The organism is Paenibacillus sp. FSL K6-1122, from assembly GCF_037977015.1.
Lineage (GTDB): Bacteria > Bacillota > Bacilli > Paenibacillales > Paenibacillaceae > Paenibacillus > Paenibacillus amylolyticus.
On record NZ_CP150272.1, the window covers coordinates 4605080 to 4662750 of the forward strand.

General features: G+C 45.9%; 58 protein-coding genes and 1 riboswitch (2 of these 59 running past the window's edge). Of the genes, 8 read left to right on the forward strand and 50 right to left on the reverse strand.

Annotation, left to right across the window (positions count from 1 at the left end):
* The 10 genes from NSQ20_RS20690 to NSQ20_RS20735 form a co-directional block, all read right to left on the reverse strand.
* On the reverse strand, positions 1 to 468 hold the beginning of the coding sequence (locus NSQ20_RS20690) for a bifunctional 3,4-dihydroxy-2-butanone-4-phosphate synthase/GTP cyclohydrolase II (RefSeq protein WP_076318983.1). The gene continues 765 nt to the left of window position 1, outside the view; only the first 468 of its 1233 coding nucleotides appear in the window; it begins with the start codon at positions 466 to 468; its stop codon lies off the left edge, out of view.
* Between the two features lie 32 nt (positions 469 to 500).
* Positions 501 to 1169, reverse strand: coding sequence for a riboflavin synthase (gene ribE, locus NSQ20_RS20695; RefSeq protein WP_127551008.1), 669 nt, complete (start codon positions 1167 to 1169; stop codon positions 501 to 503).
* A gap of 61 nt (positions 1170 to 1230) precedes the next feature.
* Positions 1231 to 2334 carry a bifunctional diaminohydroxyphosphoribosylaminopyrimidine deaminase/5-amino-6-(5-phosphoribosylamino)uracil reductase RibD gene (gene ribD, locus NSQ20_RS20700; protein WP_036607842.1) on the reverse strand — a complete coding sequence of 368 codons (1104 nt, stop codon included), beginning with the start codon at positions 2332 to 2334 and terminating at the stop codon, positions 1231 to 1233.
* Positions 2335 to 2657: 323 nt separating this feature from the next.
* Positions 2658 to 2826, reverse strand: a riboswitch (FMN riboswitch).
* A 167-nt stretch (positions 2827 to 2993) separates the two neighbouring features.
* A complete protein-coding gene (locus NSQ20_RS20705) occupies positions 2994 to 4319 on the reverse strand; it encodes a hypothetical protein (RefSeq protein ID WP_340030799.1) in 1326 nt (441 codons plus the stop codon).
* 93 nt (positions 4320 to 4412) lie between these two features.
* Positions 4413 to 4844, reverse strand: a complete 432-nt coding sequence (locus NSQ20_RS20710; protein ID WP_017687646.1) for a peptidylprolyl isomerase — start codon at positions 4842 to 4844, stop codon at positions 4413 to 4415.
* 248 nt (positions 4845 to 5092) lie between these two features.
* Positions 5093 to 6424, reverse strand: a complete 1332-nt coding sequence (gene lysA / locus NSQ20_RS20715) for a diaminopimelate decarboxylase (protein WP_017687645.1) — start codon at positions 6422 to 6424, stop codon at positions 5093 to 5095.
* A gap of 103 nt (positions 6425 to 6527) precedes the next feature.
* A complete protein-coding gene (locus tag NSQ20_RS20720) occupies positions 6528 to 8195 on the reverse strand; it encodes a spore germination protein (protein ID WP_017687644.1) in 1668 nt (555 codons plus the stop codon).
* Between the two features lie 24 nt (positions 8196 to 8219).
* Positions 8220 to 8648: a stage V sporulation protein AB gene (locus NSQ20_RS20725; protein WP_026080996.1), complete on the reverse strand. Its 429-nt coding sequence runs from the start codon at positions 8646 to 8648 to the stop codon at positions 8220 to 8222.
* Entirely contained in the window at positions 8629 to 9285 is a 657-nt protein-coding gene (locus NSQ20_RS20730; protein ID WP_017687642.1) for a stage V sporulation protein AA, read from the reverse strand. Before NSQ20_RS20730 ends, NSQ20_RS20725 begins: the two co-directional genes overlap by 20 nt.
* An 845-nt stretch (positions 9286 to 10130) precedes the next feature.
* Positions 10131 to 11033 (reverse strand): AraC family transcriptional regulator, encoded by a 903-nt coding sequence (locus NSQ20_RS20735; protein ID WP_340030800.1) that lies wholly within the window; start codon positions 11031 to 11033, stop codon positions 10131 to 10133.
* 108 nt (positions 11034 to 11141) lie between these two features.
* On the opposite strand from NSQ20_RS20735, the gene NSQ20_RS20740 reads away from it, so the two are divergent.
* Positions 11142 to 12071, forward strand: a complete 930-nt coding sequence (locus NSQ20_RS20740; RefSeq protein WP_340030801.1) for an EamA family transporter — start codon at positions 11142 to 11144, stop codon at positions 12069 to 12071.
* A gap of 87 nt (positions 12072 to 12158) precedes the next feature.
* Here NSQ20_RS20740 and sigF read toward each other — a convergent pair whose 3' ends face one another.
* The 11 genes from sigF to NSQ20_RS20795 form a co-directional block, all read right to left on the reverse strand.
* Positions 12159 to 12914, reverse strand: coding sequence for an RNA polymerase sporulation sigma factor SigF (gene sigF, locus NSQ20_RS20745; RefSeq protein WP_036607856.1), 756 nt, complete (start codon positions 12912 to 12914; stop codon positions 12159 to 12161).
* A 14-nt stretch (positions 12915 to 12928) separates the two neighbouring features.
* Positions 12929 to 13384 (reverse strand): anti-sigma F factor, encoded by a 456-nt coding sequence (gene spoIIAB, locus NSQ20_RS20750; RefSeq protein WP_036672324.1) that lies wholly within the window; start codon positions 13382 to 13384, stop codon positions 12929 to 12931.
* Positions 13381 to 13734: an anti-sigma F factor antagonist gene (gene spoIIAA / locus NSQ20_RS20755; protein ID WP_017687636.1), complete on the reverse strand. Its 354-nt coding sequence runs from the start codon at positions 13732 to 13734 to the stop codon at positions 13381 to 13383. Before spoIIAA ends, spoIIAB begins: the two co-directional genes overlap by 4 nt.
* Before the next feature lie 144 nt (positions 13735 to 13878).
* Positions 13879 to 15054: a D-alanyl-D-alanine carboxypeptidase family protein gene (locus NSQ20_RS20760; protein ID WP_091028867.1), complete on the reverse strand. Its 1176-nt coding sequence runs from the start codon at positions 15052 to 15054 to the stop codon at positions 13879 to 13881.
* A gap of 250 nt (positions 15055 to 15304) precedes the next feature.
* A complete protein-coding gene (locus NSQ20_RS20765) occupies positions 15305 to 16129 on the reverse strand; it encodes a purine-nucleoside phosphorylase (protein ID WP_091018093.1) in 825 nt (274 codons plus the stop codon).
* A 129-nt stretch (positions 16130 to 16258) separates the two neighbouring features.
* Complete coding sequence (locus NSQ20_RS20770; protein ID WP_036607863.1) at positions 16259 to 17149, reverse strand: tyrosine recombinase; 891 nt, start codon at positions 17147 to 17149, stop codon at positions 16259 to 16261.
* A 75-nt stretch (positions 17150 to 17224) separates the two neighbouring features.
* Positions 17225 to 17467: a DUF4227 family protein gene (locus NSQ20_RS20775; protein WP_340030802.1), complete on the reverse strand. Its 243-nt coding sequence runs from the start codon at positions 17465 to 17467 to the stop codon at positions 17225 to 17227.
* Between the two features lie 158 nt (positions 17468 to 17625).
* Positions 17626 to 18093, reverse strand: a complete 468-nt coding sequence (locus tag NSQ20_RS20780) for a Fur family transcriptional regulator (RefSeq protein WP_036607866.1) — start codon at positions 18091 to 18093, stop codon at positions 17626 to 17628.
* A 107-nt stretch (positions 18094 to 18200) separates the two neighbouring features.
* Complete coding sequence (spoIIM, locus tag NSQ20_RS20785) at positions 18201 to 18830, reverse strand: stage II sporulation protein M (protein ID WP_017687629.1); 630 nt, start codon at positions 18828 to 18830, stop codon at positions 18201 to 18203.
* A gap of 161 nt (positions 18831 to 18991) precedes the next feature.
* Positions 18992 to 20212, reverse strand: coding sequence for an endonuclease Q family protein (locus tag NSQ20_RS20790; protein WP_340030804.1), 1221 nt, complete (start codon positions 20210 to 20212; stop codon positions 18992 to 18994).
* A gap of 2 nt (positions 20213 to 20214) precedes the next feature.
* Positions 20215 to 20808 (reverse strand): NUDIX hydrolase, encoded by a 594-nt coding sequence (locus NSQ20_RS20795; RefSeq protein WP_051447058.1) that lies wholly within the window; start codon positions 20806 to 20808, stop codon positions 20215 to 20217.
* A gap of 348 nt (positions 20809 to 21156) precedes the next feature.
* On the opposite strand from NSQ20_RS20795, the gene NSQ20_RS20800 reads away from it, so the two are divergent.
* The gene (locus NSQ20_RS20800) at positions 21157 to 21291 is read left to right on the forward strand and encodes a Z-ring formation inhibitor MciZ (protein WP_100527202.1); all 135 of its coding nucleotides are present in this window, start codon (positions 21157 to 21159) and stop codon (positions 21289 to 21291) included.
* Positions 21292 to 21432: 141 nt separating this feature from the next.
* On the opposite strand, the gene NSQ20_RS20805 is transcribed toward NSQ20_RS20800, so the two are convergent.
* On the reverse strand, positions 21433 to 22566 hold the full coding sequence (locus NSQ20_RS20805) for a M20/M25/M40 family metallo-hydrolase (protein WP_047843589.1): 1134 nt from the start codon (positions 22564 to 22566) through the stop codon (positions 21433 to 21435).
* Between the two features lie 306 nt (positions 22567 to 22872).
* On the opposite strand from NSQ20_RS20805, the gene prli42 reads away from it, so the two are divergent.
* A complete protein-coding gene (prli42, locus tag NSQ20_RS20810) occupies positions 22873 to 22974 on the forward strand; it encodes a stressosome-associated protein Prli42 (protein WP_017687624.1) in 102 nt (33 codons plus the stop codon).
* A 26-nt stretch (positions 22975 to 23000) separates the two neighbouring features.
* On the opposite strand, the gene lipB is transcribed toward prli42, so the two are convergent.
* From lipB to lpdA, 5 genes are all read right to left on the reverse strand, one after another.
* Positions 23001 to 23708, reverse strand: coding sequence for a lipoyl(octanoyl) transferase LipB (lipB, locus tag NSQ20_RS20815; RefSeq protein ID WP_100527200.1), 708 nt, complete (start codon positions 23706 to 23708; stop codon positions 23001 to 23003).
* A gap of 111 nt (positions 23709 to 23819) precedes the next feature.
* On the reverse strand, positions 23820 to 25265 hold the full coding sequence (locus tag NSQ20_RS20820; protein ID WP_340030805.1) for a dihydrolipoamide acetyltransferase family protein: 1446 nt from the start codon (positions 25263 to 25265) through the stop codon (positions 23820 to 23822).
* A gap of 47 nt (positions 25266 to 25312) precedes the next feature.
* Positions 25313 to 26299 carry an alpha-ketoacid dehydrogenase subunit beta gene (locus tag NSQ20_RS20825; protein ID WP_017687621.1) on the reverse strand — a complete coding sequence of 329 codons (987 nt, stop codon included), beginning with the start codon at positions 26297 to 26299 and terminating at the stop codon, positions 25313 to 25315.
* 2 nt (positions 26300 to 26301) lie between these two features.
* Positions 26302 to 27330: a thiamine pyrophosphate-dependent dehydrogenase E1 component subunit alpha gene (locus NSQ20_RS20830; protein ID WP_036607878.1), complete on the reverse strand. Its 1029-nt coding sequence runs from the start codon at positions 27328 to 27330 to the stop codon at positions 26302 to 26304.
* A 139-nt stretch (positions 27331 to 27469) separates the two neighbouring features.
* Positions 27470 to 28894, reverse strand: coding sequence for a dihydrolipoyl dehydrogenase (lpdA, locus tag NSQ20_RS20835; protein ID WP_338587718.1), 1425 nt, complete (start codon positions 28892 to 28894; stop codon positions 27470 to 27472).
* Between the two features lie 230 nt (positions 28895 to 29124).
* On the opposite strand from lpdA, the gene NSQ20_RS20840 reads away from it, so the two are divergent.
* Together NSQ20_RS20840 and NSQ20_RS20845 are read left to right on the forward strand one after the other, a co-directional pair.
* Positions 29125 to 29436 (forward strand): DUF2627 domain-containing protein, encoded by a 312-nt coding sequence (locus tag NSQ20_RS20840; protein WP_036607881.1) that lies wholly within the window; start codon positions 29125 to 29127, stop codon positions 29434 to 29436.
* 63 nt (positions 29437 to 29499) lie between these two features.
* Entirely contained in the window at positions 29500 to 29847 is a 348-nt protein-coding gene (locus NSQ20_RS20845) for a potassium channel family protein (protein ID WP_036607883.1), read from the forward strand.
* A gap of 8 nt (positions 29848 to 29855) precedes the next feature.
* Here the strand turns inward: NSQ20_RS20845 and NSQ20_RS20850 are convergent, their stop codons facing one another.
* On the reverse strand, positions 29856 to 30068 hold the full coding sequence (locus NSQ20_RS20850; RefSeq protein WP_076318970.1) for a hypothetical protein: 213 nt from the start codon (positions 30066 to 30068) through the stop codon (positions 29856 to 29858).
* A gap of 177 nt (positions 30069 to 30245) precedes the next feature.
* Between NSQ20_RS20850 and NSQ20_RS20855 the strand changes: the two genes are divergently transcribed.
* Positions 30246 to 30845, forward strand: a complete 600-nt coding sequence (locus NSQ20_RS20855) for a thymidine kinase (RefSeq protein ID WP_017687615.1) — start codon at positions 30246 to 30248, stop codon at positions 30843 to 30845.
* Between the two features lie 121 nt (positions 30846 to 30966).
* Here the strand turns inward: NSQ20_RS20855 and NSQ20_RS20860 are convergent, their stop codons facing one another.
* Together NSQ20_RS20860 and NSQ20_RS20865 are read right to left on the reverse strand one after the other, a co-directional pair.
* Positions 30967 to 31443, reverse strand: coding sequence for a hypothetical protein (locus NSQ20_RS20860; RefSeq protein ID WP_017687614.1), 477 nt, complete (start codon positions 31441 to 31443; stop codon positions 30967 to 30969).
* A 533-nt stretch (positions 31444 to 31976) separates the two neighbouring features.
* Positions 31977 to 32627, reverse strand: coding sequence for a hypothetical protein (locus tag NSQ20_RS20865; RefSeq protein WP_036672336.1), 651 nt, complete (start codon positions 32625 to 32627; stop codon positions 31977 to 31979).
* Between the two features lie 473 nt (positions 32628 to 33100).
* Here NSQ20_RS20865 and NSQ20_RS20870 point away from each other — a divergent pair, with 473 nt between their 5' ends.
* Positions 33101 to 34561 (forward strand): IS1182 family transposase, encoded by a 1461-nt coding sequence (locus NSQ20_RS20870; protein WP_340030806.1) that lies wholly within the window; start codon positions 33101 to 33103, stop codon positions 34559 to 34561.
* A 149-nt stretch (positions 34562 to 34710) separates the two neighbouring features.
* Here the strand turns inward: NSQ20_RS20870 and NSQ20_RS20875 are convergent, their stop codons facing one another.
* The 3 genes from NSQ20_RS20875 to NSQ20_RS20885 all read right to left on the reverse strand — a co-directional run bounded on the left by NSQ20_RS20875 (position 34711) and on the right by NSQ20_RS20885 (position 40031).
* Positions 34711 to 35748: an NAD(P)/FAD-dependent oxidoreductase gene (locus NSQ20_RS20875; RefSeq protein WP_338706487.1), complete on the reverse strand. Its 1038-nt coding sequence runs from the start codon at positions 35746 to 35748 to the stop codon at positions 34711 to 34713.
* Between the two features lie 159 nt (positions 35749 to 35907).
* Positions 35908 to 37881 (reverse strand): AraC family transcriptional regulator, encoded by a 1974-nt coding sequence (locus NSQ20_RS20880; protein ID WP_338706488.1) that lies wholly within the window; start codon positions 37879 to 37881, stop codon positions 35908 to 35910.
* A gap of 188 nt (positions 37882 to 38069) precedes the next feature.
* A complete protein-coding gene (locus NSQ20_RS20885; RefSeq protein ID WP_340030807.1) occupies positions 38070 to 40031 on the reverse strand; it encodes an AraC family transcriptional regulator in 1962 nt (653 codons plus the stop codon).
* A gap of 202 nt (positions 40032 to 40233) precedes the next feature.
* On the opposite strand from NSQ20_RS20885, the gene NSQ20_RS20890 reads away from it, so the two are divergent.
* Complete coding sequence (locus NSQ20_RS20890) at positions 40234 to 41046, forward strand: hypothetical protein (RefSeq protein ID WP_340030809.1); 813 nt, start codon at positions 40234 to 40236, stop codon at positions 41044 to 41046.
* Positions 41047 to 41310: 264 nt separating this feature from the next.
* On the opposite strand, the gene NSQ20_RS20895 is transcribed toward NSQ20_RS20890, so the two are convergent.
* The 17 genes from NSQ20_RS20895 to accC form a co-directional block, all read right to left on the reverse strand.
* Positions 41311 to 42267, reverse strand: a complete 957-nt coding sequence (locus NSQ20_RS20895) for a GGDEF domain-containing protein (protein WP_340030810.1) — start codon at positions 42265 to 42267, stop codon at positions 41311 to 41313.
* 425 nt (positions 42268 to 42692) lie between these two features.
* Complete coding sequence (spo0A, locus tag NSQ20_RS20900) at positions 42693 to 43502, reverse strand: sporulation transcription factor Spo0A (RefSeq protein WP_036614349.1); 810 nt, start codon at positions 43500 to 43502, stop codon at positions 42693 to 42695.
* Between the two features lie 195 nt (positions 43503 to 43697).
* The gene (spoIVB, locus tag NSQ20_RS20905; protein ID WP_036614352.1) at positions 43698 to 45026 is read right to left on the reverse strand and encodes a SpoIVB peptidase; all 1329 of its coding nucleotides are present in this window, start codon (positions 45024 to 45026) and stop codon (positions 43698 to 43700) included.
* Between the two features lie 120 nt (positions 45027 to 45146).
* Entirely contained in the window at positions 45147 to 46865 is a 1719-nt protein-coding gene (gene recN / locus NSQ20_RS20910) for a DNA repair protein RecN (RefSeq protein ID WP_338706492.1), read from the reverse strand.
* Positions 46866 to 47142: 277 nt separating this feature from the next.
* Entirely contained in the window at positions 47143 to 47592 is a 450-nt protein-coding gene (argR, locus tag NSQ20_RS20915) for a transcriptional regulator ArgR (RefSeq protein WP_017687604.1), read from the reverse strand.
* A gap of 84 nt (positions 47593 to 47676) precedes the next feature.
* On the reverse strand, positions 47677 to 48162 hold the full coding sequence (locus NSQ20_RS20920; RefSeq protein ID WP_036614357.1) for a hypothetical protein: 486 nt from the start codon (positions 48160 to 48162) through the stop codon (positions 47677 to 47679).
* An 84-nt stretch (positions 48163 to 48246) separates the two neighbouring features.
* Positions 48247 to 49092 carry a TlyA family RNA methyltransferase gene (locus tag NSQ20_RS20925; RefSeq protein ID WP_036614359.1) on the reverse strand — a complete coding sequence of 282 codons (846 nt, stop codon included), beginning with the start codon at positions 49090 to 49092 and terminating at the stop codon, positions 48247 to 48249.
* Between the two features lie 22 nt (positions 49093 to 49114).
* Positions 49115 to 51022 carry a 1-deoxy-D-xylulose-5-phosphate synthase gene (dxs, locus tag NSQ20_RS20930; RefSeq protein WP_036614362.1) on the reverse strand — a complete coding sequence of 636 codons (1908 nt, stop codon included), beginning with the start codon at positions 51020 to 51022 and terminating at the stop codon, positions 49115 to 49117.
* 283 nt (positions 51023 to 51305) lie between these two features.
* Positions 51306 to 52229 (reverse strand): polyprenyl synthetase family protein, encoded by a 924-nt coding sequence (locus NSQ20_RS20935; protein ID WP_083669823.1) that lies wholly within the window; start codon positions 52227 to 52229, stop codon positions 51306 to 51308.
* Positions 52204 to 52461, reverse strand: coding sequence for an exodeoxyribonuclease VII small subunit (xseB, locus tag NSQ20_RS20940; protein ID WP_017687599.1), 258 nt, complete (start codon positions 52459 to 52461; stop codon positions 52204 to 52206). The genes NSQ20_RS20935 and xseB overlap by 26 nt, the downstream gene beginning before the upstream one ends.
* Positions 52451 to 53815: an exodeoxyribonuclease VII large subunit gene (gene xseA, locus NSQ20_RS20945; protein WP_076327959.1), complete on the reverse strand. Its 1365-nt coding sequence runs from the start codon at positions 53813 to 53815 to the stop codon at positions 52451 to 52453. Before xseA ends, xseB begins: the two co-directional genes overlap by 11 nt.
* 10 nt (positions 53816 to 53825) lie before the next feature.
* Positions 53826 to 54683, reverse strand: a complete 858-nt coding sequence (folD, locus tag NSQ20_RS20950) for a bifunctional methylenetetrahydrofolate dehydrogenase/methenyltetrahydrofolate cyclohydrolase FolD (protein WP_340030811.1) — start codon at positions 54681 to 54683, stop codon at positions 53826 to 53828.
* Between the two features lie 117 nt (positions 54684 to 54800).
* Entirely contained in the window at positions 54801 to 55253 is a 453-nt protein-coding gene (nusB, locus tag NSQ20_RS20955) for a transcription antitermination factor NusB (protein WP_017687596.1), read from the reverse strand.
* 222 nt (positions 55254 to 55475) lie between these two features.
* The gene (locus NSQ20_RS20960; protein ID WP_017687595.1) at positions 55476 to 55709 is read right to left on the reverse strand and encodes a DUF2273 domain-containing protein; all 234 of its coding nucleotides are present in this window, start codon (positions 55707 to 55709) and stop codon (positions 55476 to 55478) included.
* Between the two features lie 14 nt (positions 55710 to 55723).
* Complete coding sequence (gene amaP, locus NSQ20_RS20965) at positions 55724 to 56263, reverse strand: alkaline shock response membrane anchor protein AmaP (protein ID WP_017687594.1); 540 nt, start codon at positions 56261 to 56263, stop codon at positions 55724 to 55726.
* A 146-nt stretch (positions 56264 to 56409) separates the two neighbouring features.
* Entirely contained in the window at positions 56410 to 56820 is a 411-nt protein-coding gene (locus NSQ20_RS20970) for an Asp23/Gls24 family envelope stress response protein (RefSeq protein ID WP_017687593.1), read from the reverse strand.
* Between the two features lie 217 nt (positions 56821 to 57037).
* On the reverse strand, positions 57038 to 57671 hold the end of the coding sequence (accC, locus tag NSQ20_RS20975) for an acetyl-CoA carboxylase biotin carboxylase subunit (protein ID WP_036614375.1). 710 nt of this gene lie beyond the right edge of the window; 634 of the gene's 1344 nt are visible here — the last part of the coding sequence; its start codon lies off the right edge, out of view — the gene reads right to left on this strand; the stop codon is at positions 57038 to 57040.

Consider the following 57671-nt stretch of genomic DNA (forward strand, 5'->3'; position numbering starts at 1 on the left):
CATGATAGCGAGATCTACAGCCGCTTCCGTATGTCCGGCACGACGAAGTACACCGCCGTCTTTTGCAATCAGCGGGAACATGTGACCAGGCTTACGGAAGTCCCCGGCTTTTGCCTCAGGATCGATTAGACCTTTCACGGTAATAGAGCGTTCATGTGCCGAGATACCTGTTGTCGTATCTTTGTGGTCCACAGAGACGGTGAAGGCTGTTCCATGGAAATCCGTATTTTGTTGAACCATCGGTTTCAGGTTAAGTTCGTCCGCACGTTGTTGTGTAATCGGAACACAGACCAGACCTCTACCTTCAGTAATCATGAAATTAATGACTTCAGGCGTCGCCTTTTCGGCCAAAGCGATAAAATCGCCTTCATTCTCCCGATCTTCATCATCCACAACAATGACGGGTTTACCACGCATGAGATCATATATGGCTTCTTCTATTGTGTCCAGAATGGATTGTTCTGACATTGGTCCACCTCCAGTTAATTTCTGTTCTCTATTTATGCAAATCCGTGATTGGAGAGAAAATCTTCACTGATACTGCGCGGCTTGCCAGTACCCGTCTCCCGATGTCCTCTCCCATACTGGAGCAGATGATCCACATATTTGCCCAAAATATCGCATTCGATATTAATGGTATCCCCTGTCTTTTTCACATTTAGTACAGTTTCACCAATGGTATGCGGGATAATGGAAACCGTGAATGCGGTATCTGACGTATGGACAACGGTCAAGCTAATGCCATCCAGTGTAACCGATCCTTTGGGGATCAGATATTTGAACAACTGGTGATCATCAGGCTTGATCTCAAACACAATTGCATTCTGATCACGTGTTATACTACCAATCACTCCAGTACCATCGACATGACCCTGAACGATATGTCCGCCAAAACGACCGCCTGATTGCATGGCCCGCTCCAGATTAACTTTACTGCCAGATTGCAGCTGACTGAGATTGGTATGGCGATAGGTTTCAGGCATTACATCGGCGGTAAAACCTCCACCTTCGAGCGTTGTCGCAGTTAAGCACACGCCGTTCACTGCTACACTATCACCAATCTTCAGATCGTCCATGATGGCGGAAGCTCCGATATTCAGGACCATCGCTTCGCCTTTCCGACCAATACGCCGGATCTGACCAACTTCTTCCACCAAACCGGTAAACATGCTGCCGCCTCCCTTTTTCAAGTTATAAAGAACCTAACTTTTTACTTTCAAATCTATTTATTTATTCAGGCCACACCGGAATACCGCCAATGCTGATATTATCTCCAACTTGTTCGATCTCCAACTGATTCAATTGAATCGCCTGATTCATACGTTCCACACCCTCGAAGCGGAAGCTTCCAGGTGTATCATAACCGCCTACAATCTTCGGAGCGATAAACATGAGCAGTCGATCAACCAACCGTGCCTCCAGCATAGCTCCATTCAAGGTACCTCCACCTTCAAGCAAAATTGAACCAATGTCACGCTCACCCAACTTGCTAAGTCCGTTTAACAGATCCACACGTGGTCCAGGACCACAGCGTATAATTTCGACGCCATAGGCTTCCAAACGTTCAGCAGCTTCAGGACTGGCTTCGTCTGTTGTCAGCACCCATGTTGGAGCAAGACCATCCTTAACCATTTTGGCACCTACGGGAAGCCGTAACTTGGAATCCACTACAATGCGCACTGGACTAATGCCTTCGACTTGCAAACGGGTTGTTAGTTCCGGATTATCGGCGATTACCGTGTCGACGCCAACCATGATTCCCTGGTGACGATGACGAAGGGCATGCACAATCTCACGAGCGGGCTCGTTAGAGATCCACTTGCTGTCTCCGCTACGAGTAGCAATTTTGCCATCCAGAGTAGTAGCCGTTTTCAGTGTCACGAAAGGTAGACCCGTTGTGATAAATTTAATGAACTTTTCATTCATGCGTCTTCCACGCTCACGCAGTACGCCAACTTCAACTTCAATGCCTTGTTGACGAAGCATGCTTATACCCCTGCCGGATACTTGCGGATTTGGATCTTCACAACATACCACAACACGTTTCACCTTTTCATGAATCAGGCGTTCACTACAAGGTGGCGTCTTGCCATAATGACTACAAGGCTCAAGTGTAACGTATACCGTACTTCCCTCTGCATCACTGCCTGCCATGTTAAGTGCATGCACCTCTGCATGACCGGTTCCACGTTTCAGATGGCTCCCCAGGCCTACAATACGGCCTTCTTTCACAACTACACATCCAACGACCGGATTAATCCCCGTCTGTCCCTGTGCTCGTTCCGCCATATCCAATGCCAGTGCCATATAAAATTCATCATTGATCATTTCCAAATCCGTTCACCCCGCGGTTTAAAGTCTTGTTTATTAAAAAATCCCCGTCGAACAATCAGTTCGATGGGGATGATGAGAGACAAATGTCACCAGCAGGAGTGAAATGGATACAGCACGCCAACACTTTGCCCAAAACTTCATTTCGGGCAAGTGAAAATAGACACATACCTTAATGAACATCAATTACAGGTAAAGAGCTTTTATAGTGCGGCATATGTATGGAACTGTCCGGCGTAACCGGATCTTCCCTGCACAGTGCAAGACATCACAAATCGTGACTGTGCAGCAATACTCCTGCTGAATGCAAACCTGTTAGGTCTGCACCTCTCCTTCTCCCATCCAGACTATACTGTCGGTTCTGGAATTACACCAGATCAGCCATCTGCCAATGGCAGACAGGTCACGGACTTTGCATCAAGTGCTGGACACATAGGTCCTTACACTTCCTGCATCACCGCCGGTAGGGAATTGCACCCTGCCCTGAAGGATTGCTTTCGTTATTACTTGGATGTTAGCACTTTAATGCCAAAAAATCAATTGTTTTTTGTTCCTTTTTGTCACATACTAACTTTTAATAAGCTAAGAAACAACAAAAACCGCTTCCTCTCAAGGAGGCACGGTTTTTGCTTGGAGGCCCATTTCACACCCATCGTATCATTCTACATATCAGGAAAACACCAGCTCGCCATATGCTTTAATTCTTTGGCATTATGAAATGGAGTGCGGTCAGGTTCTTGCAGGGGCGAAGTCGGAAGCGGGAACTCTCTTGCCACCCTTCTGACCCAACTTGTGGAATCAATCGCTATAGCCGAGCATTTCCAGCGTCCATTCGCTCTCGGTCGAAACGTCCCATGCAAATCTGCTTTACCCGGCATCTCTGGAAAGACTCCATCCAGATATTCGACAATGACGCGCTTGTCTCTGACTTCATGACAATATACAGTCACCCATACACCTTCCCGGACCCGAACAGCATACACATCGCCAGACTGTACCTCCCCGGTACCTGCATCAGGAGATGCCTTTGGTACTTTTCCGCGAACACTTCTCTTTTTCTCCAATGCCCCTAAGATCGTGTCCTTTACAGCTGGACTCTCACCAGGCTTATCCGCAAGTGATATGTTATTCAGATCAAAATCATGAAATATCTTGTTCAGGTTGTTCTCATTAATTCCGACAGATGAGTCCCACCACGCCAGAGGGGCCTGCACTTCCACCCGCACATTGGGGCGTGCGTCACGCTGCATGTAAGAGGTGAATTCCGTGATCATTCCAGGATGTTCCGGCGTATCCAATATGCCAATCAGAGCTAACGTCTCAAGTAAATCACGGTAGGCATATTCCTTCTGTGTAGGCAAAAGACGTTCCTTCTTGAGCGCTACTGCTGCCTTGCTGTAACGTGTTTTGGGAGGTAATTCGCGCAGCACCGTTAACACCGCACGGAATGTCCAGCGGTCGTACTCATTGGGTATTGGAAGCTCCTGTGCGGTAGCCAGCTCTCGAAGTGCCAACACGCATCCAAAAGGATCACCGTCCAACGGGGTTCCATTGGTCATCCGCCAATACCATTGCAGCGTTGTGTCGGTTGCTTGATCTACACTTAATCCGCAGATCTTACAAGTGTTCGAAGATGGATATGGCGTATGTTCATGGCTTGGCATACTGCTCGCAATAAGCTTGCCCGTAAGCAACGAACGCCAGATCATGGGTGCTGACCACAAAGAGGATACAAAGGCCTGCGCTGCATCATTGATCGTCCATTGATTCGCAACTTTTTTCAGCTCAGCAATCGTTTCATCATGTTGCGGACGTACAAAGCGATTCGGTTCATGCCCGGCTGCCTCAAGCGCTTCTCGATCCTTTACGGATAGACTATCCGGAACGACATGGCGCGATGCCTGCAATTCTTCATCCCACAACGTGCGCTCACTATAAATTTGTTTTAACAAGCTTAGCTGAGTAACCATATCCAAGGTTTTATTCATCCTTTCTAATCACCGATTTCAAGTATGTAAAAATAAAAAAAGTGCTTCTATAAAAGAAGCACTTCATGTTTGGATCCAGTTAAGGTGAAGGTATTAAGCTTCTACAACTTCAACAGTTTCCATTTTGTCTTTACCTTCTAAAGCATCCACGAACTCCATACCTTTAGTTACTTTACCAAATACCGTATGTTGTCCATCCAAATGTGGTTGCGGTTGGTAGCAGATGTAGAACTGGCTTCCACCTGTGTTACGGCCAGCATGTGCCATAGCAAGTGTTCCGCGCTCATGTTTGTTCGGGTTAATTTCACAGTTGATTGTGTAACCTGGGCCACCTGCACCGCTACCGTTAGGGCATCCGCCTTGAGCTACAAAGCCCGGGATAACGCGGTGGAATGTAAGACCATTGTAGAAACCGGAATTAGCCAGTTTCTCAAAGTTTGCTACTGTGTTTGGAGCTTCTTGATCGAACAGATCGATCAGAACTTCTCCGCCGTTTGCCAATTTAATTTTCGCTTGTTTCGCCATATGTAAATGACTCCTTTCGTATTGACCATCGTTAATGGTGCCAGAACGCATGACCCTGGGCCAAGCATTACAGCACTTTTCTTAGTGTACACCGAAAATGTCTGGATCGCAAAAAAAACGGCAACTTTTTTCATGATTTAGCTCAAATACGCAAAAAGCAGACAAAAAAGGAAGGTCCTTTTTCATCTGCTTCAACTGCAAAATCCCTATATCTTGAATAATGCAGAATCGCATTATCTTTTGACGAATTAGCGAGTTACTGGCTGTTTTCCAATGCGCGCAGGTACCAGGTCATTCTGGATGATATCTTGATACGTCTCACGGCGTACCACGACATCTCCTTGACCGTCTTTGACAAATACAACGGCCGGACGACGAATCCTGTTGTAGTTGCTCGCCATGGAGTAGTTATACGCACCTGTGCAAGCTACAGCGAGTAGGTCGCCACTTTCTACTTTTGGCAGGTCCAGATCCCAGATCAACATATCGCCACTCTCGCAGCATTTACCCGCAACAGATACGGTTTCCTGAGCAGCCTCATTCGCACGATTGGCAAGCACGGCTTCATACTTGGATTCATACAAAGCAGGACGTGGGTTATCGGTCATACCACCATCAACGGCAACGTATTTACGCACGCCTGGGATGTCTTTGCTTGTTCCAACAGTATACAGCGTTGTTCCCGCTTCACCCACGATGCTGCGGCCTGGCTCAACCCAGATCTCAGGTACGGCATAGCCGATTTGAGCAAAATGATTTTTAACGGCATCTGTAATAGCCTTCACGTATTGTGCAACTTCAAGTGGCGTATCTCCATCGATATAACGGATTCCGAATCCACCACCAAGGTTAACCACTTTGAAAGCAACATTAAGACGCTCATATACACTTGCTGCAAATTCAGCAACACGTTGAACCGCCATCTGGAAGCCTTCAACTTCGAAGATCTGGGAACCGATGTGGGAATGCACACCGAGCAATACCAGGTTAGACTGCTTGGAAGCCAAGTCAATCGCTTCAAATGCTGTACCATTGCCGATATCGAATCCAAATTTCGAATCCGTTTGACCTGTGGAAATATATTCATGCGTATGTGCCTCAACACCAGGCGTCACACGAAGCAAAATGTTTACTTTACGATTTTTGTCCGCTGCTACAGCCTGCAACAGATGCAATTCATTGAAGTTATCAACAACAAAACATCCAATCTCTGCATCAAGAGCCATTTCGATCTCTTCCAGCGTTTTGTTGTTACCGTGGAAGTGAATGCGCTCAGCCGGGAATCCTGCTTGCAGTGCAGTAAACAGTTCACCGTCAGATACAACATCCAGGGAAAGTCCTTCTTCAGCTGCAAGGGCACACATCGCCATTACACAGAATGCTTTACTTGCGTAAGCAACCTGGAAGCCTAATCCTGAAGCACGGAATGCTTCCATGTACTCTCTGCAACGCTCGCGAACCAATTGCTCGTCCACAACGTACAGGGGAGTTCCAAATTGTTCTTTCAGATCTGTTGCATCAACTCCGCCAATCTCCAGATGCCCTTGCGCATTTATTTTACTTGTACCATGTAAATACATAATCTGCATTCCTCACTTTTTATATACTGGAACAATTGATATTCCAATGATTTTACACCAGTATATCAAATTAGGCAGCGAGATGAATGGATTTTTCGGAAGATCATTTGTGTTTTTTACTTTTTTGCAGTTCTCCGTCCGGATCATCAGACATTTTGGTGTTGTCACGGGTTTTATTGAATGATGGACGTTTTTTATTTTCCAGCAGCGGAAGCCGGAATAAAAAGTTGCCCAAGGCCTTTGCATTAAACGGTATAAAAGGCCAGAGATACGAAGAATTATACGACCGGTGAACGGTGAGCGCCAATATGAGCAATGTACAGCCCACGACCAATCCCGGAACCTTGAATATCGCAACAGCGACTAGCAGAACCAGCCTGACCAGCCTATTGGCGAGACCCAACTCGTAACTCGGCGTGGCAAACATACCGATGGCTGCGATGGCCATATAGAGCACAACCTCATTGACAAAGTATCCTGTTTTCACCGCGATATCCCCGACTAGAATGGCCGCGATTAAGCCCATAGCCGATGCCAGAGGTGTAGGCGTATGAACCGCTGCCATCCGTAATAAATCGACGCCCAGTTCGATCAGTAGAAACTGTAGAATCAGCGGTAGCTTTACATTTTCCTGCGGACCAATGAAGTCAAGTCCCATCGGTTTAATCGAAGGGTCAATAACCATCAGAAGCCATAGTGGTAGCAAAAACAACGAGATGAGAATCCCTGCAAAACGGACCCATCGTAAATACGTTCCCATTAAGGCCGTCTGTCTGTTCTCCTCCGCATGTTCACACAGGTCAAAGAAGGTCGTAGGCAGAATCATCACACTCGGGGAAGTGTCTACAAAAATGACAACTCGTCCTTCCAACAAATGAGAAGCTGTAACATCTGGTCGCTCGGAATATCGAACGAGTGGGAACGGATTCCATCCCTTGTTGATAATCGCTTCTTCCAGCTGTTTGTCGGCGGCCGGAATACCATCAATATCCACTCGCTGAATTTTTTCCCGGACAGAATCCACCTGCACTTTATCCACAATATCATCAATATACACCACACAGACATCGGTTTGTGTTCTCCGCCCCACCTGCATGATCTCAAATTTCAGTCCAGGGTCGCGTATTCTGCGACGCACTAAGGTCACGTTGGTCAAGAGCGTTTCGGTAAAACCGTCTCTGGAACCTCGGACTACCCTTTCCAATGAAGGTTCTTCTGGTGAACGAACCGGGTAACTCCGGGTATCCATAATTAAGACCGAGCGGTCTCCTTCAACGAACATTGCGCTCATCCCGGTAAGAACCTTGTTGATGACCGCACTCATCTTCTCGACTTTTTCTACCTGAATATGGGGAATGTAACATTCGAAATAGGATTTGAGCGCGTGTCCTGACACGTCATCCGGTGTGAGATAGGTCAATCTTTTTAACACTTCAAGCAAAATCTCATCCTTCGCAAAACCGGTAATCATCAGCAATCCGACGTGCTTGCCACCCAGAACCATTTCCCTCATATTCACGTCGAACGATTCTCCAAGCCCCAGTACCTGTTGCAGTGTATATCTGTTCTCACTCATGCGTGGGGAGATGTCATCGTTTTCCTGCCAATATTGTACGGATTCCTCAATGCTGTCGGACATCTCATTTTGTTTTTTCTTATTGTACGCTTTCTCCTCTTCTTCCTTTTGAATCTCATAAGCAGACTTGTGTAACATCTCTTCCGTTATACCTTCACTATTTTCCTGGCCTGTGTGCTCCGTTCGTTCATCCATCTTCCATCCTCCTATGGCCACGAGTTACCGCTGATATATGAAAAAATCAAACAGGGAACCTGTCATTTTGCCCAAAATCATGGCGAGCAGTAATCCAAACAAATAAGGTTTCATGCCCAATCGTTTGGCTAGCACGGGCAGTACATTAAGCACCTCGGTGAGCGCTGCGGCGAGCAGACCGATGAACACGCCACAGAACAAACCAACGATCGGGCTGAGCAGCAGCACCCCATGCATCTTCCAGTGCCAGAAATCCGCCACCGTCCCGAGCAGTGAACCACCAATTAGCGCCCCTTCGTACCAGTGAGTTTTGTCATACGATTGCGTAAGTTGAGCCAACCTGGGAATCATATCGAGCACCAGAATGAGCGCAATTACGCCGCTCCCTACGGCAATCCCCCCTGCAATACCCAATACAATGCTGATTGCTCCATTAAGAACGCTCATCCGCATTCATCTCCCTGCGTTCCTGCTCGTGCATCCGTTCACTTTCTTCAATCACCACATATTTATCTACATTTTGCTGGTATAGGAACATCTCTACTTCCAGCGGGGTAGGTTCCTCATTCCACTTCTTCTTGAACAAATGATTAAAAAATACTGCCATTCCGAATCCAATGCCAATGGAATACGCCACTTGGAACAGATAGGGATGTTCGTCCCGATGCCCAGTAAGCATCTCCACAATACGAATCTGTACTTCCTGCATGTTCACATCGGCATGAAAATTCATAATGGTTAAGGCCGATCCGAAGAACAGCAGCAGCCAAACCAATATGAACAGAGACTTGGAAGGTTGACCATTTCCCGCAATGACTTCAACCAACGTATGGCCTGATCCTATCAGTTCCACACTTACCTCCGGCAAGATGTGCCGAATTTGGGGAATAATCTGCAATATATCAATGAGGATCAGATTGCCATCCTCTGGTCCAGGGCTTAGCAGTTCAAGCTCCAATAGCCTGCCCTCTTGGTCTTCTGAAGAGGTCAGTACATGTGCAATGTCTCCAAGCTTGACTGCTCTGCCCCTCTGGATGCGAATACGGCTGCGCAGACGAATATAGACCATTGGAGTGGGTGTCTGGGACATCCATAGCACTCCTTTACTGCGTAATTTAGGTTAGTATTTGAAGAATGTGCAAATTTATTACAAACGGGTTGGAAAAAAGGTGGAAGGCTGAGTTGGCGCTGCGGGATGGATCGGTCATTGGTCGCTGTTGCTCGGGGGGAGGATACACGCAGACACTACGACGGCAGACCAACCTTCTGATCGCTGTTGTCTCCAAATTCTTTTTATTGATTTCTAAGTGTTAGAAATTTGGAGACAAAGGCGAACGCTTCGCTTCTTCAGGTCTAATCTGCCGCCTGCGTTGCTTATGTATCCTTAGATGAACCCTCACGCTTCGCTCCTTTCGACCGATTCCATCCCTCCGCTGCCCATCGTCCTCCCGTTTCCAAACGTTTGAAATAAATATGCTGGGGAGGTGGCAGGAAGGGAATTGAAAGATGAGCTTTTTGGGGTTATTTTGCGCAAATTCTATGACTTTGGAGTTGTCTTCTGGGACCGTCTAGACTACAGTTGTTTAGAAATTTGGAGACAAAGGCGCACGCTTCGCTTCTTCAGGTCTAATCTGCCGCCTGCGTTGCTTATGTATCCTTAGGTGAGCCCTCACGCTTCGCTCCTTTTGACCGATTCCATCCCTACGCTACCCCTCGTCCTCCCGTTTTCAAACGTTTGTAATAAATATGCTGGGGAGGTGGCAGGAAGGAAATGAAAGATGAGCTTTTTGGGGTTACTTTATACGCTCTCCTTGTGACCGGGTTGAGGCGCAACTGAGTGTGAAGCATTATTTTACATATCAAAAAAAGTCGCCGTATGGGCGACTCTTCGGTATTGGTAGTTAGGTTCATGGATCATGTACAAGAACTCAAAAATTATGTTCTTTTTCTCTTTTGTTCAATTCCCTTCCTAAATCGTAAAGGGGTTGAATTCATTGTTTTGCGGAATTGGTTAATGTAATAACTCGTGCTGTTAAAACCGACCTCATAAGCAATTTCGGTGATGCTACGCTTGGAGGATTGCAATAGTTCAATGCTTCTTTGGATGCGGTACTCTATCACATATTGCATGGGTGTGGTTTTCAGGATTTGCTTGAAATAACGGCATGTCTCCGATCGACTTAACTGTCCAGCCTTTGCAATATCTTCAAGCTTAATTGGATCGGCATAATTGAGATTAATCCATTGCAACATGTCTTTCATTCGGTTGTTTCTGCTCATCTCTGATGGATCATGTTCAAGAGAATATCCGTTCATAATCAGCAGTTTCCACATATTAAGCACCGCAGAAGCAACATTCACTTCGTAAAAAGGAACTTGGTGCACTAGCTCCTTTCTAATCCGTGCAACAGCATCCAAGATCTGTTCTCCCCAAGCGTTAGCTCTTTCGATATACAGAAAAGGCAAATTAGTTGCTGTTACATATGGATGTACGTACTTTATATACAAATCCGAAGGCATGATAACGTGTGGGGACAAATTCAGACATAAATAAATGCAGTTCTCGCTCACCCCGTGATCTTCGGCCATATGCATTATTCCACTGTTGATAAAAATCCCGTCACCTTTGGACAAAATCATCTTTTGATCGTTTATATGAAACAACGCCGTACCCTGAAGAACGGCAACAAACTGCAATTCATCATGCCAGTGGAGAGGAATATGTCTGTGAACATTTTGAACAATGGTTGTCTCATAACAAGCTATAGATAATGTATCGGTACGGTGTTGCGTCATTTCTTTCAAATGTTGATCAATGATAAATTCGATCTTCTGCATGGCCCTCATCTCAATATAGTTATATTTTTAAGTGTAATATTGATATAAATGTATCGCGTTTCTCCTTAATATAACACTATTCTTATATTTAAGGTGAGGCGAACAAGAATGACAACTTCTGCAAAACCCAAAATTTCAGGCATCGTACTCGTTCTGACGGGAGCCATCTGCTGGGGCATTGGGGGTACGGTATCTCAAAAACTGTTTCAACTGGATGGAATTGAGGTCAATTGGTATGTCACTGTACGATTATTGATTGCCGGGTTACTATTACTGGTTATTCAATCGTTTACACATGGACGATTTCAGATTTTTGATGTATGGAGAAATAAAAAAACGGCTGGGCAGATGATCATTTTCGGATTGGTGGGCATGCTCGCCGTTCAGTATACGTACATGGCATCCATTAAACACGGCAATTCAGCAGTGGCTACACTCCTGCAGTACCTGTCCCCTGTCATGATCATGATTTACATCGCACTCCGTAAGCAGTCTGTCCTCACACGCAATGACCTTGCATGCGCCGTTCTGGCTCTCAGTGGGTGTTTTCTCTTGCTCACTAATGGCTCGCTTACGCAGTTATCTGTCTCCTCGCTTGCAGTGATATGGGGCCTGTTATCTGGGGTTTCAGCTGCATTTTATACGCTGTATGCCGTGCAACTGATTAAAAAGTTCGATTCACTTGTTGTGGTCGGCTGGGCTATGATCATCGGTGGTTTGGGAATGAGCTTTATTCAGCCGCCCTGGAAAATGAATTTTGCTAACATCACGCTTGAAACCTACGGATATTTGATATTTACGATCCTTTTTGGAACCATGATTGCTTTTTGGTTTTATATTGCGAGTCTCAAAAGTCTTACACCCCAGGAAACTAGCCTGCTCGGGAGCGCAGAGCCGCTTGCTGCTGTTGGAACAACCGTCATATGGCTCCATGAACCTTTTGGATTCTATCAATGGATTGGTATGGCATGTATTCTTGGCATGATGCTGGTCATGCAGTCCAATCGTTTGGGATCTCCCCGTATTAACAACAAATAACCTCCCTCGCCATAATGCGCGATAGAAGGTTGTTAGTTGTCGTATATTGGTGTATATGCACCAATATTGTTGTTGCAACCCACGAAATCACTGCGCGATCTGGTCGCGGATGGATTGCAGTATTTTTTTCTCCAGACGTGATACCTGTACCTGAGATATACCCAACCTGCTAGCTACCTCGGACTGGGTCTGATCCCGGTAATACCTAAGATAAACGATTAACCGCTCCCGCTCGCTGAGACCACCGATGGCTTCGTTCAGGGCCAGCTTGTCAAACCAACGTTCCTGAGACTCATCGGCAATCTGATCCATTAACGTAATGGGATCACCGTCATTCTCAAATACCGTCTCATGGATGGAGGTCGGTGGTTTGTTCGCTTCCTGGGCAAATACGACTTCCTCCGGGGTTACCCCCAGCTCTGCGGCAACTTCCTTAATCGTTGGTAAACGATCCAGATGTTTGGACAATTCGTCCCTTTTTTTGCGGACTTTATTCGCCATCTCTTTCAGTGAACGACTGACCTTCAGGGTACCGTCATCCCGCAGGAATCGCTGGATTTCTCCGATGATCATCGGTACCGCGTAGGTTGAAAACTTCACGTCATAACTGAGATCGAATTTGTCCACTGACTTGAGCAGACCGATACAACCAATCTGGAACAGATCTTCCGGATCATATCCCCTGTTCATAAAACGCTGTACGACGGACCAGACGAGTCTGATGTTGCAGTTCACCAGCGTATCCCGTGAGACATGGTCACCCGACTGACTGAGCGCAATCAGCCGTTTGACCTCGGCATCGTCCAAATAGGTCTGTGAAGATGGTTTCACTTCAGCATCCATAAGAACACCAACCCCTAATTATACAATGCTTTCTTGGATTCAATCCTTTTTTTCATCTTGATGGAGGTGCCTCTGCCGGGCTCACTGCTGACTTCGAATTCATCCATAAAGTTTTCCATAATGGTGAAGCCCATGCCCGACCGCTCAAGTTCGGGTTTGGACGTATATAGCGGCTGCTTGGCCAGTTCAAGATCTTCGATTCCTTCACCGCGGTCTTCCACAATAATTGTAATCATGTCTTCCCGAATCTCGGCCTGGATGGACACCACACCTTCGGAGTTGTTGTTGTATCCGTGGATGATGCTGTTGGTCACGGCTTCGGAAATGACCGTCTTCAGGTCACTGAGCTCGTCCATCGTTGGATCAAGCTGGGAGATAAACGCAGCAACGGTTACCCGTGCAAACGACTCATTCTCTGACTTGGCCGCGAATTGCAGATTCATGAAATTTGTCCCTGTTCCTTCATTCATGAGACGACCTCCAGACCTGAGAGAGCAGTTCCCTCATTTTCGTATATCGGCATAATCTTAAACAGCCCCGACATTTCCAGCAAACGGTACACTGGCGAATTGACGTCACAGACCACCATCTTGCCACCTTTATTCTTAATGAGCTTGTATCTTCCCAAAATGACACCTAGACCCGAACTGTCCATAAATTGCAGATCTTTCAGGCTGAGTACGAGATGCTCGCTTTGTCTCCGCTGGATGGCTTCATCCATTTGCATCCGTACCATGTCAGCTGTATGGTGATCCAGCTCCCCGGATAATCGTACAATCAGAATCCCGCGATGGTGTTCCATTTCCACATGCAAGTTCACGTTTGCTCACTCTCCTCCCTGTCTTAGAACAAGGATTTCTACGCTTCCGAAGGCTTTTCCTGCCCCCCGACAAAACTAGAAGAAAACCCCTATTTAACTACAAAATATGTTCGAAGGATACGTGCAACTCGCAGAAATCGCCGTTTAGTCAAACAGGTTAGACGTTGTACGTTTGAACAGCTTCCACCAGCCCGCCTTATTCACATCCTGCGGAGCCTGAATGTCGAACTCCTTAATGACGTCGTTACCCTGGTAAACCACCAGTTTACCTATACTTTGCCCAGCCTTGATCGGAGCTTTCAATTCTTTGGCAACCAGCAATTCATGGCGGATGTCATTGGATTTGGCTCCTTTGCGCATCAGCACACTATAATTTTGCGTGGCATTCAGAGGCAACTCGGCAACTTCGCCTTTTTCGATCTTCAGACTGCCCAGCAGATCCCCTGCCTTGTAGAGAGCCTTCATCGTATATTGACTAAACGCATAGTCAAACATCGAAGATACTTCGCTGTTCCGTGTTTTGGTATTTGGTTCACCAAGTACCACGGAAACGACACGCAGTCCATCTTTGGACGCTGTTGCGGACAAGCAGAATTTCGCTTCGGATGTGTAACCTGTTTTCAAACCGTCTGCCCCTTGATAAAAACGAACCAGCTTGTTTGTGTTAACTAGCCAGAATGGCTTTTCCGTATCTTTGCGAAGGTAATCCTGATATGCACCGGTGTACTTCGTAATCCCGGAATGCTTCAACAGCTCACGGCTCATGACGGCAATGTCATGGGCGGAAGAATAATGATTATCGACCGGGAGGCCGTTACAGTTGGCAAAATGAGTATCCTTCATGCCAAGCTCCTTCGCACGCTCATTCATCAGCTGTACAAAGGCTTCTTCCGAGCCAGCGATCTTCTCAGCCATCGCTACCGAGGCATCATTGCCCGAAGCCATCGCGATCCCTTTTAACATATCATCAACTGTCATTTCTTCCCCAGGCTCCAGAAAGATCTGCGAACCGCCCATGGAAGCTGCGTATTCGCTCGTTCTTACTTTGTCCGTCAGCTTCAGCTTGCCCGAGTCGATCGCTTCGATCGTAAGCAGCATGGTCATAATCTTTGTAATGCTCGCCGGAGGCAGTTGATCATGACTGTTTTTCTCATAAATGACCGTTCCCGTATCTGCATCCATTAAGATCGCAGAGCGCGCCGACGGCGCCAGGTCAGTTCCTCCCGCTGCCTTCGGTGTTTCTTCAGCTAATGCCGTTGATGCCAAAAGGGACAGCAGGATACAAAGGGTCATGAACGATGCCATTATTCTTTTCTTCACAAGGTTACCTCCTCAAATGACTTGCTTACTGCATGTTCCATGCATGTACTGCTAATCATTGTCGGCCCGTTTTCAGTAAATTATTCCATGTAAAGCATGATTTCCCGAACTTTTATTGAAAATGTGGTCATAGCCAAAAAAACGCACTGCACTCAAGGAATGAGTAACCGTACGTTCAACACAACAAAAAAAAGGTTACCCCCCGATGATTTCTCATCCAAAGAGGTAACCTTCTCTACTCAAATCTTGCTTACATTTGTGGAATAACTGCCAATACCAGCGCCAGGAACGACTCACGCACACGTTCCGTCGTCTCCATAACCTCATCATGTGACAGCGGCTGGTCCAGAATTCCGGCAGCCATGTTGCTGATACAGGAAATACCGAGTACTTCCAGGCCTGCGTGGCGTGCCACGATAACTTCAGATACAGTGGACATACCCACTGCGTCTGCGCCCAATGTACGCAGCATTCTGATCTCTGCCGGTGTCTCATAGTTCGGACCAAGCATACCTGCGTATACCCCTTCACGTACGTTAAAACCTTGTGATGCAGCCGTATCCTTCGCCAGCGCACGCAAACGACGGCTGTATGCTTCCGACAGATCCGGGAAACGCACGCCCAGTGCAGCGTCATTTGGTCCGATCAGTGGATTTTTGCCTGTGAGATTCAAGTGATCCGAGATCAGCATCAAATCTCCAGCTTCATACGACGTATTCACGCCGCCTGCAGCATTGGTTACAAGCAGGCTGCTTACACCCAGTTCTTTCATAACCCGTACCGGGAAAGCTGTCAATTCCGGACCATATCCTTCGTACATATGGAAACGGCCTTTCATCATCACGACTGGACGACCTTTAATGGTTCCGACCAAAAGTTCACCTTCATGTCCTTCTACTGTGGACACTGGAAAATGCGGAATATCCTGATAAGCGATACTTACGCCATCTTCAATCAGTTCTGCCAGTACGCCAAGACCTGAACCCAAAATCAAACCGACTTCCGGCTTGATGGAGCTTTTGCTTTGAATATAAGATGCTGCTTCCGAAATCATTTGTTGGTTTAATGCTGTCATGCGATGTATGTTCCTCCTTGAGTTGAAACGATCCGTCTTATGTATAACGGCGTTTGGATGTATTCAATTTATTTTATCCTAAATCGGCCCAATGTTTCGCATTTATTTGTGAATGCCATGCGTCAAAATCTATCTTGCCCTCGGATGATGGGTTTCATAGATTTCTTTCATGGTTTTGCGACCATGATTGCCATATTGTTGTCCAGGCTGCTCCACGTGACCCAGCATGTCTTGAACCGCACGTGTATCCGCCCCATTGGCAATCAGGTGTGCTGCAAAAGAATGACGCAGCGTATGCGGCGTAATTTCTTCCGAGATTCCTGCGTCCACCGCCGCTTTTTTGAGCAGCTTCCAGAAGCCCTGCCGGGTTAAACGTCTACCAGATACATTCACGAATAGTGCCTGCTCGTCCGAATCGGTTTTGAGCAACTTATTTCGGAATTCCTCCACATATACACTTGCCCAATGTGCTGCTGGTGCACCGATGGGAAGGATACGTTCCTTGCCCGCCCCACCGCATCGTATAAAGCGCATGCCTGGCTGAACATCCCGAATGTCAAGGGCAATCAGTTCCGAGACCCTAATGCCTGTAGCATATAATAGTTCAAGCATCGCTCGATCTCTCACACCCTGCGGTGAACGAGTATCAGGCGCTGTCAACAGTTGTTCGATCTCTTGGATACTTAACACCTGTGGTGGCGTCTTGTCCGCCTTGGGAGCTTCCACATCAAACGTAGGGTCCTGTATAATATCACCCCGCCGCATCAAAAAATGAAAGTAGGAGCGCAGAGATACGATGCTGCGGGCAATGGTTGCATTGGCACGTCCTGCTTGTTTGAGCTGACCTGCAAACAGGACGACATGTGTGCGTCTGACCTGATCGGCTTCGCGTATGCCATATTCCTTATCTGCAAATTCAATGAACTTGTCCACGTCTCGGAGATACGATTCAAGCGTACTGCTCGACATCCCTTTATCATCTTCCAAGTATAAGGCATAGGCGTGTATCGTCTGTTTCATGTACAACGCTCCTCAACTGACAGATCTGCCGCTCTGGCAGACTGCTCCCGTATTTGCATCCCTGGCTGTTCGAAGCTACTCCCCGTACCAATAGAACAAACGGAGACGCTCTGCCATCGTAGGACGTCCTTCTCCATTACCCGGCCAATCCGTTTCCTGAAATACTTTGATTGCATTGCCAGTTGGCATCTGATACTGATCCACAGGTGAGATCCAGCCATTAAACAGATCCAGAACATGATAGAACAGATAAACTAATGCGGCAAAAACTATAATAAATCGAATAAAACGGAGCCCTTTCCGCACTGATATAATCATGGGCGTGTCCCCTCCTGATTCGAATCCGTTATTGTCCTTGAATCAGGGTATGTCCATAAACACAGGTTTATGCCATTCGGGGGAAACTCCAGATCATGTCCGGTGCCAAAAAAGCTCTCCCGTCAAAACCGCCGGTGAGAGCTTGAAGATATGCTATGTTATTCTTCATCTTTGGGTTTCTGTTCATTTTTAGCTTTGCAACGATAACAAATTCCATGAAAGTCCAGTCGGTGATCTACTACCGAAAAGTTGAATTCCCGCTCCAAACGCTCTTCAAGCGGTCCAAGCCAGTCTTCACGTATTTCATCCATACTTCCGCATTGAACACAGATTAAGTGATGATGGTGATGCTTGGATGTATCTCCGCGCAGATCATAACGCGCTACACCGTCGCCGAAGTTGATTTTCTCTACAACATGCAGCTCACTCAGCAGTTCGAGGGTACGGTACACGGTTGCCAGACCGATTTCGGGAGCCTTTTCTTTAACGAGCATGAATACATCTTCTGCGCTCAGATGATCTTCTTCATTCTCAAGAAGTACTCTTAAGGTGGCTTCCCGCTGGGGCGTTAATTTATATCCTTGGGACTGTAGTTGCTGCTTAATTTTATCAATCCGTGCTTCCATTTTCTCCCTCCCCCTAGGAAATCACTGCACACTGCAACTTAACCCACTCTTTTCATTATAGGGGGAGTGCGTAATTAAAGTCAACATTTTACACTATACGGTGCACGTTAGGCCGGTAGTAACATTGGCGTGACCCAACGCATCATCGCAGGTGTAACCCATGTTTCAAAAGACGCTACGCCGAGCAGCAATGCAGCCATAACCAAAGTTAACACTATATATGAAGCAAAAGGCCTTTGTCGACCAGGTGTTCGCTGCATCAAAACACGATTGCGAATGATGTATAACGAGAACGTCATCGCCGCCACACTGCAGATCAGGAGGATCGGAATGACAAATAGATTATGCGGTGCCACGGACACCAGTGCAAACAGCAGCCCTTTCCAGGAATACTGTCCAACAAGGTACCCCACTGTGAATCCAATGAGCACACCTTTCAAAAAATCCAGAACCAGTATACCGGGTAGTCCAACGACGGATAAACCCAGAATAAAGATCAGACCTACCCATTTCAGATGAAGCATGGCAATGTCCCAATATGCCCCGGTTTCAGTCACTTGTGCACTGTGCTGCACGGTCATGAAGAAATTACCGAGATAACCCTCCAGATCCTGACGTTGCTCGAGAGACAATGCGTTCACCATGAGCGCGCCAAAAATGACGCCGACCAGAAACAAGACGGCCACGAATACATATAACGAAGTCTGACCTTTAAATGTAAAGTAGGAAGAGCGCATACAGGTACGAGTCCCCTTTCCGGTATCATGCTGCAAGGATTTTCATTTACATCCTCATAGTCATTCTTATGAACCGGAATGCACCTGTATGACTTCTTGTCCAGATTGGAGCTCTGTATAGCGAAAGCTATATGAGTTGAACTAAAGATTATTTACACCGGTCACTCCGAGGCTTTTTCCTGAACAGCAACCTTTCCGTACGTACCGCCACCTCCGGAGGACAGCTCCAGTTGTCCGTTCCGTGCAGCCACAATCAAGCCTGCCAGCACAGGTCCAACAACTGCAGCAAGCTCTTCCTCACGCGTGCGATGAAGTACGTTCATTTCTGTACCAAAATGGTCCAGTAGCTGGCGCAGTTTGGCTTTGCCAAGTCCCGGGATGAACTCCAGTGGCACCTGATAATGATAGGCTGGTCTGTTTGCAGGAACATGAGGACTCTCTCGATCAGAGATCGCCAGGATGCGATCCAGCACCCCCTGCACCAGCTTCAGACTGCCACAGTGCGGACAGCGCTCTGCTGACATCGCTTGCTCATCCATAATGCTGCCACATGCTGCACAGTAGGTACGATGATATTTGCCCAGCCTTGGATTAAGTCCATAATTGGCCGCAATTTTCCTGCCGGCTTCTCCTTGAAGTGCCATACGGAACTCATCAAAAGAAGGTGCAGCCACTTGCAGTTCATTATACTCCCGTCCAATCTTACCGAGAGAGTGGGCATCCGAATTGGTCAGGAACGGAACATGATCCAGCTCCCGAATATAACTTGCCATGGATGAGTCCGAGCTTAACCCCAGCTCTACCGCATCCACGAGACTAGTATCCAGCACATCGCCCATACGGGATGCCGTACTGCCATAGATGCCTTTATGCGGTGTAAACACATGTGCAGGCACAATAAGTCCACCACGGGCCTTAATCTCCGCCTGCATCTCAAGAGCGGGCACGTAGACCCGCTGAGAACTGAGATTCACATTTTTCATATAACGTTTCATCCAGTCCGTGAAGGACTTCATCTTTTTCAGATCACGGAAGTACGCCAGCATATGGAACTCACGCATTCCAGGCTCGCGCAGCTCAATCTCTGTACCCAACAGAATGGTGGTGTCCTGGTAGGCAATACCGCCCCCCTCAATCTCGGACATGGTACCACTCTCCAGCAATTGCTCGATATCCATCTGTACAACCGGAGAATGACAATCAATAACACCAAGCAAATGAATTCCTTTGCGATCCGATGCTTCCCGGGCAATATTCTCAAATGTCAGATCACGACTGCCACTGATTTTAACAGCCTCACCCCGAGAGGTTCGTCCGATGTGGATATGCAGGTCTGTATAACAGGGCTCCCACGTCGTGGACGTTTCCAGTTCGTCTTGCATGCCTAGAACCGTCCTGTCGTTCTGTAAAGGTCCCACGCGTACACGGCCATCATCGTTTTGGCATCGCTAATCCGGTTCTCGTCCATAAGCGCATAGGCTTCCTCCAGAGTTATTTCGGCGACTTCAAGGAATTCATCTTCGTCCAGCGCCATGTCCCCTGCTTCCAACTCTTCAGCGATGTAAAGATGAATGATCTCATCTGCGAACCCCGGTGACGTGTAAAACGAACGCAAATGACGCAGCGACTTGGCTACATATCCCGTCTCTTCTCGCAATTCACGTGCTGCGGCAACTTCCGGCTCTTCTCCCGGGTCCAGTTTTCCCGCAGGAATCTCCACTTCGGTGCGTCCCATTGCCTGACGATACTGATCCACAACAAGCATGCGATCCCCATTCAGAGCGAGTACAGCTACCGCTCCAGGGTGCCGAATTATCTCACGTGTAGCCGTCTGGCCATTCGGTAGTTTAACGGTATCGACTTGAAGTGAAATCACTTTGCCCTCGAAGATTGGCTTAGTGGATACGGTCACTTCATCTAGTTTTGGATTGGCAGGTTGCGCCGCGTGGATGGATTGGGCAGATTGATTTGGTTTCATTGGTTCTTCAACTCCATATCGTAGGATTATATATAAATGGACTAAAAATATTTACACTAACCACTCCGATGACAGAACAACCCTTCGATCGCTGTTATCCCCAGATTTTTTTGATTTGTTTCTCTAATAGATAAAATTTGGTGATAGCTTATGCTTACGATGCAGCTTTCTTTCAGAAAGCTTTTAGGCGAACGCTCCGCTTCTCTTGGTTATTTCTGTCCTCTCCGTTCTTGTGTAAAGGATTAGCTCAATTTATACATTCGATTAATGTATAAATCTCTGATTTTGGGCATATGGTGAGCGTATAGAACTCTCACAGCAAATATAAACGAATCAGGGGGACTTTCAATGAATAGTTATATGACGCCTCAATCCTTACACGTGGTAGGACAAGCACGGCAAGTACAGCTCATACTCAAACAATGGTTACGCGAGTGGGGCCCGGATGCCAAGTTAATCGATCTCCTCGCTGGACGCAAATGAATGAGTCATTGATTTCAATTTGATCCTAAATTAACGAGTCTTCTCACTTGAAATATAACATGAATTCACAAAAAGTCCGAATCCGTACAAACCGGGTTCGGACTTTTGTCTAACAACATGTGAGGTAACATGTGCTCTATATTATTTCTTGTCAGCTGCCGTTTCCTGAATAATAGCTACGACTACCTGGGATAACTTCACAATGTCTTCGGCACGAATACGTTCTTTGGTTGTATGAATATCCTCATACCCTACCGCCAAGTTCACTGTTGGAAGGTCGAATCCGTTAAAGATATTGGCATCACTGCCGCCACCGGAAGCAAACGTACTTGTCTCCAGCCCAATACTGCGGATGGCACGCTGTGCAAGTTGTACAACTTCGTGTTCATCATGGAAGCCAAATGCAGGGTAAAGGATCTCACTTCTGAATTCAGCTGTTGCACCGTATTTGCGACATGTCGTTTCCAACGCGTCACGCATCTGCGCAACCTGCAATTCAACTTTCTCCTGCACAATACTGCGAGCTTCCGCTTCAAGCTGTACAAAGTCACATACCACGTTGAGTGCTGATCCACCTTGGAATTTACCGATGTTCGCTGTCGTCTCATCATCAATTCTGCCCAGTGTCATCGCAGCAATAGCTTTTGCGGCAACCTGAATGGCGCTGATCCCGTCTTCCGGGTTCACGCCCGCATGTGCGGACTTACCATAGATGCTCATTTGAATTTCAGCTCTGGCTGGTGCAGCAACACAGATCGTGCCTACAGCTCCATTAGAATCCAGCGCATAACCGAACTCGGCATCGATATCCTTCGGATTCATTGCACGTGCGCCCACCAGGCCAGACTCTTCGCCGACCGTAATGACAAATTGAATTTTACCATGTGGAATCTTGTTTTCCTGGATCACACGAATCGCTTCAAACAATGCCGCAATCCCTGCTTTGTCATCTGCTCCCAGGATCGTTGTTCCATCACTGCGGATCCAGCCATCTTCACCCAGTTCAGGCTTGATTCCCTGTCCCGGCGTCACGGTGTCCATATGACATGTGAAAAAGATCGGTGCAACCCCTTCAGTTCCTTCAGCTTCCCAAGTAATGACGAGGTTTCCGGCGCCATGTCCGGTTTGCTCCATGGTATCATCCTCATAGACATGAAGCCCGAGATCTGTAAACTGTTCTTTTAACACCTTGGAGATGTTCTGTTCATTTTTCGTTTCACTATCAATCTGCACCAGTTCCATGAACTGATCGATAACACGTTGTTGTTTAATCATAGGACTTTCCTCCCTCTCGTGGATACGGTACAATACAATTACTATGGCTTGTTTACTTTATGAGGTTGTTCAAAAAGTCCGCTTTTGATTACGAAGGATGCCTCGCGGCATCATCAGCATCGAATATGGAATTCAGCCGAAATAAGCGGGAGGCTTACGAAGTATGTTTCCTTTGGAAACATTGTGGTTGCTCACGTAGTTTTCCCTACGCTCCGCTACTCCATTTCTAGCTTCATCCCATCTTCTTGGTACTGAAAACCAGTCTTTTTGAACACACACTTTATGTTGAAAGGAGTTCTCTCATCAATGCAAAAAAAGAAATGGTTCAAAATCATCATCTATCTCATGCTGATCGCCATGATCGGGTCCACCCTTTTCATAGCTCTCGAACCGTTGCTGTTTGGATAGCAACCTAAAGCCTTTCGACGACCTGTTTACAGACGTTGAAGGGCTTCTTTTTCCGTGACCCAATTAATTTGATATTGAAAAATACGATTAAAGTACGGAACAATCTCCTGCGCTACTTGCTCCACCGCATAGGACTTGCCCGTTATATCCTCCAGTGAGGTAACGCCATACTGTTCAATCCCACAAGGAACAATCCCCTGAAAACCTGCATGTTGAATGCCTGAGCTGATGTTAAAAGCAAACCCGTGACTGGTCACAAAACCGCGGCGGTGTTTGCAACGATTAAACTTGATGCCGATTGCAGCAATCTTCATATCGCCAATCCACACACCCGTGTAACCCTCTTTGCGTCCAGCTTCAATGCCCTGGTCTGCGAGATAATCCATAAGCACCTGCTCAAGTTTCCGTAGATAGCCGTGCAGATCCAGGTCTTCATCCCGACCAAGAATCAATAACGGGTAACCTACCAACTGGCCCGGGCCATGATAAGTAATATCACCGCCACGGTCAATTTGAAACAAAGAAATCCCTTGCTCACGCAACTCTTCCGGACTGAGAAGCAGATGCTCCGGATGATTTTGTGAGCCGATCGTATACGTTGGTGGATGCTGTAAAAGCAACATCTGCTCCGCTCCCTCGCCCTCGTCCAATCGCTGCACAATCGCTTTCTGGCGGTTCCAAGCCTCTTCATAATCAAGCATTGGTATGTATGCAACATCCAGCGGCTTGCTCATGATTCCCCACACCCTTCTGCTTCAGGTTCAGTGTACAATTGAGCACCTGTCCGTAGACAGCAGGAAAAGTGCACGGCCTCCGGCACATACACTTTCCCGACAACTATTTACTTAATACACCTTGGTCTCCATGGTATATCCTTCAAGGTTTTCTTTGACACGTTGCAAGAAACGTCCGCTGATTACACCATCCAGGATTCGGTGATCCAACGACAGACACAGGTTAGCCATCGAACGAACGGCGATCATATCATTAATAACCACTGGTTTCTTGACAATCGACTCGAATGTAAGAATGGCTGCCTGCGGGTAGTTAATGATTGGCTGGGACAGGATCGAACCAAATGAACCGGTGTTGTTCACCGTGAACGTACCACCTTGCATATGGTCCAGCTTTAACGTACCTTCACGTGTTTTGCGAGCCAGTTCATCCACTTCACGGGCCAGACCTGCGATATTACGCTGATCGGCATGTTTGATTACGGGTGTCAGTACAGAATCTTCGGTTCCTACCGCCATGGACAAGTTGATGTCCCGTTTGACGATAATTTTGTCCACTGCCCATACCGAGTTCATGATTGGGTAGTCTTTAATCGCGTTAACGACTCCCTTCATCATGAAGGACAGATATGTCAGATTGATGCCTTCCTTACGCTTGAATTCATCCTTGAGTTTATTGCGCAGCATCACAAGATTGGTTACATCCACTTCGATCATCGTCCATGCATGCGGGATTTCCGATACGCTTTGACGCATATTCCGGGCAATGGCATTACGCACAGGGGTAACATCGATGAAATACTCCGATCTTCCCTGGCCGCCACCTTCCACTTCGATCTGTGGAATTTTCGGACTTTCGGTTAGATGAATGCCTGAATGTCTCACAGGAACACCTGCATCAGACGCTGAGATCGCTTCTCCAGCGGTTAAACCCATTTCTCCATTTCCACGATTCACTCCGCTGAATGGAGAAGCAGACGGCACACCAGAAGGTGTATGCTGTGCTACAGGAGATGATGCTGGTGCAGACGATCCAGCAACGTTACCTCCCTGTGCAACAAATGTCAGCACATCTTTGCGGGTAATACGACCACCGGCACCGGTGCCTTGGATGCTTTGCAAGTTCAAGCCATGCTCTGCTGCCAAGGATTGCACTGCCGGGGAATACCGATTACGCATCGGCTGGTTCGGATCATGTCCTGCTGTATTTGACGCGGCAAGAGGAGTGGGGCTCGCATGTTGCTGCACTTGCTCCTGTTGCTGCGATACTTGTGTTACTTGCTCAGCCGCTTCTTCGTCAGAAGCTGCGACCTGCATGCGGCAGATTGCTTCACCAACAGCAATCGTTGTGCCCTCTTCCACCAAAAGGTCACCCATTATTCCATCCACAGTGGATGGAATCTCGGCATTAACTTTATCAGTGATTACTTCACAGATCGGCTCGTACTGTTCCACACGGTCGCCCGGTTTTTTCAACCATTTGCCTATGGTAGCCGAGACCAGCGATTCCGCCAATTGCGGCATAATGACCTCGATCCATTTCATACGTTCAGCCATTTGATTATCACTCCAAACTTTACTTTTAAACGATCCAAAAAACGAAATTAAAACTCGGCAAGTGTACGCATTGCTGCTTTGGCTTTGTCTTTGCTCAGCATGTAGAATTTCTCCAATGTTGGGCTAATTGGCATGGCCGGCACATCAGGTCCGCAGAGACGCTGAATCGGTGCATCCAGTTCAAATAGACATTCCTCACTAATAATCGCGGCAACTTCGGCACCTACACCACCCGTTTTGTTATCTTCGTGTACGATCAGCACTTTGCCTGTCAGACGAGCGGAAGCTATAATCGCTTCACGATCCAACGGCTGCAATGTGCGCAGATCGAGAACGTGTGCTGTAATGCCTTCTTCACGCTCCAGCTCCTCAGCAGCCTGCATGACAAAATGCAGCGGCTGACTGTAACCGATCACCGTAATATCCGCACCCTCACGAAGTACGTTGGCTTTACCAATCGGAACGATGTAATCATCTTCAGGCACATCTTCCTTGATAAGTTTGTAGCATTTTTTATTTTCAAAAAAGAGTACCGGGTCCGGGTCGCGAATAGCGGCCTTGAGCAGTCCCTTAGCATCGTATGCCGAGTAGGGAGCTATAATTTTCAGACCAGGTGTACCAAAGAAAATCGATTCCGGACATTGGGAGTGATACAACCCACCGAAGATCCCACCACCAATCGGTGCGCGGATAACAATCGGACAGCTCCAGTCATTGTTGGAACGATAGCGGATCTTCGCCGCTTCACTAATGATCTGGTTGGTTGCCGGCAACATGAAGTCCGAATATTGCATCTCGGCAATCGGCTTCATGCCATACATCGCTGCACCAATGGCAACACCTGCAATAGCGGATTCAGACAAAGGTGTGTCCATCACTCTCATTTCGCCAAACTGATCTTGCAGCCCTTTAGTTGTGGTAAACACACCACCTTTGAGACCTACGTCTTCACCAAGGATAAACACATTTTCATCCCGTTCCATCTCTTCTTTCATCGCGAGACGGATTGCATCAATATATTCCATCACTGCCATTCTTACCGTCCCCCTTCTTCGCTGTCCGCATAAACGTGCGTCAGAGTGTCCTCAGGTTTAGGATATGGCGCGTTGTCTGCATATTCAGTTGCTTCTTTCATTTCCATCGCAAGCTGGGAAGCCAGATCTGCATCACGGGCTTCGTCCCAGATGCCACAATCGATCAAGTAGTTCTTCATGCGAGGAACGCCATCTTTCTTCCAGTTCTCCTCAACTTCCTCTTTGGTCCGGTAAGCCAGATCATTATCGGAGGTGGAATGAGGTGACAACCGATACATCATCGCTTCAATCAATGTCGGGCCTTCTCCGGCTATGGCACGGCGACGCGCTTCCTTCACTGCAGCATATACTTCTAATGCATCGTTACCATCTACACGCAGTCCGGGGAACCCATATCCTTGTGCTCGATCGGATATTTTGCCGCTCAACTGTTTGTGAATCGGTACCGAAATTGCATATTGATTGTTCTCACACATAATAATGACAGGTAATTTATGCACACCTGCAAAGTTGGCTCCCTCATGGAAGTCACCCTGATTGCTTGATCCTTCGCCAAACGTAACAAAAGAAACAAATTCTTGCTTCTTCATTTTGGCAGCCAGCGCAAATCCAACAGCGTGCGGAACCTGTGTTGTAACCGGGCTGGAACCCGTCACAATCCGTAGCTTTTTGTGACCGAAGTGACCCGGCATTTGCCTACCGCCACTATTCGGATCTTCCGCCTTCGCAAAAGCAGACAACATCAACTCACGCGGAGTCATGCCTACCGCCAGTACAAAACCGTAATCGCGGTAATAAGGTAAATAATAATCGTGATCCCGATCCAAACCAAAAGCAGCGCCTACTTGCGCAGCTTCCTGTCCTACACCGGATACGTGAAAGTTAATTTTGCCAGCCCGTTGCAAGAGCAAGCAACGCTCGTCAAACTTGCGCGCGAGCAGCATGTATTTGTACATATCCAATACTTCACCATCGCTAAGTCCCAGCTGTTGATGCCGGTGGACCGCGTCTGCAGTACCTTGTGAACTCATATGAGGTACCTCCTTTTAATCAGAGCCTGTGCCACTCTTACTACCCGATCTTATAACCTGGTACTAAGACTTGGCTTAACCTTATTATAATCCCTTTTACCCAAAAAAGGAAAGGACCTTTCTCATAAGCTTGTTTGGCTTACATTCCAATGGCCTTTCCATCGACCGCCAACATGGCTTCACCCATAATTTCCGACAGAGAAGGGTGCGGATGAATGGTTTGTCCGACTTCCCAAGGTGTGGCATCCAGCATCTGAGCCAGAGAAGCCTCTGCGATCAATTCCGTCACATGGGTGCCAATCATATGTACCCCCAATATATCATTCGTCTTGGCATCTGCGATCACCTTCACGAATCCATCCCGACTTCCGTGAATAAGCGATTTGCCAATGGCCGAAAATGGGAACTTGCCTGTTTTAATGTCATAGCCACGTTCTTTGGCTTCACGCTCGGTGAATCCGATGCTTGCTGCTTCCGGACGTGTGTACACACAGCGCGGGATACGGTGGGATTCTACGGCATGTACCGTTTCGCCCGCCAGATGATCGACAGCGAGAATGCCTTCATGACTTGCGGCATGTGCAAGCTGCAAACCGCCGATGCAGTCACCAATGGCGTAGATGTGACCTTCACCGGTCTGTAACTGTTTGTTCACAGCGATGAACCCACGCTCCAGTTTGATATCTGTATTTTCAAGTCCGATATTTTCGACATTAGCTTGACGTCCAACCGACACGAGCATTTTCTCCGCTCTCAGCGTTTCCTGTTTATCGTCACCAAGCTGCACATCAATCTGGATGCCCTCTTGATCTGTGTTATATGTTTCCGTTAGAACGGTGGCACCTGTCAGGAAACGAACACCTCGTTTGCCGAGCAATCGCTGCATTTCTCTGGCAACATCCTCATCCTCGGCAGGCAACACGTGAGCAGCTGCTTCTACTACTGTGATGTCTACGCCAAAGTCATTCAGCATGGATGCCCACTCCAATCCAATCACACCCCCACCTACAATGATGAGTGATGCAGGAAGTTCATCCATACGCAGTGCTTCGTCGCTGCTCATTATGAATTTGCCGTCCGGTTCCAGGCCCGGCAACACACGTGGACGCGAACCAGTAGCAATGATGAGATTGGTTGGAACTACCGTATCCATCTCTCCATCTTCAAACTCCACAGCGACTGCTCCGCTCTGCGGTGAGAAGATGGATGGTCCGATGACGCGACCTTTCGCGTGTACAACCTGGATTTTATTTTTTTTCATCAAATATTGAACGCCCTGATGGAGCTGTTCGACAATTGCATCCTTGCGCGCCTGTACTTTGGGAAATACAAGTGTAGCTCCAGCTGTCTCGATACCATACGTCTCGCTCTCCTGGATTTCGGCGTATACTTCCGCACTTTTCAGCAAAGCCTTACTCGGAATACAGCCACGATGCAGACAGGTACCGCCAAGCTTGTCCTTCTCAATGATAACAACCTGTTTTCCCAGCTGTGCAGCCCGGATCGCGGCTACATATCCACCGGTTCCTCCTCCAAGAATTGCAACATCACATGTAATTGGCATCTCTCATGCTCTCCTCTATGAATCAAATTTCAATATAATTTATGATGGCTTAAATCATGGTTTAGCTTATACCCTCTATATGCCATTGTACTCTCCTTGAGCGGTCAACTCAAAGTTTGAACCAATCACACATGGACAGCCTATGCATTCCAAGCTATGATGGAATCAGGTATGATCTGTAAGCGTAACCTTTATTTAATGTCGACTTTGGCAGAAAGGGTATAATGCTCATGAATACAAGATTGGTCTTTGCGCGATTTTTGGCAATTGTTGTTCTGGTCATCCCCGGGTTAATGGCTATGAAGGGTTTTCTGATGATGAAAGATGCCCTGTTCCTATATTATGCCGAGCACGGGAACGAACTGATTTCACCAGGATTCCAGTGGCTTTCCTTTGGCGGTGGACTTGTCCTTTTTGCCGCAGGTATGAGTTTTCTGGGAGGCTGGATCTTGTTCCGTGACCGCAAGCGTAATTATGTAGGTCCCCGTTTCCGGTCCAAAAGTGTACCCGAAAAAGCAGAGACGCCCGGAAGGACTCCATGAGTCCGGGCTTTTTGTGTGTTTATACAACACACCGCCTACTTTACATAGACAGGATGGATCATCATGGTATCATTTCTAATCACGTTACAACGATTGCTCAAAGGCATTTTCCATGCGTTCAAAGACCCTAAGTTTCTGGCTCTGTTCGCGTTAACGGCAGCAACGTTGCTATCAGGCACTTTATTTTACACTCGTGTTGAAGGTCTGCACTGGATCGATGCGTTATACTTCTGTGCGGTTACCCTGACTACGGTGGGACATCCTGAATTTGTGCCAACCACCGGATTCAGCAAAGCCTTTACCGTAATTTACATGTTTGCAGGCATTGGTCTCACCTTTGCCATGATTGCCAGAATTACAGCAGGTATTCTATTCCCTCGCAAATTAAAGACAGAAGAGGACCCGGAGTAATCTCCGGGTCATTCGTATAAGGCATCCCGCAGCTTGGTAGACATACGTGATTCTTTGGAAGATGACTTCAAGATCGTTCTACGCAAGGTAAGGTTACTTGCCTGCAGTCTCTCCGCTTCTGCGAACAGTTCTGCAAATAACGCCTGCGCCGCTTCATCTAGAGATCCCTGTTCTTTCAGGCTTTCATATCGCTCTTGAAGTGATGATAATGCTTCACTCATACTAAAACACCTCTTTTCACAACTCCTGTTAACTAGCTGCCGTAACCAATACCTTAACATTCCATATAGTAACACAAAGCTGCGCAGATTAGTTCTGGCTCTTTCCAAAGATTTTGTGGTACTCTGTAAAGGTCGCTTTTTTTGTTGAATCCCGTATGTGAGAGGAGTAGCAGCACCGTGCAAACAGGACGTATTACCGTAATTACTGGACCCATGTTCAGTGAAAAATCCGGTGAACTCATTCGCCGTTGTCAGAAATTAATACAATTTGGCCGTAAAAAGGTTGTGGCCTACAAACCAGCCGAGGATAATCGGTTTGCCCAGGACGAGATCGTAAGCCGAATTGGTTATCGACTCCCTGCCCATTCCATTCCCCGGCAATTAACCCCGGAATCCGTAGAAATGATCTTGAACCAAACCATAGATGCTGATGTTGTTGCATTTGATGAAGTACAATTTTTCAGCAGTGCCATTATGGAACTTGTCTCGGAGTTAGCGTATTGTGGCAAACATGTCATTGTGGACGGACTTAATATGGATTACCGTGGTAAGGAATTCGGATATGTCGGTGGTTTGCTTGCCATGGCAGACGACATTGAGAAACTCTCGGCTTTCTGTGCGGTATGTGGCAGCCCGGATGCAGCCTTTACGCAACGTATCGTCAATGGGGAGCCTGTTACCTTGGGTCCGGTTGTCATGATTGGCGATTCAGAAGCTTACGAGCCACGCTGTCGTTGCTGCTTCATTCCTCCTCACAAAGTTGAATGCTCATCATAATTTCCAAAAGATCGATCTTAGATATCTTCCAAAAAGGCCCCTTGGGGCTTTTTTTGTTATAGAGCAAACATTCGTACAAAAAAGCACCGCTTCGCAGCGATGCTTCCAGAGTCACTTCCCGCTAGTCCCGGGAAACAAAATATTTGTTGGTCATGTAGTAAGCGTCACCACGCGACGTTTCCACCATTCCTTTTTTGGCATCCAAAAATACAATCTCTTTACACTTTGTACAGTACCATTTTGTGCGCTTGTATGGGGATTCCGTCACATAAGCCGTGCCACATTTACAATCAATCTTCATTAATAACTCGGTTGATTTATAAGCACTGGACAAGCGTTCCAGGTTATCCTGTTGCTGTGTAGGCATAATGGTCTGCTGATAATCCGATAAATGATTTTGAACCTTGAAGTCTGCTACCAATCCTGCATTCAATCCAAAAAACTCCTTGCCGATTTCGGTCACGAAGCGCTTCTCATTTCTGTAGCAATCCAGCCACTCAATAATCTGCTTATTAGACAGTGGAACCGTACCCTTGATACCGCTGTTTAAGGTGTAGGTCATGATGTATAAAGTATCGTCTTGTCTACCTGAGTACATTAGAATCCTCCTTCGAATACATTTGCTAATGTACTACAAAAACGCGCATAAATCAAAAAATTCTTATTTCCTGAGCGCATCTCTTCTTATTAAATGGGAAACATTCCACGTTCATCCGCTAAAGACTTACAAGAACTGCATACACCTGAAACATTTCCCTGTGGCGCGGCATAATGCACGACCGATTTAACGTTTTTCTTGCATATGGAACAGTAGTGCCTCCTTTCCTTTTTTGGGATATAATCCGATAGCTTAACCACGTTTTTGTTCGGTCGGAATCGTTGTAAGAAACCCGGCCATTTCATCTCGCTTCACTCTTTCTTGTTCGTCTACTTCGTAGTCATTTTTGTGCTCTGGGCTAATAATCATCTCGTCTTTTTTTATGTATACGATTCCAAGTTGTGCGTGCCTATCTCATAATCTATTCGACGTTTTGAGCGTTTTTCCTGTTTTAATCTCTACACATATAAAAAAAACCGACAGAACCTGCTCTCCTTTTTTTCGGAAGAACAGTATTTTAGTCGGTTCCAGCCTTATTTATAAAAAGTTCCCAGAACGTCCAGCTCTGATGAACGCTCAATTCGAAATGGATAGATATAACCCTGATTCATTCGGGTAAATTTGCGGCTCCACAGATCCAGTCCCGATGTGAACTGATAGGCCTGATATATAAACTTGGAGCAGTAATTGCGCTCAATACTGCGCAGATTGGTCTGCAAACGGTAGAATTTTACCTGCTTGTAATGGTCGTGTACCCACCCGGCTGCTTTCATTCCTGCCTCATTCAGTCTGGAACGGAATACAATGAAACGATCTCCTTCATAAAAACGCGTGAGATACCACTCTAATGAATCAGCAAATACAGGCCCATAAGGGTGCACATGATACACCTTGCCGTCGAGGCCAATAATGCCCATATGCCCGGCGTAATACGTCGATTCTGAGCTTGGCGTGTACACAATATCCCCTGGCTCTAGCTTCATCTCGCCCAACACGTTAATAGGTAAGTCCTGATGCAGCCGTTTGGCTGCTGAACGTTCACGCCGCCCTTCAACCAACAAGCGATGAAGCGCACCAGCAAGTGCGAGATACATTTCAGACCATTTGATCTTTTTTTTATCAGATCGTTTGAACCACCGCTGGATGAAGGTGAAACCTCGTTGTGGCTGTGATCCCTTTTTCATACGCTGCACTCCACTCTGACCTAGTTATTGTATCTATATAAGTTGAATTAAAGTTTATTTACACTGACACTACGATGACAGAACAATCTTCCAATCGCTGTTATCCCCAGATTTTTTCGATTCCCTTTTTCTTAAGGGAAAATCCGGTGATAAAGGCGACCGCTTCGCTTTTTCAGATTTTTTCTGTCCTCTCCGTTATCGTGTAAATGATTATTTCAACTTATATAGTGTCATTCTACAGTTTCTCAGCCTTATTATAGACATTTGGTGGTTCATGTTCAATTCTAAGCGTGTTCTATCTTGTGCCATTATGCCTTCTTATTACCCATTTTATGCAAAAAAGATGACTTCGGAATGAACCGAGGCCACTGAAAAAGTCCAACATCTATAAACAGATATCCCTCCTCATTTTTTTGAGGAGGGATATTTGTTTTCCTGTATAATTAAATGATTAATTTCAGGTGGTGTCTCGGATGATTTCAAACCAACAATCTCTTAAGCTTAGTGCATTTATGGACATATACGATATCGTCGTACCTAAAGATAATATGCTTCGTCAAATCAATGATCTCGTAGATTTTTCATTTGTTCAGGTAGAATTGCAGCATAGATACTGCCTCGACAATGGTCGCAATGCAGTGCCTCCCATTCGAATGTTCAAATACCTATTGTTGAAATCCATTTTCGATGTATCCGATGCGGATGTTGTGGAACGTTCTAAATATGACATGTCCTTTAAGTACTTTTTAGATATGGCGCCTGAAGATGAAGTCATTAATCCTAGTTCACTAACGAAGTTTCGCAAGCTTCGCCTGAAAGATGTGAACCTCCTCGACATACTTATTCAAAAGACCATGGAGATCGCGTTGGAAAAAGAAATTATCAAAAGCAGTGCAATTATTGTGGATGCCACCCATACGAAAGCGCGATTTAATCAGCTATCACCCAAAGAAATATTAGTGCAAAAGTCTAAGTTGTTGAGAAAATCCGTTTACAAGATCGATGAAAAAATGAAGGATAAATTCCCACCGAAAACAACGACGAACGAATTATCTGATGAACTGGACTATTGCCAAAAAGTTGTAGATGCAGTAGAAAAAGAAGAATCTCTCCGTGAATACCCAAAGGTGAAAGAAAAGCTGAACTACTTAAAAGAAATCATAGCTGATCACCATGAGCACTTTCAACTCAGCAATGATCCAGATGCACGAATAGGTCACAAAACGGCAGACTCCTCGTTCTTCGGTTACAAAACACATTTTGCTATGAATGGAGAACGAATTATTACAGCTGCGGTAATTACGACTGGTGAGAAAAGTGATGGAAAACAACTCCAAACTCTCATTGAAAAAAGTCGTGACACAGGTATGAAGATCGATACCGTCATTGGAGATACTGCCTATTCTGAAAAAGATAATATTCAATATGCCAATCACAACGAACTACAATTAATATCAAAATTAAACCCTAATATCACACAAGGAACTCGTAAAAAAGAAGATGAATTTGAGTTTAATAAAGATGCATGTATGTACGTTTGTAAAGCTGGACATATGGCGATTCAAAGAGCGCGCACAGGTAAGAAAGGTATGAATAATAACCAAAAGAATACCTACATGTTTGACATTGAAAAATGCAAAGTATGCCCAATGAAAGACGGGTGCTATAAAGAAGGTGCGAAAAGTAAAACCTATTCTGTAACCATCAAATCGACCGAACATAAGGAACATGAGGCATTTCAAAGTAGCGATAGTTTCAAAGAAAAATCGAAAGAACGTTATAAAATTGAAGCGAAAAATAGCGAACTCAAGCACAGACACGGGTATGATGTTGCATCGTCCTCGGGTCTTGTTGGCATGCAAATGCAAGGTGCCATGGCCATATTTACTGTTAATCTCAAGCGAATCATTACACTCATGGAAGACTCAAAGTAAAAGGATAGAGAAAAAGGCTATATTCCGTTCCAATGTGAACGAAATATAGCCTTTTTGATTTAAAATGAATCTTAACAAATTAAAATCGTAAGTTTTTCAGTGGCCTCGAATGAACCCGAAGTCATCTTAATATAACCGATCGCAGACCTTTATTCTTCTACAACGCCAAGGGCTTTATTTTTCTCTTTAAAGCGACTGTTATGGGAAGAAACATAAGCCACTTTTTCCGCTTCAGGGTCCATGTATAGCTTCGCACTGTTTACCGCTAGGGCTGCATCTGTGAAAGTACCCGCAATCAGGTACAGTTTGCTACCATAATCTACAAAATCGCCTGCGCCAAACACGCCGGGAATATTGGTTTGCAATCTCTCTGTTGTAGTGACATGCCATTCGCCAAGATCAAGTCCCCAATCCCGGATTGGACCAAAGTCACTCTTCATGCCATGGTTTACAATGACAGCATCGACTTCAAGCAGTTCAGTTTCACCTGTATCCACGTGTGAGATGGTCACCTGTTCAATCACATCACCACTCATACTATGCAGTGTCTCTACCGCATATGGTGTACGGACATCTACAGAGGATTCTCTCATACGCAGTACATTACGCTCCAACCCGCCAAAGCGGTCACGACGATGCACAACCGTAACTTGCTCTGCCAGGGCTTCCAGTTCATTCGCCCAGTCCACAGCAGAGTCGCCTCCACCCGAGATCAACACACGTTTACCACGGAATGGCTCCAGTTCTTGCACAGTATAGTGGAGATTGCTAACCTCGTAACGGTCTGCACCTTCAAGCTCCAGCTTGGCCATTTTATATATACCATATCCGATTGCCAAAATGACGGTACGTGTCCAGTGTTGCTCACCTGTTGCAGAAGTTAACAGAATTGTGCCATCAGGTTGACGCTCGAATCCTTCGATCTGTTGTTCAAATACGAGGGTTGGCTCAAAAGTTCTCGCCTGTTCTTCCAATTGTTTGATCAGATCTTCACATAGAATTGGCGTCACACCCCCGACATCCCAGATCATTTTCTCCGGATAAAAGAGCATGCGACCTCCCAATCTGTCACGTGCCTCAATCAACTTGGTCTTCATATCTCGCATGCCGCTATAAAAGGCAGAGTACATGCCCGCAGGGCCACCGCCGATAATGGTTACATCATAAAGTTCCAACTGCTGATTCATATTAAAAATACCTCCGTTAATTCGATCCAGAACATCGAGTATTTGATATCGATTCTCATTATCACTTAAATCCTAGTGTAATGGTAATCTTATCAAAATACAATGGCTAAAAAACAAACATTTCTTGTACAAAAATTCTACGAACACATCTGCTCTTTACTATTGCGCTCTTGGAGCCGCCAACAACTTTCCAACAACAAAATCAAGTTGTTTATTAATTGAATAGATATCCGAATAGTAGAAGAAATCAAAATCAATCTCAATTAGGCGACCTTCTTTAACAGCCGGGATGCTACTCCATATTGGATCATCCGTAAGGTTATCTGCCCCTTCATACACCGAACGAAACACGTAGTCCCCGATATACTCAGGCAGTACTTCCATGGATAAATTGGAGCCTCCCGCTTCCGAAACTACATCAATTTTCTTTTGTACCACTTCAGGTGCTTTCATCCCCAAGTATTCATATAATGCCTGAGATCCTCGGCCATATTGCTTGCTCTCTACAACGACCATACCTTTCAAACCGCCCTCCACAATGGAAATCGTTTTGTCTAATATGCCTGCGTCTGCTAGTGTTTGCTTACTCTCTTCGACTTTGCTATTGAGATTATTGATTAATGTCTCAGCTTCCTGTTCTTTTCCAAAAATACTCGCTATACTCTGGAGTCTTTCTTCTGTTGTCATTTTCTCGTATGGAATATATACCGTAGGTGCGATATCTTTTAACAACGTATACGTCTCTTCTGAAGGAACAATGATCAGATCCGGATCAAGATCAATGACAGCTTCAGGATTCGGTTCGAACCAGGTGCCTAGTGAATTTACACCTTCAAGCTCACTCTTGTAGGCAGCCCCGTTGAATACTTCAGATGTAGCAATTGGCTTAATTCCAAGCGCAACGACGTCTCCCTGGAGATATAGTACAACAACCCTTTTCGGATTCGCTGGAACAACTACGTCGCCCTTAACCGTTGAGACCGTGCGTGTTTCATTGTCTTTGTTTGTCTGGCTTCCTGTGTCTGATGATACTGCCGTACTGCTGTTATTGGAACTGGCACCCGTTCCTTCGCCAGCTGCTGGTGTTGTTGCTGTACCCGAAGAGCAGGCTGCGAGGAGCATCGTTATGCTCAATAATGCAACCATAATCATACTGGAACTTGTTTTTCTTCTTTTCATTGGTGTAGACCCTCCGTCTATATATTGATAATGATTCTCATAATCAATATATCCCGACTTCCATCTTCGGCCAATGGACGATTCAGAGATTACCAATGGACGATCCTCTGTTCTCGCTTCTTCTCTCATCTTTCGTTGATACTGTATCGGAGAGATCCCCACATGTTTTTTGAAGATACGACTAAAATAATACACATCCGAATAACCTACTTCTGCTGCAATTTCACTCAGCGTTGCATCAGATCGCAAAAGCAGATTGCGAGCCTTAGCGATTCGGGTCTGAATTAAATAATCAATGGGACTGTGACCCGTCTGTCGTTTGAATTGCATGGATAAATGACGGGAGCTGTAGTTAAACTGTTCAGCCAGGAAATCAAGCGTGACCTGTTCCCTATAATGATTCTGTATATAACGAAGTGTTTGTTTCACCGGGTCAGCAAGCTCTGTTTTGATCTCCTGCTCTGCCAATTGAACCATCATTTCATGAATGAACTGGTAAAATAAACTTTTTGTATGAAGCAGATCCAGACTGCCAGATTGACTCCATGCACCCTCAAGCTCATCAAGGTAACGTAATAACCCCAGCGGACTACTCGGTGCAAATCCATATTGCAAAGAGAACGGTGCAACTTCCGGCTGTGCCAATAACCACTTTTTACGATAACTAGGAAAGGCAAGAAATGCTCTGTAATAGAGCAGAATATATTCAAAATCTTCGTTGGTTTGGATATCCAGTGAAGATCCTTTGGCCCCATGAAGCATGTAGAACCGCTCTGCCTTGTATGTTTGTCCATCCAACTGAAGCACAGCAGATCCTCGAATCGTATATATAAAACCATTTGCCGGAAGTGTGTAGGAACTCAGTTGTGCCCCTGCCTCCATAACGATTCGGCGTATATCCAGAACCTTAACAGCGGCATGATTCCAGCATTTCATCTGTTCGTCTAATTGCATCGAATACTCTCCAATCCCAACCTCACCCGGAACAAAGGCCTTACAAGGTCATCATTCTGCCACACATCCGATAACATATGCCTAGCAGTGGTTCACTAATATACCTTCATTATAAATGATAATAATTTTCATTATCAACTGTAATTTAGAGTGGAATTGGATTTCATCTCATCAATCACTTGTTAGACTTAATTTGGTTCAGAGATCTTCGTAAACCACGCGGCCAATTCCTCTGTTTGATCCAATGTTGCAATCGGGTCAAAGTACCATGAACGATCCGGGCTCCAGATAAACACACGATCATTTTTAACCGCATCTAGTGAACTCCAGACCGGTTTCGATTTCAACTCTTCCAGGGTCAGATTATCTGCTGTTAGAATGATGTAGTCTCCGGCAAATTCAGGAATCGCTTCCGATGAAACTTCAACCAGTTGATCCTTCATTAAGATCTCTTTTTTATCTGCAGGAGGATTCAAACCAAGCGCGCTGTAGACTGCCTGACCTCCCCGACCAAAATTATCACCAAAGGCCAACGGTGCTTTATCATAGAACTGCATGACCGACACCTCGGCCTGCGGATCAATTGCCTCACCAACACGTTTCTTAGCATCTGCAATTCTTGCGTCATAATCGGCTAACCATGCCTCAGATTCTTTTTCTTTATTTAGCACTTCACCGAAATAGGCAATTTCTTCGTGGGTGTTTTTCAATTCACCATAAGGTACAACCAAGGTAGGTGCAATCTTGCTAAAGGAATCAAATAAATCAGGATTACCTGTCACTATGAGATCCGGTTCAAGTTCCAACACCTTTTCGAGAGAAATGGTTTCATATTCACCAATATTCTGCACACCCTCAAGTGATTTGATAAAATAAGGATTCTTCAGGTTCATCTCGGGTGTACCCACAGGCTTGATCCCCAGGGCAATCAGACTTCCCAGATACAAGTCAACCACAATCCGTTTAGGTTCAGCAGGGATTGTAATGTCTCCCTTAACCGTTGAGACTGTGCGGGGTTCCGATGATTTGCTTTGATTCTCCGCTGTTACTGTCTTCGTGGAACTTGACGTACTATTGCTTCTGGATGCATCCCCGCTTGAATTACTGGCAACACCTGTTGAGCAGGCACTTAGCAGTAACGTAAGACTTAGTAAAATGCTAAGCAGCATTCCCGTTCTTGTCTGTCTGTTCATATTTAATGACCCTCCGTGTTTATATTGATAATGATTATCACCATCAGTATAAACATACCTTCCACTTCCACCTCTGAAAATGTCATTTCGCGCCACACCTGATGTCAGATCAGGCCAATATAGGGGTGCTGAGGTCTTTTCTTTAAATTGCAAAGGAGAAAGACCTGTATTTTTCTTGAACATACGCCCCAAATAATATCCATCCGGATAACCGATTCCTACAGCGATCTCATCCAACGTGGCGTCCGTTTGCAGCAACATCTCTTTGGCTTTGAACAAACGAAACTGAATCAGATAATCGATGGGACTGGTTCCAGTCGACTGCTTGAACTTGCGTGACAAACTTCTTGGGCTGGTGCCAATCATTTCTGCCAAAACATGAAGTGTAAGTGGCTGGGTGTACGAAGACTCTACAATTTCAATGACTTTGCTGACCTGATCCAACATACTTGGATAGCGATTGGATACACGAGGAATCTGTGATGAGATCTGCTCCACAAATGCATAGAACAAACTCTTGGCCTGAAAGTGCTGAATAGGGTTCTTTTGATCCCACAAAAAGTGCATCTTTTTCCATTGCTCATATAGAATGGTTGGCATATCGGGGGTAAAGCCATAGTTCATTTGGAACGGATTGATACGCTCCATTAACCTTCCCAGATCATTTCTCCCTCCACTAGGCAGGTTTGCTTTGTACATCAAGTAATATAGGCGCAATCCGGATTCGCCTGCTTGAATCACCAACTTACTCCCTTTTCCCCCATGGAAAATATAAAAGCGACTCACTTCATATGTTTGATTGTCAATCGTCACTCCAGCATCACCCTGAATGGTGAGTACAAAGGTACTTGTCGGAAATTTGTATTTCATCTCTTCATATGCCTCTAATTCCATGTAACGGATATCTGTTATACTCACCGCAGCATAGTTCCAGAGGATATAATAATCATTCCACATTTTACTAACCCATCTCCGTCTACATAAATTGTGTCTGTACTCTACTCACTTATTGATAACCATTATCAATTATTATGATGAAGTACGCAATACAACCGACGTAAATGAATGCACACAGACAAAAAAAGCTATTCAAATCCTTCTCTTAACATCCGATATATGTAAATAGAACCATGATAAAGAGAGAAGGAGAACAGAGGATATGAATTCAATCTCATCTGCAACCAAAAGCAGTTTCACTCCCGGGAATCAAGTCTCCAATCGGGATAAAGAAATTCAGGGACTCATGCAGCAGAAGATCCGGCTCAATGAAGAAATGCAAGGTGTAAAAACCAATGACGAGTTGGATAACAAAACCAAAGCTCAGCGAATTAAATCCCTAACAAGCTCCATTTCCCAGATCGACAACCAGATTGCCCAAATTAAAGCTGAAGAATTGCAAGAAAAGAACAAATTAAGACAGCCTGAAAAGACTCAACAGCAACAACCCAAACCAACCGACGAGACACAAGCCCCTTCAATGGATCATCTAATTAAACATAGTCAGACTTATGATCAATTGGGTAAGCTGGTCGGTTTGCGTGATCGCATGCAGAGCTCCATTCAGACCACCGAAGGAGAAACCCGCTTTGACCGACTTGTTCTCGAGATCAATCCTCCCGCAAATGATCTTGATCTAGGCAAATCAATGATGTTGGAAAATTCAGAACGCACCGTCTTTCAGGCAAAGCGAGAGACCGTCCAGGACATCAACTCCCAGTTAAATAAGGTCAATCAGAAGATTGGGGAACTGGTGGAAGAGATCCATCAGCCCGTACCTAAAAAAGGAGTACAACCACCTATCTCTGCAACATCTGGAGAAGAAGAACAGGAAGTAAATGAAGGAAAGAAAACGGGAAGTAAGGAGCACCCATCAGATGGCGGAACCACAGATCAGGAATCAGGAAATGGTCCGCAAACTACGGCTTCTACATCTCCTGCTGCTTCATATCCATCCGTTGATATTCGAATCTGATACGCATTGATCAAACATACTTATATGTATACATACTGAGCTTAAAGATTAAAATCGCTCGTTTGCTACACAACCTTTGACTCGCATCCAATGATAGAACCGCTATTACAGGTGACTAACTCCTGATAAGTAGCGGTTTTTCTGTATTTTAACGTTATGGGTATAGAGGCGAAGCCTCAGCTTCCGAAGAAGCTTTCTTACAGAAAGCTTTTAGACCCACATCTTCAAGTTCTCTCTGTCCTCTACGTTCTCGAAATTTTATGTCTAGCACGGAGTAGTGGCGGTATCATTTGCACAGATGATACTTCCAGCAATCGCTTTACAACCTTTTTTGATGCGTGTGGCCTCATCAATAATCTGATCTATGTTTTCATAGTTTCGCTTGCTATTGGTTACAACGGCGATGGATACCGACACCAGAGGAATGGGCCGATTTAGCCCGGAACGTCCTTCCCCCAGAACATATTGATGATGCCAATCATGTTCGTTGTAAAATGTCTTTTTCATTTCCTCAAAACCTGAGATGACTTCCTCACTAATATATTTGTAATCATGGTGATTCAGGATCGTAATAAAATCATCACCACCGATATGTCCAAGAAAAGCTTCAGGGAGAACAAATAGCTTGCGAAGCAAGTTAGCTGTCGCCTGAATAAGCTGATCCCCCATTTTGAAGCCGTAGCTATCATTGTAGGATTTGAATTGATCGAGATCAACGTACAGTACGCTAAATTGGTCCATCTGAAGAGCCTGAGACAGCCTTTCATCTATGATATGATTACCAGGAAGACCAGTCAGCGGGTTCATAAAAATCGCCATTTCAGCCCGTACATCAGCAACAGCGAGTAGCAAACGCCGAATACTCACAGCTCCAAAGAAACTTTCTCCTGACGTGACCAACACAAGATCATATATATCCCCTTCATCTCGATCCATGGCTAGAACACTGACATCTGTAATCTGTTCCGAATAATCCACGACCAGTGCCTGCGTATTCATCACCAGTTCTACAGGACGTCCCATATACAGATTATAGCCATACTGGGTGCCAATCTGCTGAAAGAATCGGGGCCGCATCATTAATGACACATCCTTCTCCCCCATAACAGCTATACCTTCCAGACTAGGATTGGACTTGAAAAGATGATAGACGATATCACATTTTGTATCAGATTGTACTACAGGAATTGGTTCAGCAATCTCGCCTATTTGCGTAAACATACTATTCTACTCCTCTGTTCGTAGCATCTTATCCGAACTTTTCAAATATATATGTAGGTCTTTGTCAATGGTCACATCGTACCACTTTCTACTTGAAAAAGCGTTAACTGAGAGTAAAAGTTTATGAAATATTTCCTTTTCTAAACTTTGCTATAGTGAGCTTATTTTAATGCTTGATCTCAAAATTTTGAAGCAATCATGCAACACTAAATTTCATCATCATGTTCTGTGTTATTTCGTTATGCAAAAATACCGTCATTTACTGGATATCTTTAATCCAATAAATGACGGTATTCGTTGGCATATATTACAGAAGTTTATCGGCATGAAATGAACGAATTCAGATATAGGCCGCCAAAAATCCATTTGGCTAGAATCAAATTTGAATCCAAACTATACTTGCCAGCTCACTACTCCTGACCCTTTCAGCTTACCTTATGCTCAATTCTCAGCTTGTCAGCAACCATCGCGATGAACTCGGAGTTCGTCGGTTTAGACTTGCTGATGTTGATCGTATAACCAAACAAGTGGCTGATGCTGTCGATGTTACCGCGAGTCCATGCCACTTCAATGGCATGACGGATGGCACGTTCGACGCGGGACGGCGTGGTTTTGAATTTTTCGGCAATCGCCGGATACAGTGTTTTTGTGATGGCTCCCAAAATTTCGATATTGTTATACACCATCGTAATCGCTTCGCGCAAATACTGATATCCTTTAATATGCGCAGGAACGCCGATTTCATGTATGATGGACGTAATATTTGCATCCAGATTTTTGTGTTTGCCCATTGGCACAACATTGGATGATTTCATGAACATGGATGATCCGCTGCTTGTGGACATCGCCGTCTGTGTTCCCACCAGTTGACGCACACGATTCGCAAGCACTTCCATGTCAAACGGCTTAAGAATATAATAAGAAGCTCCGAGTTGCACGGCACGCTGTGTGATATTCTCTTGTCCGAATGCCGTAAGCATAATGACTTTAGGCTGTGGAGACAGGTTCAGGTCGCGCAAGCGCTCAAGCACACCCAGTCCGTCCAGGTGAGGCATGATAATATCCAGAATCAATACATCCGGCACATCCCGAGTTTGCTCCAGCAATTGCAGTACTTCTTCTCCATTGTATGCAATACCGGTTACTTCCATATCTTCCTGCTCAGATATATATTCGGCAAGCAAATTCGTAAATTCACGATTATCATCGGCCAGCAATACCTCAATTTTTTGCAAAACGGTATCCTCCTTTAAATTAAACATCGTTTCGTACATTTCCTTACACGTTTAATTTTCGACACAGCCAGTTAAATTCCTCCTGTCGAAAATTATTTTTCTTTATTTTTTTTTCTTGATCCTATATAATAAATAATTTATTTCATTATCCGATATATTATGTTTGCTTTCGACAAAAAAGAACCTCAGGGCTGTTTAGCCAGCCTTGAGGTTCTTATCGTTTTCCTTTTTCATCATAACGCCAGCATCTTGTAACATCCATTCAATGAAGCAACCGTAACCCGATTTTGGATCATTCACGAATACATGAGTAACCGCACCGATCAATTTACCATTTTGTACAATGGGGCTGCCACTCATCCCTTGAACGATACCTCCGGTCTTATCCAGCAGTTTCGGGTCCGTAATTCGAAGTACCAGACCTTTTGTTGCTGGTTCAGTTTGATCTGCCACATGAACAATGTCAATGGAGAAGCGTTCAACTTGTTGACCGTCAACCACGGTAAGTATTTCGGCCGGTCCTTCCTTTACTTCATGAGAAAAAGCGACGGGAATGCCTTTCGAATACAGACTGTGCTCAGGATTTCCGGACATTTTACCAAAGATACCAAAAGCCGTATTACGTTCAATATTGCCCAAAATTTTGCTTTCCTTGAGGAAATGAGCACGTTTTTCACCCGGATCACCGGTCTCACTTTTAGAAATGGACGTCACATTGGATTGAACGATCTGACCACTACCCACAACAATAGATGTCTGTGTGTTCATATCTGTAATGACATGGCCCAGTGCGCCATATACGCCCTGATCGGGTGCATAGAAGGTAAGTGTGCCAACACCGGCTGCAGAATCACGAATGTACAATCCAAGCCTCCACGCTTGATCCTCGGAGTCATACGCCGGAGTTAATCGTGTCTTCACCGTTTCCTTGCCCCGTTTTAACACAACATCAATACCTTTTTTACTTTTCCCTGCAAGTTCAACGGCTTCAGAGACACCTGCTACGCCATCCAGACGTTTTCCATCCATATGCGTAATCAGATCTCCGAGCTTAATGCCCGCTGTTTCTCCGGGCGATACACGCTCATCCTGACCGGAACGGACCAGATGATGTCCAACCACCAGAATGCCTGCCGATTTAACCTTGACGCCAATCGTTTGTCCCCCGGGTACAACACGCAAATCCGGTATCACATTCACATGAACTGTTTTGACCGGAATTTTACCCCACAACTTCAACGTTAATTTGGCATGTCCCGTCTGTTGAGGGTGAAGATGCAAAGGTTGTTGCCTGGTAACATGCATCGCTGCCTGATCATCCAAACCAACGATATCAGGACGATCTACAACGGCGCTTGAAGCAGCAGGTACAGCGAGCCGGACATCCGCTTGCCTGCCAGCAAACACCTGCAATTCATCCGGCAGTGAAGCATAACTTTGCACAGGCTGAATGGCCTGGCTAATCACACAAAGAAAGAAGGCAAATAAAAGACCTAGCAATTTCTTCCTGAGGGGGGAATTCAATGGCTGTCACACTCCCTTTGCTTCTTTCGCTTGACGAAAGGTGGTCGCCAATTGCGTACCTATAAGATAACCTCGCCCCCAGGCTTTTATTACTGTCAATCATTACGCCAGCCGTCCGTTTCACCCTTTTTTGGCTTCCGCCAAATTCAGCATTTCCTGTGCGTGATGCAGTGTTTTTTCTGTAATTTCCACGCCGCCCAACATACGTGCCAATTCCTTCACTCTGCCTTCGTCTGACAGCGATTCCACCTGCGTCATTGTCCGTCCATCGTAGACATGTTTCTCAATGAGATACTGATGATCTGCCATACAAGCCACTTGTGGTAAGTGCGTTATTGAGAAAACCTGACAAGTCGAAGACAAGCGGAACAGTTTTTCCGCAATGGATTGAGCTGCTCTACCGCTAACTCCGGTATCAACTTCATCAAAAATCAACACAGGTATCCGGTCATGTCGCGCAAAGATACTCTTCATCGCCAGCATCATTCTCGATAACTCACCACCTGAAGCAATCTTGCCAAGTGGTCTTAATGGCTCGCCCGGGTTCGGTGAGATTAGGAATTCCGCATTGTCCGCACCATGACGATTCAGACGAATACGACGTCCATTCCATTCAATCCCCTTTGGATCTTCGAAAGGAGTAATCTGAACACGCAGTGTAGTCCGCTCCATTTGCAGATCCTTGAGCTCGCTTTCCACCTGTGCAGCAAGTTCCTCGGCGCATTGTTTGCGAATCTTGCTGAGCTCTTCAGCAGACTCCATCACAAGGTTAAGCATTTTGTCACGTTCAGCTCGCAATTTCTCCAGCCGTTCGTCCTTGTTCTCCAGTTGGTCTGTTTCATGGCTAATCTGATCATAATAACTCAGAATAAGTTCAACACTGTCCCCGTATTTCCGTCTGAGGCCAGAAATCAGATTCAGCCTTTGCTCCACTTCTTCCAGCCTTGCCGGATTAAATTCAATCTTCTCCCGGTAATCCCTTAACTGAAATGTCGCATCTTCCAATTGATAAAATGCAGATTGCAGCTGTTCTACGATTGGTTGCAGTCCTTTGCTATCATATCCAGAAATGTCTTCAATTCTTGAGAGAGCAATGCTCACAGCTTCAAGTCCGCGTTGACCACTGAGCAGATCATATGCACCAGCAACACTGTCCATCATTTTCTCACTATGGGATAGTTTGACCCGTTCTTCCCCGAGTAATTCATCCTCGCCTTGTGTAAGGCTCGCTGCTGCGATCTCCTCAAGCTGAAAGCGATACATGTCCAAGAGTTGATATGCCCGCTGACTGGACTCCTGAAGGGCACGCAGTTCTTTTTCCGCCGTGATAAACTTGCTGTAGCGCTCCTGGTACTTCGCTTTGATCGGTCCGATGACTTCCGAGCCATAAGTATCGAGAAGCCCCAGATGGCTCTCAGCGCGTAGCAAACTCTGATGTTCATGTTGTCCATGAATATTGATCAGCTTCTCGCCTACTTCCCGTAGCATGGTCAGATTGACCAATTGCCCATTAATGCGGGACGTACTTTTCCCCTGCGTGTTCAGTTCACGTCGAATAACCAGATGCTCTTCAGGCTCACAATGGATACCCAGCTTCTCTAATGTCTGCCATACCGGATGACTCTGCTCCATCTCGAACAAGGCTTCCATCTCTGCCTTATCACAACCGTACCGGATCAAATCAGCTGAACTTCGTCCACCAGCAATTAAGCCAAGTGCATCTATAATAATCGACTTACCTGCACCCGTTTCCCCTGAAAGTACATGGAATCCCGGATGGAATACAACGTCCACTTCTTCCACCACAGCCAGATTACGAATCGATAACGTAACTAACATCTGCAAAAACACCTCCGGATGACTAATTCAGATATTATGTTTTTGAACCATTGATTCAAGAGGTTGTTCAAAAAGTCCGCTTTTGATTACGAAGGATGCCTGGTGGCATCATCAGCATCGAATATGGAATTCAGCCGAAATAAGTGGGATGCTTACGAAGTATGTTTCCTTCGGAAACATTGCAGTTGCTCACGTAGTTTCCCTACGCCCCGCTACTCCATTTCTAGCTTCATCCCATCTTCTCGGTACTGAAAACCAATCTTTTTGAACACGCACTTTAAGCAATATAACCCATGATTCGCTCAATAACGGTCACACTGTTACCTTCAGTCCGGCAGATAATCAGAATGGTGTCATCTCCACAGATCGTGCCCATGACTTCATTCCACTCAATATTATCAAGCAAAGCTGCAATGGAGTTGGCTGTTCCGGGCAAACATTTCATCACAACCAGATTGTTTGTGTGATCAATGTGCAAGAAGTTGTCAACGAGTGCACGCTTCAACTTTTGAATCGGATTATATCGTTGATCTGTCGGTAAAGAGTACTTGTATCTTCCGTCATCCATCGGAATCTTGATTAACAGAAGTTCCTTGATATCCCGAGATACCGTCGCTTGAGTCACCTGAAAACCTGATTTGCGCAGTGCTTCAACCAGATCATCCTGGGTCTCAATTTCATTTTGACTAATGATTTCACGAATCTTGATGTGCCTTTGTCCTTTCATATATGCCTCCAGTTAGATGTATTGCAATAAAGCAGCATTTGTAATTCGCCGCAGACTTTGCCCTGCAATGTTCATTCTTTTATATTAGTCCAGATCATCCCCATCATACACATCTTCCTGATAGTCCATGAGCCTGATTAACTTAATATCGGAATCCTCCACGTCAACATACAGCAATCCTTCACAGCCAGGATATAACAACAGATAATTGAGGAAGCGATCCCTTAGCGCAGGGCCGGTCATATCGATTGGCTGTCTGCGACGAGACGTTTTCACGAGGTATCTGAGATCCTCACGTTCTGCAACATAATCAATGAATAATCTGCTGTAATAAACGGATTCATTGGCCTCAAAAGCCAGAGGGACTTTCATTTTGCCACCGATAACTTCGTAGCCCTGTGCTTCAAGCAAATCCAAGGCCGGGGAATCTTGAATCTTCACGTTCAGTTGCATTCCAGACAAGCTTACCGGCGTCGGTCGGTTCACCCAATTACGCAAGCCAAAGAACAGCCACAAGATCAAACAGACAGCAAGTACACCTATAAAGATTGTGTCATATTGACCATCCATTATCGCTCACCTCGAAGACATATTCGAGGTTCAGTAATGATTTCCCTTTACGTCAATCACCTTTCCAGCGAAAAGAAACCCATCTTATGATGAGTTTCCCGTAAATGTATGAGCTGCTTCCTTTGCAACTTGCTCCGCAAGTGCGTCAAGTGAAGCTGGATCGATCTCTGGTTGTGTTGCCTCTGGTGCTTCCAGACGCCAATGTGCGAGAAATTCTATATTACCTTCTCCACCGGTTATCGGTGAAAAAGTTAAACTCTGCAGATGTAAACCAAGTTGACTGGAGAAATGAAGCATTGTCTGCAATACATCCTTGTGTACCTTCGTATCACGTACCACACCGGACTTGCCTACTTTTTCACGCCCTGCCTCAAATTGAGGTTTAATCAATGCAACGATATCTGCAGGTTGTTTCAAAAGAGCCAGAAGTGGCGGCAATATGATTCGCAGTGAAATGAACGACACATCAATGCTCGCAAAGTTCGGCACGGGTCCCGTCAGATCTTCAGGAGTCACATAGCGGAAATTAGTTCGTTCCATAACAGTAACTCGCTCATCATTACGCAAAGACCAGTCGAGCTGATTATAGCCCACATCAATAGCGTAGACGTGAGATGCGCCATGCTGAAGTGCACAATCCGTAAATCCACCGGTGGATGAACCAATGTCGAGCATGACAAGTCCATTCATATCAAGGTCGAAATGACGGATCGCTTTTTCGAGCTTCAATCCGCCTCTGCCGACGTAGGGATGTACCGAGCCTTTAACTTTCAGCTCGGCTTCCCTTGGAATTTTCATGCCCGCCTTTTCGATCGGCTCATTATTGGCATATACCAGTCCAGCCATGATTGCAGCTTTTGCCTTCTCACGACTTTCATAATAGCCCTGCTCAACCAGCAGAACATCAATTCGTTCTTTCGGGAGTGACATGTCTGTCTCCTATCATGTAAATTTACGAAGGAAAACGTGTTTTGGGTATGCCGTAAGATGATTGAACAGCCATCTTGCGCAGTTCAGCACATACATTTTCAACGGTAAGACCCACTTCCTCACGTTGTTCCTTAATACTGCCATGCTCGATGAAGCGATCCGGAATCCCCATCAATTGTACATGAACATCATGCAGTCCCTGCTCTGCATAAAACTCCAGAACTGCACTACCCATGCTACCTGCTTGAGATGTTTCTTCAAGTACAATCAATTTGGTGCCTCGAACAGCTAAATCACGCAACATTTGCTCGTCAAGAGGTTTCAGGAAGCGAGCGTTGATTACGCCTGCTGTGATACCTTCCCGCTTCACCATCTCTGCTGCTTCTTCTGCAAGCTGCACCATCGAACCTGAAGCGATGACAGCATATCCCTCGGATGGACGCAGTTGCTCCCATGATCCGATTGGAATCGGAACAAGTACATCATCCAAAGGTACACCGACCACATTGTTTCGTGGATAACGGTAAGCAATTGGACCTTCATTATAATCAAGCGCCGTTTTCATCATATGACGCAATTCATTTTCGTCTTTTGGCATCATCAGAACGATATTTGGAATATGGCGCATAAATGCCACATCGTATACCCCTTGATGTGTTTCCCCATCCGGACCAACAAACCCCGCACGGTCAATAGCAAACATCACGTTGGCGTTATGACGGCAAATATCATGTACAATCTGATCATAAGCACGTTGCATAAACGTAGAATACACGGCAAAGACCGGCTTCAAACCTTCCATAGCCAGTGCAGCACACATGGTCGCCGCGTGCTGTTCTGCAATACCTACGTCAATCATGCGATCGGGAAATTCCTTACTGAACGGAATAAGACCTGATCCTGTAGGCATTGCTGGCGTTACCGCTACGACCCGCTTATCCTGCTTCGCAAGATCAATTAACGTTTGACCAAACACTTCCGTGTACATCGGTTTTCCGACTGCCTTCAGCACTTGACCGGATTCAATTTTGTACGGAGAAATCCCGTGCCACTTGTGCGAATCGGCTTCTGCTGGCTGATAACCTTTGCCTTTGGTCGTGAGCACGTGAACGAGTACAGGACCATCAACGTTATCTGCCTGTTTGAAGGTTTCGATCAATTTGGGAATATCGTGCCCATCAATCGGTCCCAAATACGTGAAGCCCAGTTCTTCGAAAAGAACACCTGGTACCATCATATATTTGACACTATCTTTGATCCAGCTTGCCGATTTGGCCAAACGGTCCCCAATAGCTGGAATTTTTTTAAGCATCCCCTCGACATCATCTTTTGCTTTCAGATAATGACGATCCGAACGAATCTTGCTCAAATATTTATGCATGGCCCCAACGTTTGGAGCAATGGACATTTCATTATCATTCAGAATAACCATCAGTTTTCTCTGCTCATGACCAATATGATTGAGAGCCTCAAAAGCCATACCACCTGTAAGCGCTCCATCACCAATCATCGCGATGACTTGGTTGTCCTCACCTTTCAGATCACGTGCAAGGGCCATCCCCATCGCAGCGGACAATGAAGTACTGCTGTGTCCAGCTTCCCATACATCATGTTCACTTTCGTTGCGTTTGACAAACCCGCACAGACCGTTATGTTGACGCAATGTATCAAAGCGATCCATACGTCCTGTCAGGACTTTATGCACATAAGCCTGATGCCCTACATCAAAAATCATTTTGTCTGCTGGACTGTTATAACAGTAATGCAGGGCTACCGTGAGCTCAACCACGCCTAAGTTGGGTGCGAGATGCCCACCTGTAACAGACAGTTTCTCAATCAGAAACTGCCGGATCTCTGCCGACAAAAGGGCAAGATCATCCTGAGACATCGACTTTAGATCACTGGGTTGTTTAATTTGTGGAAGCAGCACGAGAATCTCCCCGCTTTCCTAGATTGTTTAGTTATTGTTGTAAATCGATATATACATTATGAATCAAATGACATTAAATCATTATAACATAAAAGAACAAGAATCATAATTTACTGCACTATACTCCCGATAACGAGCATTCTCGCCAGCAAGTTATTTAAAATTCTTCTCCATATGTATTCACGCATCCACTCGGGACAGACTTTTTCCATCCACTCGGAAAAAGAACATTACATTCATTACACGGTTACATAGATTTTGAAACAGACCGCTCCGTCAGAATCTAATGGTCACGACTCATCAGGTAATCTGCAATTTCCAACAATCTGGATGCATCAGGTAACTCGGCTCTTTCAAGTGCGTCTTTTGCAGATTGGGTAAGGGATTTCACTTCATCTACAGAAGCCTCCATGCCAATAAAATAAGGATATGTTACCTTCTGTTGATTCACATCGCTCTGTGTTTTCTTGCCCATCTTCTGCTCGTCACCCGTCAGGTCGAGAATATCATCCTGAATCTGAAATGCCAGCCCCAGATCACGGCCAAACACACGTAAGGCTTCCAATTGTCCTTCCGTTGCTCCACCAATTCGTGCTCCAGCAATGAGTGAGAAAACAATCAGATCACCCGTTTTGTGCAAATGGATATATTGGAGCTGTGAAAGATCGGTCATGCCTTGCTCGCCTTCCATATCCGCGACTTGGCCGCCGACCATACCTCTTGCTCCAGCAAGTTCGGACATGTCCTCTACGATGGACAGCAACGCATCTGCCGCTACACCGCTACGGCGTCCAGCTTGAACAATGCTATAAAAAGCATGGGTTAACAGCGCATCGCCTGCCAATATGGCTGTTGCCTCACCATATACCTTATGATTCGTTAATTTTCCCCTGCGGTAATCATCATTATCCATAGCAGGCAGGTCGTCGTGGATCAGTGAATACGTATGAACCATCTCCACGGCGCAGGCTACCGGCATTGCAGCTGTACGCTGTGCACCGAAGGCTTCCGCCGCAGCAACGACCAGAAGAGGACGAAGGCGTTTGCCTCCGGCCATGAGTGAGTACTGCATCGCATCCGTCAACGATTGGGGTACATCCCAGTGATCGGGAAGCGTGTGTTTCAACGCTTCTGTCACCGCAGCTGTGACCTCTTCGAGGTACACTTGAAACGAAGGACGATTACTCATGGACTTCACCGCTCTCATCGTCAGCAGTTCCGAAAGGCTTCTTGCGAAGCTCTCCATCTTCTTCTACGATCATCTCGATCTTGCGTTCCACTTGTTCCAGCTTAAGACCGCAAAGTTGCGAAAGTTTCATCCCGCGTTGAAACAGATCGATGGCCTGTTCCAACGGAACATCACCATGTTCCAGCTGACCTACGATGTCTTCCAATGCCGCCATTGCCTCTTCAAAATTCAATTCCGGTTCATTCGCCATGGGTATTGTCGTCCTCCTTCATTCCCCAAACCTGACAGTCCAGCTGTCCGTCTGTTAATTTAATCTTAATTGAATCTCCAGGCTGTACATCTTTCGTTGACTTGATCAATCGCTGTTCCTGCTCGTCATAGACAAGGCTGTATCCCCGTGACATGACTTTGAGTGGGCTAAGCGCATCCAGATGCCGCACAGATGATTTCCACTGTTGCTGCTTCGATCTGGCTATAGACCTGATCGCAAGTTCCAGTTGTCTGCGTGCTGCCGCATTCTCACGGCGTGCTACATTGACCTGCTCACGAGGATTGAATCGTTGCAGTGCTGCCCGCAGACGCTCCTGCTTCTCTCCTGTCCATTTCATACGTGTATCGACTGTTCTCAAAAGACGTTGGTGCATCATATCCAGTCGTTCCGTGTGCTGCATCAAGGTACGTCTTGGATGCACCAGCACTGGCGAACGCTGTAATCTTGCGAGCCGTTCACGTTTATGTACAGCACGCTGACGTAAGCTGTGCTGTAACTGGCGCTGACGTTGTCCGATCTGATCAAGCAACTCAGCTCTATTAGGTACAGCTAATTCAGCAGCTGCTGTAGGTGTAGCCGCACGCAAATCGGCTGCAAAATCAGCAATAGTGAAGTCCGTTTCGTGCCCAACCGCAGAAATGACAGGAATATCCGAAGCAACTATTGCTCTTGCCACAATCTCCTCGTTAAAGGCCCACAACTCCTCCAGTGAACCGCCTCCGCGTCCAACGATAAGTACATCGGCTTCTCCCATCCGGTTCAGGTTGCCAATCGCTTTGACAATGGAAGGTGCTGCACCCTTCCCTTGAACCAGAACAGGATATAAAACAACTTTGGCAGAAGGGTATCTGCGCTGGAGTGTGATCATAATGTCTCGCACCGCCGCTCCTGTCGGTGAAGTTACAACCCCGATGGTCTGTGGATAACGAGGGATCTGTCTTTTTCGAGAAGGTGAAAATAACCCTTCATCCTCAAGCTTTTTCTTCAGCTGTTCGTAAGCCAGATACAGACTTCCAATTCCGTCCGGCTGCATATGGGTAGCATAGAATTGATACTGCCCATCCCGTTCATACACCGAGACATTACCACGGGCAATAACCCTTGCACCCTCCTTCGGTACAAAGGGTAATCGCTGGTTATGGGACGCAAACATAATTGACTTGATCCGGCTGTCCTTGTCCTTCAATGTAAAATACATATGGCCGCTGGAGTGATGTGTGAAATTCGAAATCTCCCCGCGCAGCCAGACGTCCGACAGGACCTGATCCGATTCCAGTTTCATCCGGATGTATCGGTTCAGGTCTTTGATGGAGTAGATCTTTTGATCTGCCACAGACAAAACCCTAGGCCAATCCGTGAGCGCGCTTGGCAGCGATCAATGTATTTTGCATCAGCATTGTGATTGTCATCGGACCAACACCGCCAGGAACGGGTGTAATTGGACCAGAAACTTCTTTCACACTCTCGAAATCAACGTCTCCTGCCAGTTTGCCATTATCCAAACGGTTCATGCCGACATCGATAACAACAGCACCTGGTTTCACAAAATCAGCATCCACAAAATTAGCACGGCCGATGGCTACAACTAAAATGTCCGCCTGACGTGTAATTTCTTTCATGTTGGCTGTACGGGAATGACACATGGTTACCGTCGCATTCTCACGTTGGAGCAACAGCGATACCGGTTTGCCAACGATGTTGCTTCTTCCGATAACCACTGCATGTTTACCGGACATTTCCAGTCCAGTACGTTTGATCAGTTCAATTACACCCGCTGGGGTACATGGAAGCAGACTATCGTCTCCAATTACGAGATTACCAACATTGACTGGATGGAATCCGTCTACGTCTTTATCCACGGCAATCGCATTAATAACCGCTTTCTCTTCGATGTGTTTAGGTAGTGGAAGTTGAACCAAAATTCCGTTAATGGATTGTTGATTGTTCAGCTTGTCCACCAGCGCAAGCAAATCTTCTTGGGACGTATCTGCATCCAAGCGATGCACTTCGGAGTAGAAACCGAGGTCGTGACATGCTTTTTCTTTATTACGCACATATACTTGGGATGCCGGATCTTCCCCGACGAGCACAACAGCCAGACCAGGTACTACCCCCTGTTCGCTAAGCTGTTTTACTTCTGTTGTCATGCTTGCGCGGATCTCTTGGGATACTTCTTTACCGTTAATAATAGATGCTGTCATTGTACTCTCTCTCCCTTATGTGAATATAAATTTAGAGGTTGTTCAAAAAGCCCGCTTTTGATTACGAAGGATACTGAAAACCGGTCTTTTTGAACACACACTATAATTAATCATAACTTAAGATAATTTTGCTTTAATCGCGTCAACTTCCTGAATCATGCGTCCAAGTACACCATTGACGAACTTGCCGGATTCTTCTGTACCAAAATATTTGGACAGTTCAATCGCTTCATTGACCGATACCTTTGCCGGAATGTCATCACGAAACACCATTTCATACGTTGACAGTCGTAGAATCTGGCGATCTACACGTGATAGACGGCTGATCTGCCAACCTTTCAAATAATCCACAAGCAGCCCGTCAATGGCTTCCTTATTGTTCCAAGCTCCTTGTACGATCTCAGTAACATAAGTACGCATTACATCTGCATCACGGATAACCACTTCGGTTTCATTATCTTCAGCAGCTTCATTGATCAACATGTTCACAGCTTCTGCTGCACCTACCTCATTCATTTCCATCTGATACAGACTTTGTACTGCAATTTCCCTTGCCAAACGTCTTTTCATGTCCTGCCTCCTGCAGCGCTCCGTCTGGAGCGTCATCATGCTTATTTTATAATCCATGCATCCATCTCATCAAATCCTGTATCGGTTAGAACAATGGCTTACACAGTATTGTTATTGTTATCCCTTTTCACAAAAAAACCTGCAATACGTTTCCTCCAAAAAACGGGCAACCTAAACTACAGTTCTATTTTCGGAAGAAACATATTGCAGGGTTCAGGTAGGTCACTTAAACGGACGCCAGCGATCGCCCAGCCATTGTCCCCACTCCCTCCAGGGAATGGACGAACCCAGCTTCGAATCGCTTCGTCTGCCTAACGTATAACCGATGAACACCAAGAGTGCAAAGAACAACATATCCCAAAAACCGATCCATACATAAAGAAATCCAAAAAAGATGCCGCCGATAATTCCGGTAATTCGGCCTCTGTGACTATCCCAAATCTCTTTCCACAGCATCAGTGAAACTCACCTCATTCCACTCGACTCTTGTAGTTAGGCGACTGGGTTACATTAGCGATATACACCGTGACAAAAGAAACCGGGATGCCCGTAATCTCTTGCACATGATCATGTATCGCCTTTTGCAGATCAGAAGTCAGCGCAGGAATAGGTGTCTCACCATCCACTACTGCACGGATCATAATCTCCAGTCCTGACTCAACCACACGTATGCGTGCCTTGACATCACGTACTCCCCGGAAACGGGAAGTTGCCTTCAAACAGAGATTCTCAATCGTCTCCATCGAAATCTGTACATCACCAAACTCAGTACGTTGATCTACAGACGGCAACGATGCACGCTCACGCCGAACCGAGATGTAGAAAAATCGCAAACTCAGGATAAACAAAATCGCTGCTGCAATAACCGACGCAACAATAACGTTCTGTTCCTGCTGGTAATTCAATTCGTAAGGCAGCACACCGCTAATCAGAAGAATGACGGCTGCCGATATTGCTCCAACGCTTATGCTGTATATAAACAACAGAAGCCGATCCAGTATTTTAGCCACGAACTGCACAGCCTCCCTTGCTCACTAACATGACTTAACCTGTTCACTAGCAAAAAATCAGATCCTCATTTAGCTTTCGCTATAATGAAGACCTGTCCAAGACGGGATAACCCCCGGCAGATGATGCCGGGGGAATCTGTCTTCTTTTATTTTACGCGCTGACTGTTCAGGTCGATCTCTTCCACTTTCTCGGTGCTCTTGAACTGAACGTCATGAATGTGCACATTCACTTCATTCACATTCAATCCTGTCATGTTCTCGATGGAACGTTTCACGTTCTGTTGAATCTCCGTAGCTACTTGTGGCAGACGGTATCCGTACTCGATAATTACGGAAACATCAACTGCAGCTTCACGTTGGCCCACTTCAACTTTAACGCCTTTGGAAAGGTTTTTGCGACCAAGCAATTCAGCAAATCCGCCAGCGAATCCGCCACTCATGCCTGCAACACCTTTCACTTCAAGGGTCGCCAATCCAGCAATCACTTCAATAACTTCAGGTGCGATCTGGATTTCACCGATATCCGTTCGTTCAAATTCAGTCGGTAGTGTACTCATAACTGTTCAACACACCTTTCGCGAGATAAGTTTGCGGCCATCCGTCAGGGCGCTGGACTCAGGTTAATCAACCTTCAGAACCCTTCCGGTCCGGCTTTACCGGAACTCCTGCAAACATCCGCGAGGTGCGGGCTTATCCTTTGCAGGAGACATGCGCTCTTATTATTCATACTATATCATTTGGGCTACATTATGACAAACAAGCCCAATATACCTTTTAAATCTCGTTTTCCTCAAGAAATTTGATATCAAAGTCACCGCGAATGAACGTTGGGTGCTCCAGCAATTTCTGATGGAAAGGAATAGTTGTAGATATGCCTTCAATCGCAAATTCCCCAAGCGCACGTTTCATCTTGGCAATCGCCTCTTCACGATTCGCTCCCCACACGATCAATTTTGCGATCATGGAGTCATAGAAAGGTGAAATGGTATAACCCGGATAAGCAGCACTATCTACACGAACGCCAGGTCCTCCCGGTGCAAGGTAGAATCCGATTTTGCCTGGTGATGGCATAAAGTTACGGTCCGGATCTTCTGCATTGATACGACATTCAATGGACCAGCCATTGATAACCACGTCTTCCTGACGGAATGAGAGTGGGTTGCCTTCAGCTACCGAGATCATCTCACGGATCAGATCCACGCCAGTAACCATCTCAGTCACCGGGTGCTCTACCTGAATACGCGTATTCATCTCCATGAAATAGAACTCGCCATTCGGGCTGAGCAGGAACTCCAATGTACCCGCTCCCGAGTAATCCACAGCAAGGGCAGCCCGTACCGCAGCTTCACCCATCAGTGTGCGCACATCTTCGGAGAGAATCGGACACGGAGCTTCTTCTACCAATTTC

Bases quoted from the DNA above. Each gene is read 5' to 3' on its own strand.
- ribE (WP_127551008.1), bottom strand. From the start codon at position 1,169: ATGTTTACCGGTTTGGTGGAAGAAGTTGGTCAGATCCGGCGTATTGGT.
- NSQ20_RS20705 (WP_340030799.1), bottom strand. From the start codon at position 4,319: ATGAATAAAACCTTGGATATGGTTACTCAGCTAAGCTTGTTAAAACAA.
- NSQ20_RS20710 (WP_017687646.1), bottom strand. From the start codon at position 4,844: ATGGCGAAACAAGCGAAAATTAAATTGGCAAACGGCGGAGAAGTTCTG.
- lysA (WP_017687645.1), bottom strand. From the start codon at position 6,424: ATGTATTTACATGGTACAAGTAAAATAAATGCGCAAGGGCATCTGGAG.
- NSQ20_RS20720 (WP_017687644.1), bottom strand. From the start codon at position 8,195: ATGGATGAACGAACGGAGCACACAGGCCAGGAAAATAGTGAAGGTATA.
- NSQ20_RS20725 (WP_026080996.1), bottom strand. From the start codon at position 8,648: ATGCGGATGAGCGTTCTTAATGGAGCAATCAGCATTGTATTGGGTATT.
- NSQ20_RS20730 (WP_017687642.1), bottom strand. From the start codon at position 9,285: ATGTCCCAGACACCCACTCCAATGGTCTATATTCGTCTGCGCAGCCGT.
- NSQ20_RS20735 (WP_340030800.1), bottom strand. From the start codon at position 11,033: ATGCAGAAGATCGAATTTATCATTGATCAACATTTGAAAGAAATGACG.
- NSQ20_RS20740 (WP_340030801.1), top strand. From the start codon at position 11,142: ATGACAACTTCTGCAAAACCCAAAATTTCAGGCATCGTACTCGTTCTG.
- sigF (WP_036607856.1), bottom strand. From the start codon at position 12,914: ATGGATGCTGAAGTGAAACCATCTTCACAGACCTATTTGGACGATGCC.
- spoIIAB (WP_036672324.1), bottom strand. From the start codon at position 13,384: ATGAATGAAGGAACAGGGACAAATTTCATGAATCTGCAATTCGCGGCC.
- NSQ20_RS20765 (WP_091018093.1), bottom strand. From the start codon at position 16,129: ATGACAGCATTAAACCAACAAATGATTTCGGAAGCAGCATCTTATATT.
- NSQ20_RS20770 (WP_036607863.1), bottom strand. From the start codon at position 17,149: ATGAAACAGACGATACACGCCTATGCCTTATACTTGGAAGATGATAAA.
- NSQ20_RS20775 (WP_340030802.1), bottom strand. From the start codon at position 17,467: ATGATTATATCAGTGCGGAAAGGGCTCCGTTTTATTCGATTTATTATA.
- NSQ20_RS20780 (WP_036607866.1), bottom strand. From the start codon at position 18,093: ATGGAAGCACGGATTGATAAAATTAAGCAGCAACTACAGTCCCAAGGA.
- spoIIM (WP_017687629.1), bottom strand. From the start codon at position 18,830: ATGCGCTCTTCCTACTTTACATTTAAAGGTCAGACTTCGTTATATGTA.
- NSQ20_RS20790 (WP_340030804.1), bottom strand. From the start codon at position 20,212: ATGCAAGACGAACTGGAAACGTCCACGACGTGGGAGCCCTGTTATACA.
- NSQ20_RS20795 (WP_051447058.1), bottom strand. From the start codon at position 20,808: ATGAAACCAAATCAATCTGCCCAATCCATCCACGCGGCGCAACCTGCC.
- NSQ20_RS20800 (WP_100527202.1), top strand. From the start codon at position 21,157: ATGAATAGTTATATGACGCCTCAATCCTTACACGTGGTAGGACAAGCA.
- NSQ20_RS20805 (WP_047843589.1), bottom strand. From the start codon at position 22,566: ATGATTAAACAACAACGTGTTATCGATCAGTTCATGGAACTGGTGCAG.
- prli42 (WP_017687624.1), top strand. From the start codon at position 22,873: ATGCAAAAAAAGAAATGGTTCAAAATCATCATCTATCTCATGCTGATC.
- lipB (WP_100527200.1), bottom strand. From the start codon at position 23,708: ATGAGCAAGCCGCTGGATGTTGCATACATACCAATGCTTGATTATGAA.
- NSQ20_RS20820 (WP_340030805.1), bottom strand. From the start codon at position 25,265: ATGGCTGAACGTATGAAATGGATCGAGGTCATTATGCCGCAATTGGCG.
- NSQ20_RS20825 (WP_017687621.1), bottom strand. From the start codon at position 26,299: ATGGCAGTGATGGAATATATTGATGCAATCCGTCTCGCGATGAAAGAA.
- NSQ20_RS20830 (WP_036607878.1), bottom strand. From the start codon at position 27,330: ATGAGTTCACAAGGTACTGCAGACGCGGTCCACCGGCATCAACAGCTG.
- lpdA (WP_338587718.1), bottom strand. From the start codon at position 28,894: ATGCCAATTACATGTGATGTTGCAATTCTTGGAGGAGGAACCGGTGGA.
- NSQ20_RS20840 (WP_036607881.1), top strand. From the start codon at position 29,125: ATGAATACAAGATTGGTCTTTGCGCGATTTTTGGCAATTGTTGTTCTG.
- NSQ20_RS20845 (WP_036607883.1), top strand. From the start codon at position 29,500: ATGGTATCATTTCTAATCACGTTACAACGATTGCTCAAAGGCATTTTC.
- NSQ20_RS20850 (WP_076318970.1), bottom strand. From the start codon at position 30,068: ATGAGTGAAGCATTATCATCACTTCAAGAGCGATATGAAAGCCTGAAA.
- NSQ20_RS20860 (WP_017687614.1), bottom strand. From the start codon at position 31,443: ATGTACTCAGGTAGACAAGACGATACTTTATACATCATGACCTACACC.
- NSQ20_RS20865 (WP_036672336.1), bottom strand. From the start codon at position 32,627: ATGAAAAAGGGATCACAGCCACAACGAGGTTTCACCTTCATCCAGCGG.
- NSQ20_RS20870 (WP_340030806.1), top strand. From the start codon at position 33,101: ATGATTTCAAACCAACAATCTCTTAAGCTTAGTGCATTTATGGACATA.
- NSQ20_RS20875 (WP_338706487.1), bottom strand. From the start codon at position 35,748: ATGAATCAGCAGTTGGAACTTTATGATGTAACCATTATCGGCGGTGGC.
- NSQ20_RS20880 (WP_338706488.1), bottom strand. From the start codon at position 37,881: ATGCAATTAGACGAACAGATGAAATGCTGGAATCATGCCGCTGTTAAG.
- NSQ20_RS20885 (WP_340030807.1), bottom strand. From the start codon at position 40,031: ATGTGGAATGATTATTATATCCTCTGGAACTATGCTGCGGTGAGTATA.
- NSQ20_RS20890 (WP_340030809.1), top strand. From the start codon at position 40,234: ATGAATTCAATCTCATCTGCAACCAAAAGCAGTTTCACTCCCGGGAAT.
- NSQ20_RS20895 (WP_340030810.1), bottom strand. From the start codon at position 42,267: ATGTTTACGCAAATAGGCGAGATTGCTGAACCAATTCCTGTAGTACAA.
- recN (WP_338706492.1), bottom strand. From the start codon at position 46,865: ATGTTAGTTACGTTATCGATTCGTAATCTGGCTGTGGTGGAAGAAGTG.
- argR (WP_017687604.1), bottom strand. From the start codon at position 47,592: ATGAAAGGACAAAGGCACATCAAGATTCGTGAAATCATTAGTCAAAAT.
- NSQ20_RS20920 (WP_036614357.1), bottom strand. From the start codon at position 48,162: ATGGATGGTCAATATGACACAATCTTTATAGGTGTACTTGCTGTCTGT.
- NSQ20_RS20925 (WP_036614359.1), bottom strand. From the start codon at position 49,092: ATGTCACTCCCGAAAGAACGAATTGATGTTCTGCTGGTTGAGCAGGGC.
- NSQ20_RS20935 (WP_083669823.1), bottom strand. From the start codon at position 52,229: ATGAGAGCGGTGAAGTCCATGAGTAATCGTCCTTCGTTTCAAGTGTAC.
- xseB (WP_017687599.1), bottom strand. From the start codon at position 52,461: ATGGCGAATGAACCGGAATTGAATTTTGAAGAGGCAATGGCGGCATTG.
- folD (WP_340030811.1), bottom strand. From the start codon at position 54,683: ATGACAGCATCTATTATTAACGGTAAAGAAGTATCCCAAGAGATCCGC.
- nusB (WP_017687596.1), bottom strand. From the start codon at position 55,253: ATGAAAAGACGTTTGGCAAGGGAAATTGCAGTACAAAGTCTGTATCAG.
- NSQ20_RS20960 (WP_017687595.1), bottom strand. From the start codon at position 55,709: ATGCTGTGGAAAGAGATTTGGGATAGTCACAGAGGCCGAATTACCGGA.
- NSQ20_RS20970 (WP_017687593.1), bottom strand. From the start codon at position 56,820: ATGAGTACACTACCGACTGAATTTGAACGAACGGATATCGGTGAAATC.